At 58.9% G+C, this 57158-nt stretch carries 53 protein-coding genes (2 of these 53 cut by a window edge); 22 read left to right on the top strand and 31 right to left on the bottom strand.

Translation table 11 applies throughout. The annotated features are described in order from the left end of the window. The 4 genes from HYI44_RS07695 to HYI44_RS07680 all read right to left on the bottom strand — a co-directional run. Nucleotides 1-603 carry the 5' portion of an NlpC/P60 family protein gene (locus tag HYI44_RS07695; protein WP_225569089.1) on the bottom strand. It extends 39 nt beyond the left edge of the window, so the window shows 603 of its 642 coding nt (coding positions 1-603); the start codon lies at nt 601-603; its stop codon lies off the left edge, out of view. 212 nt (nt 604-815) lie between these two features. Continuing rightward, complete coding sequence (hda, locus tag HYI44_RS07690) at nt 816-1520, bottom strand: DnaA regulatory inactivator Hda (RefSeq protein ID WP_045060556.1); 705 nt, start codon at nt 1518-1520, stop codon at nt 816-818. Between the two features lie 228 nt (nt 1521-1748). Continuing rightward, nucleotides 1749-2822, bottom strand: coding sequence for an AI-2E family transporter (locus HYI44_RS07685; protein ID WP_225569088.1), 1074 nt, complete (start codon nt 2820-2822; stop codon nt 1749-1751). Between the two features lie 34 nt (nt 2823-2856). Further along, nucleotides 2857-3918, bottom strand: coding sequence for a DUF2066 domain-containing protein (locus HYI44_RS07680; protein WP_122837996.1), 1062 nt, complete (start codon nt 3916-3918; stop codon nt 2857-2859). 382 nt (nt 3919-4300) lie between these two features. Here HYI44_RS07680 and purM point away from each other — a divergent pair, with 382 nt between their 5' ends. The 5 genes from purM (at nt 4301) to HYI44_RS07655 (ending at nt 8349) form a co-directional block, all read left to right on the top strand. Beyond that, nucleotides 4301-5359: a phosphoribosylformylglycinamidine cyclo-ligase gene (gene purM, locus HYI44_RS07675; protein ID WP_045060553.1), complete on the top strand. Its 1059-nt coding sequence runs from the start codon at nt 4301-4303 to the stop codon at nt 5357-5359. After that, nucleotides 5359-6021, top strand: coding sequence for a phosphoribosylglycinamide formyltransferase (gene purN / locus HYI44_RS07670; protein ID WP_263868332.1), 663 nt, complete (start codon nt 5359-5361; stop codon nt 6019-6021). Before purM ends, purN begins: the two co-directional genes overlap by 1 nt. A gap of 8 nt (nt 6022-6029) precedes the next feature. Beyond that, entirely contained in the window at nt 6030-6743 is a 714-nt protein-coding gene (locus HYI44_RS07665) for a DUF3108 domain-containing protein (RefSeq protein ID WP_122837993.1), read from the top strand. 414 nt (nt 6744-7157) lie between these two features. Further along, nucleotides 7158-7658, top strand: coding sequence for an Hcp family type VI secretion system effector (locus HYI44_RS07660; RefSeq protein WP_225569087.1), 501 nt, complete (start codon nt 7158-7160; stop codon nt 7656-7658). After that, entirely contained in the window at nt 7651-8349 is a 699-nt protein-coding gene (locus HYI44_RS07655; protein WP_225569086.1) for a DUF4225 domain-containing protein, read from the top strand. The genes HYI44_RS07660 and HYI44_RS07655 overlap by 8 nt, the downstream gene beginning before the upstream one ends. Nucleotides 8350-8765: 416 nt before the next feature. Here the strand turns inward: HYI44_RS07655 and HYI44_RS07650 are convergent, their stop codons facing one another. Further along, complete coding sequence (locus tag HYI44_RS07650) at nt 8766-9770, bottom strand: amidohydrolase family protein (RefSeq protein WP_122837992.1); 1005 nt, start codon at nt 9768-9770, stop codon at nt 8766-8768. Nucleotides 9771-9923: 153 nt separating this feature from the next. Here HYI44_RS07650 and HYI44_RS07645 point away from each other — a divergent pair, with 153 nt between their 5' ends. Both HYI44_RS07645 and HYI44_RS07640 read left to right on the top strand, forming a co-directional pair. Further along, nucleotides 9924-10340 (top strand): OsmC family protein, encoded by a 417-nt coding sequence (locus HYI44_RS07645; RefSeq protein WP_122837991.1) that lies wholly within the window; start codon nt 9924-9926, stop codon nt 10338-10340. Nucleotides 10341-10401: 61 nt separating this feature from the next. Continuing rightward, nucleotides 10402-11262 carry a pirin family protein gene (locus HYI44_RS07640; protein WP_225569085.1) on the top strand — a complete coding sequence of 287 codons (861 nt, stop codon included), beginning with the start codon at nt 10402-10404 and terminating at the stop codon, nt 11260-11262. A gap of 135 nt (nt 11263-11397) precedes the next feature. Here the strand turns inward: HYI44_RS07640 and htpG are convergent, their stop codons facing one another. From htpG to HYI44_RS07625, 3 genes are all read right to left on the bottom strand, one after another. After that, nucleotides 11398-13302 carry a molecular chaperone HtpG gene (gene htpG, locus HYI44_RS07635; RefSeq protein WP_045060594.1) on the bottom strand — a complete coding sequence of 635 codons (1905 nt, stop codon included), beginning with the start codon at nt 13300-13302 and terminating at the stop codon, nt 11398-11400. Nucleotides 13303-13383: 81 nt separating this feature from the next. After that, complete coding sequence (locus HYI44_RS07630) at nt 13384-13836, bottom strand: PaaI family thioesterase (RefSeq protein WP_045060547.1); 453 nt, start codon at nt 13834-13836, stop codon at nt 13384-13386. Then, the gene (locus HYI44_RS07625; protein WP_122837989.1) at nt 13833-14309 is read right to left on the bottom strand and encodes a PaaI family thioesterase; all 477 of its coding nucleotides are present in this window, start codon (nt 14307-14309) and stop codon (nt 13833-13835) included. Before HYI44_RS07625 ends, HYI44_RS07630 begins: the two co-directional genes overlap by 4 nt. A 157-nt stretch (nt 14310-14466) precedes the next feature. Here HYI44_RS07625 and HYI44_RS07620 point away from each other — a divergent pair, with 157 nt between their 5' ends. Next, on the top strand, nt 14467-14703 hold the full coding sequence (locus HYI44_RS07620) for a hypothetical protein (RefSeq protein WP_045057766.1): 237 nt from the start codon (nt 14467-14469) through the stop codon (nt 14701-14703). Nucleotides 14704-14781: 78 nt separating this feature from the next. Here HYI44_RS07620 and HYI44_RS07615 read toward each other — a convergent pair whose 3' ends face one another. The 12 genes from HYI44_RS07615 to sdhC form a co-directional block, all read right to left on the bottom strand. Beyond that, nucleotides 14782-15183, bottom strand: coding sequence for an MAPEG family protein (locus tag HYI44_RS07615; protein ID WP_225569084.1), 402 nt, complete (start codon nt 15181-15183; stop codon nt 14782-14784). Continuing rightward, nucleotides 15183-15920, bottom strand: a complete 738-nt coding sequence (locus tag HYI44_RS07610) for a DUF599 domain-containing protein (protein ID WP_045057764.1) — start codon at nt 15918-15920, stop codon at nt 15183-15185. Before HYI44_RS07610 ends, HYI44_RS07615 begins: the two co-directional genes overlap by 1 nt. Nucleotides 15921-16196: 276 nt before the next feature. Then, nucleotides 16197-17510 carry a branched-chain amino acid transport system II carrier protein gene (gene brnQ, locus HYI44_RS07605; protein WP_205893843.1) on the bottom strand — a complete coding sequence of 438 codons (1314 nt, stop codon included), beginning with the start codon at nt 17508-17510 and terminating at the stop codon, nt 16197-16199. Nucleotides 17511-17900: 390 nt separating this feature from the next. After that, the gene (gene sucD, locus HYI44_RS07600; protein ID WP_010166265.1) at nt 17901-18782 is read right to left on the bottom strand and encodes a succinate--CoA ligase subunit alpha; all 882 of its coding nucleotides are present in this window, start codon (nt 18780-18782) and stop codon (nt 17901-17903) included. After that, a complete protein-coding gene (sucC, locus tag HYI44_RS07595) occupies nt 18782-19948 on the bottom strand; it encodes an ADP-forming succinate--CoA ligase subunit beta (RefSeq protein ID WP_045057762.1) in 1167 nt (388 codons plus the stop codon). Before sucC ends, sucD begins: the two co-directional genes overlap by 1 nt. Before the next feature lie 199 nt (nt 19949-20147). Further along, nucleotides 20148-21584: a dihydrolipoyl dehydrogenase gene (gene lpdA, locus HYI44_RS07590; protein WP_045057761.1), complete on the bottom strand. Its 1437-nt coding sequence runs from the start codon at nt 21582-21584 to the stop codon at nt 20148-20150. Between the two features lie 98 nt (nt 21585-21682). Then, nucleotides 21683-22909 (bottom strand): 2-oxoglutarate dehydrogenase complex dihydrolipoyllysine-residue succinyltransferase, encoded by a 1227-nt coding sequence (gene odhB, locus HYI44_RS07585; protein ID WP_122837986.1) that lies wholly within the window; start codon nt 22907-22909, stop codon nt 21683-21685. Nucleotides 22910-22951: 42 nt separating this feature from the next. Then, nucleotides 22952-25783, bottom strand: coding sequence for a 2-oxoglutarate dehydrogenase E1 component (locus tag HYI44_RS07580; protein WP_122837985.1), 2832 nt, complete (start codon nt 25781-25783; stop codon nt 22952-22954). Between the two features lie 265 nt (nt 25784-26048). Further along, on the bottom strand, nt 26049-26753 hold the full coding sequence (locus tag HYI44_RS07575) for a succinate dehydrogenase iron-sulfur subunit (protein ID WP_045057758.1): 705 nt from the start codon (nt 26751-26753) through the stop codon (nt 26049-26051). 11 nt (nt 26754-26764) lie between these two features. After that, a complete protein-coding gene (sdhA, locus tag HYI44_RS07570; protein ID WP_045057757.1) occupies nt 26765-28537 on the bottom strand; it encodes a succinate dehydrogenase flavoprotein subunit in 1773 nt (590 codons plus the stop codon). A 3-nt stretch (nt 28538-28540) separates the two neighbouring features. Next, nucleotides 28541-28909 (bottom strand): succinate dehydrogenase, hydrophobic membrane anchor protein, encoded by a 369-nt coding sequence (gene sdhD / locus HYI44_RS07565; RefSeq protein WP_045057756.1) that lies wholly within the window; start codon nt 28907-28909, stop codon nt 28541-28543. Then, nucleotides 28903-29277, bottom strand: a complete 375-nt coding sequence (sdhC, locus tag HYI44_RS07560) for a succinate dehydrogenase, cytochrome b556 subunit (protein ID WP_045057755.1) — start codon at nt 29275-29277, stop codon at nt 28903-28905. Before sdhC ends, sdhD begins: the two co-directional genes overlap by 7 nt. Before the next feature lie 362 nt (nt 29278-29639). Here sdhC and gltA point away from each other — a divergent pair, with 362 nt between their 5' ends. After that, nucleotides 29640-30929 carry a citrate synthase gene (gltA, locus tag HYI44_RS07555; protein ID WP_003222994.1) on the top strand — a complete coding sequence of 430 codons (1290 nt, stop codon included), beginning with the start codon at nt 29640-29642 and terminating at the stop codon, nt 30927-30929. Nucleotides 30930-31194: 265 nt separating this feature from the next. Here gltA and HYI44_RS07550 read toward each other — a convergent pair whose 3' ends face one another. From HYI44_RS07550 to HYI44_RS07540, 3 genes are all read right to left on the bottom strand, one after another. Beyond that, entirely contained in the window at nt 31195-32853 is a 1659-nt protein-coding gene (locus tag HYI44_RS07550; RefSeq protein ID WP_225569083.1) for a cation acetate symporter, read from the bottom strand. Next, nucleotides 32850-33161 carry a DUF485 domain-containing protein gene (locus HYI44_RS07545; RefSeq protein ID WP_042558286.1) on the bottom strand — a complete coding sequence of 104 codons (312 nt, stop codon included), beginning with the start codon at nt 33159-33161 and terminating at the stop codon, nt 32850-32852. The genes HYI44_RS07550 and HYI44_RS07545 overlap by 4 nt, the downstream gene beginning before the upstream one ends. 294 nt (nt 33162-33455) lie before the next feature. Next, nucleotides 33456-34307: a glycine betaine ABC transporter substrate-binding protein gene (locus HYI44_RS07540; RefSeq protein ID WP_045057752.1), complete on the bottom strand. Its 852-nt coding sequence runs from the start codon at nt 34305-34307 to the stop codon at nt 33456-33458. A gap of 300 nt (nt 34308-34607) precedes the next feature. Between HYI44_RS07540 and HYI44_RS07535 the strand changes: the two genes are divergently transcribed. Continuing rightward, nucleotides 34608-36206: a beta (1-6) glucans synthase gene (locus tag HYI44_RS07535; RefSeq protein ID WP_225569082.1), complete on the top strand. Its 1599-nt coding sequence runs from the start codon at nt 34608-34610 to the stop codon at nt 36204-36206. 57 nt (nt 36207-36263) lie between these two features. Here HYI44_RS07535 and HYI44_RS07530 read toward each other — a convergent pair whose 3' ends face one another. Further along, nucleotides 36264-36632, bottom strand: coding sequence for a hypothetical protein (locus HYI44_RS07530; RefSeq protein WP_045057750.1), 369 nt, complete (start codon nt 36630-36632; stop codon nt 36264-36266). Nucleotides 36633-36855: 223 nt separating this feature from the next. Between HYI44_RS07530 and HYI44_RS07525 the strand changes: the two genes are divergently transcribed. Together HYI44_RS07525 and HYI44_RS07520 are read left to right on the top strand one after the other, a co-directional pair. Continuing rightward, nucleotides 36856-38154, top strand: a complete 1299-nt coding sequence (locus tag HYI44_RS07525) for a serine/threonine protein kinase (protein ID WP_122837982.1) — start codon at nt 36856-36858, stop codon at nt 38152-38154. After that, entirely contained in the window at nt 38147-38935 is a 789-nt protein-coding gene (locus HYI44_RS07520) for a VacJ family lipoprotein (protein ID WP_045057748.1), read from the top strand. The genes HYI44_RS07525 and HYI44_RS07520 overlap by 8 nt, the downstream gene beginning before the upstream one ends. A gap of 145 nt (nt 38936-39080) precedes the next feature. Here HYI44_RS07520 and HYI44_RS07515 read toward each other — a convergent pair whose 3' ends face one another. Beyond that, entirely contained in the window at nt 39081-39995 is a 915-nt protein-coding gene (locus tag HYI44_RS07515; protein ID WP_122837981.1) for a DUF808 domain-containing protein, read from the bottom strand. A 134-nt stretch (nt 39996-40129) separates the two neighbouring features. Between HYI44_RS07515 and HYI44_RS07510 the strand changes: the two genes are divergently transcribed. Continuing rightward, nucleotides 40130-40735, top strand: a complete 606-nt coding sequence (locus tag HYI44_RS07510) for a TetR/AcrR family transcriptional regulator (RefSeq protein WP_045057747.1) — start codon at nt 40130-40132, stop codon at nt 40733-40735. A 470-nt stretch (nt 40736-41205) separates the two neighbouring features. On the opposite strand, the gene HYI44_RS07505 is transcribed toward HYI44_RS07510, so the two are convergent. Next, nucleotides 41206-41664, bottom strand: coding sequence for an REP-associated tyrosine transposase (locus HYI44_RS07505; protein WP_225569209.1), 459 nt, complete (start codon nt 41662-41664; stop codon nt 41206-41208). 483 nt (nt 41665-42147) lie between these two features. Beyond that, nucleotides 42148-42588: a GlcG/HbpS family heme-binding protein gene (locus tag HYI44_RS07500; protein WP_122837979.1), complete on the bottom strand. Its 441-nt coding sequence runs from the start codon at nt 42586-42588 to the stop codon at nt 42148-42150. 267 nt (nt 42589-42855) lie between these two features. Here HYI44_RS07500 and gcl point away from each other — a divergent pair, with 267 nt between their 5' ends. The 8 genes from gcl to HYI44_RS07460 all read left to right on the top strand — a co-directional run bounded on the left by gcl (nt 42856) and on the right by HYI44_RS07460 (nt 52546). Beyond that, nucleotides 42856-44631, top strand: coding sequence for a glyoxylate carboligase (gcl, locus tag HYI44_RS07495; RefSeq protein ID WP_122837978.1), 1776 nt, complete (start codon nt 42856-42858; stop codon nt 44629-44631). 169 nt (nt 44632-44800) lie between these two features. After that, complete coding sequence (gene hyi, locus HYI44_RS07490; RefSeq protein WP_045061177.1) at nt 44801-45583, top strand: hydroxypyruvate isomerase; 783 nt, start codon at nt 44801-44803, stop codon at nt 45581-45583. Nucleotides 45584-45727: 144 nt separating this feature from the next. Further along, nucleotides 45728-46618 (top strand): 2-hydroxy-3-oxopropionate reductase, encoded by an 891-nt coding sequence (locus HYI44_RS07485; RefSeq protein WP_225569081.1) that lies wholly within the window; start codon nt 45728-45730, stop codon nt 46616-46618. Between the two features lie 151 nt (nt 46619-46769). Beyond that, complete coding sequence (locus HYI44_RS07480; protein WP_225569080.1) at nt 46770-48050, top strand: glycerate kinase; 1281 nt, start codon at nt 46770-46772, stop codon at nt 48048-48050. Further along, entirely contained in the window at nt 48040-49455 is a 1416-nt protein-coding gene (pyk, locus tag HYI44_RS07475) for a pyruvate kinase (protein ID WP_122837975.1), read from the top strand. The genes HYI44_RS07480 and pyk overlap by 11 nt, the downstream gene beginning before the upstream one ends. A 145-nt stretch (nt 49456-49600) precedes the next feature. Further along, a complete protein-coding gene (locus HYI44_RS07470) occupies nt 49601-50515 on the top strand; it encodes an urea transporter (RefSeq protein ID WP_225569079.1) in 915 nt (304 codons plus the stop codon). A 21-nt stretch (nt 50516-50536) separates the two neighbouring features. Continuing rightward, the gene (locus HYI44_RS07465; protein ID WP_045061182.1) at nt 50537-51361 is read left to right on the top strand and encodes an ion transporter; all 825 of its coding nucleotides are present in this window, start codon (nt 50537-50539) and stop codon (nt 51359-51361) included. 186 nt (nt 51362-51547) lie between these two features. Beyond that, complete coding sequence (locus HYI44_RS07460; RefSeq protein WP_225569078.1) at nt 51548-52546, top strand: sulfate ABC transporter substrate-binding protein; 999 nt, start codon at nt 51548-51550, stop codon at nt 52544-52546. 53 nt (nt 52547-52599) lie between these two features. On the opposite strand, the gene HYI44_RS29365 is transcribed toward HYI44_RS07460, so the two are convergent. After that, complete coding sequence (locus HYI44_RS29365; protein WP_225569208.1) at nt 52600-52950, bottom strand: DUF6124 family protein; 351 nt, start codon at nt 52948-52950, stop codon at nt 52600-52602. 859 nt (nt 52951-53809) lie between these two features. On the opposite strand from HYI44_RS29365, the gene HYI44_RS07450 reads away from it, so the two are divergent. After that, nucleotides 53810-55015: an MFS transporter gene (locus HYI44_RS07450; RefSeq protein WP_225569077.1), complete on the top strand. Its 1206-nt coding sequence runs from the start codon at nt 53810-53812 to the stop codon at nt 55013-55015. Between the two features lie 99 nt (nt 55016-55114). Here the strand turns inward: HYI44_RS07450 and phnN are convergent, their stop codons facing one another. The 3 genes from phnN to ccmI form a co-directional block, all read right to left on the bottom strand. After that, nucleotides 55115-55696, bottom strand: coding sequence for a phosphonate metabolism protein/1,5-bisphosphokinase (PRPP-forming) PhnN (phnN, locus tag HYI44_RS07445; RefSeq protein WP_201149273.1), 582 nt, complete (start codon nt 55694-55696; stop codon nt 55115-55117). Between the two features lie 78 nt (nt 55697-55774). Further along, complete coding sequence (locus tag HYI44_RS07440) at nt 55775-56176, bottom strand: hypothetical protein (protein WP_045061190.1); 402 nt, start codon at nt 56174-56176, stop codon at nt 55775-55777. A 12-nt stretch (nt 56177-56188) separates the two neighbouring features. Beyond that, nucleotides 56189-57158, bottom strand: partial view of a c-type cytochrome biogenesis protein CcmI gene (gene ccmI, locus HYI44_RS07435; protein WP_225569076.1) — the 3' portion only. The gene runs 230 nt beyond the window's last position; the window shows 970 of its 1200 coding nt (coding positions 231-1200); the start codon falls outside the window, past its right edge; the stop codon is at nt 56189-56191.

The following is a 57158-nucleotide window of genomic DNA, read 5'->3' as shown; positions in this document are numbered from 1 at the left end:
TGCTCGCTTGGCCTCGATGAAGGTCTTGCTCCAGTAGCTGTCACCCAGGCTGTCGACCCGGACGCCACCGCTACGGCGGCTGCTGGAGTGGATGAACTGGTCATCCCCCAGGTAGATGCCGGCATGGCTGACGCGACCGCGACGACCATTGGTAGCGAAGAACAGCAGGTCACCCGGCTTGAGGTTGCTGCGAGAAACCAGCGGGGCATCTACGTTGATCATTTCCCGAGTCGAGCGCGGCAGGTTCATGCCGGCCTCTTCACGGAACAGATAGCCGATGAAACCGCTGCAGTCGAAACCGGCTTCAGAAGTACCACCAAAACGGTAACGGGTACCGATCAGGGACATGCCGCGTTCAAGGATGCTGTCTGCCAGAACCGGCAGCTGGTACGACTTGCCATCAGCGAAGCTGGCGAGTTGTTTATCGGTAGCCGACTCTTCCTGGAATGAAGTTTCCAGATAACGAACGGAAGAGGATTGGGCGGTAAAGGAAGATTTAACCGGTTGCTGGGGCGCTGGCTCGGAGACTGGAGAGTGAGCGGCGCAGCCGAACAACAGGGTAACGAGTGCGAGAGGCACGAGGGGTGCGAAGCGATTTAGCATGGGCACGACCGTGGCTGATAGTTGTAAAGAAGCCGAGACTATGCCCGCTATCATCCTCATTTGCAAATTCAATCGAACTTTATGTGACTTTTCGGTTTCGCGATTTCATCTAAGCGCTAATGCCCTATTTAGACACTCGCGCGGCCTGCCCCTGCAGGAAAGCGCATATTCTCGTGCCTGAAAAGTAGCAAAAAGCCTGCAGGGACTGGGTTTTACCAGCCCAGCGTTTCTTTCAGAAACGGAATGGTGAGTTTGCGCTGCGCTTGCAGGGAAGCCTGATCAAGCTGCTCCAGCAATTCGAACAGGGCACTCATGCTGCGCGTGCCGCGGGTCAGGATGAAGTGCCCTACTTCGTCGGTCAGGTGCAGGCCGCGACGGGAAGCGCGCAATTGCAGAGCGCGCAATTTGTCTTCGTCGGACAGCGGACGCATCTGGAATATCAGGGCAAGGGTCAAGCGTGACTTGAGGTCCGCCAGCTTCACCGGCAGTTCCCGGGGCGAAGTCGATGCGGCTATCAACAGACGCCGACCACTGTCGCGCAGGCGATTGAACAGATGGAACAGCGCCTCTTCCCAATCCGCGCGCCCGGCCACCGCCTGCAGATCATCGAGGCAGACCAGTTCGTATTGTTCGAGGTTGTCGAGAATTTCGATGCCGCGATCCAGCAGCTCGGCCAGTGGCAGATACACCGCTGGCTCGCCCATCTGTTCGAAGCGCAGACAGGCGGCCTGCAACAGGTGCGTACGCCCCACGCCGTCCTTGCCCCACAGGTAAATCAGGCTTTCCGTCCAGCCGGCGTCGGCTTCGCAGAGTCGCTCGACATAGCCGAGTGCAGCGGCATTGGCGCCTGGGTAATAATTGATAAAGGTAGCGTCATCACGCAGACGCACACCTAGGGGCAGCTGAATCGGTTTCATGCTGACTGAACAGTTCCGACGGAACCGTTAGTGGCCTCTGTGTAAAGTTTGCGAAGTTTATACCCGTGAGGCTGACCGCACAATGCGACAGACCACAAGCAAAATCAAAGGTTTGCGTTAGCTTGCCGGTTTGGTGACAGATTCTCTGACGGTGTGGGCGTCTGCAGCAGGCGTGAAACACACCGCCCGGTACGGGACCGGGCGGCGGTCAGGCCTCAAAGCCGCCCGCTACAGCTCGGGTTCATCCTCGCCACTGTAGATGTCCGAATCCTTATACAAATCATGCATGTGGCGCACCAGCACCATGATCACCGCCGCCACTGGCAAGGCCAGCAGGATGCCGGTGAATCCGAACAGCTCGCCCCCGGCCAGAATGGCAAATATCACGGCGACCGGGTGCAGGCCGATACGGTCACCCACCAGCAATGGCGTGAGCACCATGCCCTCCAGCGCCTGCCCCACCATGAACACGGCAACGATGCCGATCATGGGGTACAAATCGCCACCGAACTGGAACAGCCCGGCAATCAGCGCAGCACCGATACCGATCACGAACCCCATGTATGGCACGATGGCCGCGAGTCCGGCGATCAAGCCGATCAACAGCCCAAGCTCAAGCCCGATGAGCATCAGGCCCGCGGCATAGATGACGCCCAGCGCCACCATCACCAGCAATTGCCCGCGCACAAACGCGCCCAGCACTTCATGGCATTCGCCCGCCAGGCTCACAACGCGCTCTTCGCTATCGCGCGGCAGCAGGCTGCGGATCTTGGCCATCATCAGGTCCCAGTCCCGCAGCAGGTAAAAACTCACGACCGGAATCAACACCAGGTTCGCCAGCCAGCCGATCACCGCCAGGCCGGAAGCCGTTGCCTGGCTCAGCACCACACCGACGATGTCAGTGGTCTGCCCCATGTGCTCGCTGATTGCCGCCTTCAGCTTGTCGAACTTCCAGAAGCCGTCCGACAAGCCGAATTTCGACTGAGCCCATGGCAGTGCCGTGTGCTGCAGCCAATCGAGCATCTGCGGGGCCAGCTCGTAGAGGCGCAGCATTTGCTTGGCCAGCATCGGCACCAGCACCAGCAGCAGCGTAGTGACGATCAAGGTGAACAGCGCAAACACCGCGATCACACCCCAAGTGCGTGATAGCCCGGCCTTCTCCAGCCTGTCCACCAGGGGATCGAACAGATAGGCCAACAGCAACGCCACCAGGAACGGCGTCAGGATTGGATGCAACAGCCAGACAAACGCGCAGAGCAGGACGACTCCACCCAACCAGAACCAACGCCGCGTATCGGCCATGAACCACTCCTGCTTCTATATAAGGAAAGAAAAACTACCAGCGAAAACGTAACTGCGGAACCGGGGCCGGGGCTGGCGCTACGGCAGGCGCCGCACCATCGGCTGCAGGCTGTACCGGCGGCACCGGTGCAGGTGCCTCCCCGGCTGGCAACTCCTGCAATTTCGCCAGGGACAGCTGAGCCTTCAACTGTTCGGCACTGCCGCGAACCCGATAGAGAATCCGGTCGCCATTGACGCTCTGCAGGCGCATGCCGAAGGGTTCCAGCAACCGCCCGAGGGCGGCATAGCGCTCCAGGTTCATGCCCTGGACCTCAAGTAACTGCTCGCCAGACGCGCCTGGCTTGACCACAAAACGCGGTGCCAGTCGTTCACTGACCGCGAGCATCACGGCATCCGCGACAGCGGCCTGATCGGCACCCTGCACGCTGCCTGCTTCTTTCTTGTCGCCCATCCACAAATTCCAGGTTGCCTGCCACTGGCCGCCCTCCTCCTTGGCATGCACGGCGAGCAGGGCATCGGCGTTGTAACGTTCCGAGGCGCTGCGCAGTGGCGCCGCGTCACCGCCTTCCAGGGTCGGTCCGGTCGCCACCAGTTGTTCGCTCAGGTCCGCCAGCGGCAAGCGCAATGGCAGCCCTCGATGCTGGGCCGCGCGACGCAGCGGCGTCGCGCTGGCCTGGCCATCACCGACCAGGCTCGAACCCTCAGTGGCGTCGTTCAACCACCAACTCAGGATCGACGGGCGATTGGCACCCCACAGGGACAAACCGGCGCGACGCAGCGCCTGCTCGGTGGTCGCAGGGTCAAAATCGACTTTCAGCACTTGCGGCGGTCCCGCTTCGAAGCCGTACTGGCTGATGATCTGCTGCGGGTCCTTGCGGATGGCGGCCAAGCCGGGGTTCTGCGCGGCCTTGGGATCGCCAGTCAGGCGCAGCACCAGCGTATCCAGTGCTTCCTGGGTCGCCTGGTCGCGAATCTCCGGCGATTGGCCACTCACAGGTTGACGCACCTGATACAGACTTTTAACCGTCTCGGCATGGCCGGCCAGGCTGAAGAGCGACAGACAGCCCACAAACAAACATTTCGGAAAAAAACCCATGAAAGATTCCTGACTATTGGAGCGGCTGGAACAGGCCGCGTGAACCGGACGAGCATGGCTGTGACCACACCCTGCGGCAAAACATTCACCCGGCCCGGGCAAGTTTTTGCACTGTCCTAACGATAGACGGTTAATGGCGCTACCTTATACAGCCATGAGCAAGACGACCAATACGGCCTGTGACGGTTTTTTTTCGGCCGATATGCCCCTGCCGTCGGCGTGAGGATGGCCGCTGCCCTTCAAGCCTGATAAAATCGCGCGCCTTCGCAGACCGGCAACAGCCGGGCACCCTGGAATTCGCGCATGGCACCCGCCCTCGTCTGTTCCTGCGGTCCCGCTGGACTCGGTCGTTACCCCTGAATCCCCCCTAAAGGCCTGGATCATGAGCAAGCAACCCTCCCTGAGCTACAAGGACGCCGGTGTAGACATCGACGCCGGTGAAGCATTGGTCGAACGCATCAAGAGCGTCGCCAAGCGCACCGCGCGCCCGGAAGTCATGGGCGGCCTGGGCGGTTTCGGCGCCCTCTGCGAAATCCCGGCCGGCTACAAGCAGCCTGTTCTGGTTTCCGGCACCGACGGCGTGGGCACCAAGTTGCGCCTGGCACTGAACCTGAACAAACACGACAGCATCGGCATCGACCTGGTGGCCATGTGCGTGAACGACCTGGTGGTCTGCGGCGCCGAGCCACTGTTCTTCCTCGACTACTATGCCACCGGCAAGTTGAACGTCGAGACCGCTACCCAGGTTGTCACCGGCATTGGCGCTGGCTGCGAACTGTCGGGCTGCTCCCTGGTCGGCGGCGAAACCGCTGAAATGCCTGGCATGTACGAAGGCGAAGACTACGACCTGGCCGGCTTCTGCGTCGGTGTCGTGGAAAAATCCGAAATCATCGACGGTTCGAAAGTCGCTGCCGGCGATGCCCTGCTCGCCCTGCCGTCGTCGGGTCCGCACTCCAACGGCTACTCGCTGATCCGCAAGATCATCGAAGTGTCCGGTGCCGACATCGAAAACATCCAGCTCGATGGCAAGCCGCTGACCGACCTGCTGATGGCCCCGACCCGCATCTACGTCAAGCCACTGCTCAAGCTGATCAAGGACACCGGCGCCGTAAAAGCCATGGCCCACATCACGGGCGGCGGCCTGCTGGACAACATCCCGCGCGTTCTGCCAAAAGGCGCCCAGGCGGTGGTTGACGTTGCCAGTTGGACTCGCCCTGCCGTGTTCGACTGGCTGCAAGAGCAAGGCAACGTCGACGAAAACGAAATGCACCGCGTGCTGAACTGCGGCGTTGGCATGGTCATCTGCGTAGCTCAAGAGCACGTTGAAAGCGCCCTGAACGTCCTGCGCGAAGCTGGCGAGCAGCCTTGGGTCATCGGTCAGATCTCCACCGCTGCCGAAGGCGCGGCTCAGGTCGTACTGAATAACCTTAAGGCCCACTGATGCAAGAGCGGATATCCGCCACCTGTGATGTCGTGGTACTGCTTTCCGGCACCGGCAGTAACTTGCAGGCCTTGATCGACAGCACGCGGACCGGCGACAGCCCGGTCCGCATCGCTGCGGTGATTTCCAACCGCGCCGACGCCTATGGCCTGCAACGCGCCAGGGACGCGGGTATCGACACCCGCTCCCTGGATCACAAGGCTTTCGATGGCCGCGAGGCCTTCGATGCCGCGCTGATCGAACTGATTGACGCCTTCAACCCCAAACTCGTGGTGCTGGCAGGATTCATGCGCATTCTCAGCGCTGATTTCGTGCGTCACTATGCGGGTCGCCTGCTCAATATCCATCCCTCGCTGTTGCCCAAATACAAAGGGTTACACACTCATCAGCGCGCGCTGGAAGCCGGCGACACTGAACACGGCTGCTCCGTACACTTCGTCACCGAGGAACTCGATGGCGGACCACTGGTCGTACAGGCAGTAATACCGGTAGAGTTGCATGATTCGCCGCAGAGTCTGGCGCAGCGAGTCCACACCCAGGAACACCTGATCTACCCGATGGCCGTACGCTGGTTTGCCGAAGGTCGCTTATCACTGGATGAGCAAGGTGCTTTACTGGACGGACAGTTACTCGCCGCCAGCGGCCACTTGATTCGAACCTAGGAGATATTATGCGTCGCGCCCTGCTCTTCGCTTGCGCTCTGCTCGCCTTGCCCCTGGCACAGGCTGCAGAACTTCAACCTTTCTCCGCCAGCTACACTGCCGACTGGAAACAGCTGCCCATGAGCGGCACGGCATCGCGCAGCCTGACCAAGGAGGCCAATGGTGTCTGGAAGCTCAGCTTCAAGGCTTCGATGATGATCGCCAGCCTGTCCGAAGAAAGCACCCTGACACTGGACAAGGACACCCTGCTGCCGCAGTCCTACCACTTCGAACGTGGTGGTCTGGGTAAAGCCAAGAAAGCCGACCTGGATTTCGACTGGACCACCAAAATGGTGACCGGCACCGATCGCGGTGACCCGGTCAAGCTGCCGTTGAACCGCGGCATGGTCGACAAGTCCACGTATCAGCTCGCGCTGCAGCATGACGTGGCGGCCGGCAAGAAAAGCATGAGCTATCAGGTGGTCGATGATGGTGAAGTCGATACTTATGACTTCCGCGTGCTGGGTTCGGAAAAAGTCGACACCAAGGCTGGCCAGATCGACGCGATCAAGGTCGAGCGCGTGCGCGATCCAACTCAGAGCAAGCGCATTACCGTGCTGTGGTTTGCCAAGGATTGGGATTACCTGCTGGTCCGCCTGCAGCAGGTTGAAACCGACGGCAAGGAGTACAACATCATGCTCCTGGACGGTACGGTGAACGGCAAGGCTGTCAAAGGCAGCTGATCCAGATCGTCATGTAAAACTCCACCATTGGGACAACTCTGCTTGCTAAAGCAGTTGGAGCCCTAGCGGGGCTTCTCCGATAATCCGATGCCAGATCTCTGGGATCGGATTTTTTTTGTCTGCTCAACTGGAACTGCTCCCTCGGACTGCTTTAACTTCTGCTCCATGAGCATCCTCCTTTATACGTCTGCGCTAAAAGACCTTCAAAGACGAAAATATAGATACCTTTAAGAAAACCGATCTCAAAGCGATCACCCCTGACGTCTTTATCCTCCAAACTCAGTCAGAGTTTCCTACAGTGAGTTCGTAGCTAAAAATAACAGGGTGAAATTTACAATTTCAGAAATGGCCTACACCCGCTATCCGCCCTTTTTCTATAATCTGGCGCTCCTAATAATCTAAGGAGAGACATTCATGGCAAGTCATAGTTACATGAGCATTACCGGCAAGCATCAAGGCTTGATTTCAGCCGGCTGCTCAAGCCAAAGCTCTATTGGTAACAAATGCCAATTCGGCCATCAGGACGAAATAATGGTGCTGGCTTACTCGCACGATATGGTTGCAGGCAACGACGGAAGCATTACGGGCGGTCGCGGCAAACACATGCCTATCATGATCACCAAAGCCATTGATAAGTCATCGCCTCTGCTAGCGAGCGCGCTGCATGCGGGTGAAGAATTGGAATGCACGATCAACTTATACCGGATCGCTTCGCCTGGAGGGCAAGAGCGGTATTATTCGATCCACCTCAGAGGTGCGCGGATCGCGCATATAAGCCAGCAGGTACCCCATGCTATTCGCTTGAATGATGCAGAGCCGCAAGAATTAGTTTCTATTCGATATAGAGATATTGCTTGGGCGCATGTTCCAGGAGCGACAAGTGCTTATTGCGCTTGGATGAATGGGGATGAATGAATCTACCTGCGATATTCACGATGTAACCCGGTCGGCTTCTGATCTAGTTGCAGTTGGCTGCAGCATAGGCATGGCGCAAATCCCTGATAGCATCGAGCGGCTACGATTTGGATCGATTGTATCCGCCTATGCTGACGAAATTATTCAGGCTGTTGATGAGGGCCTGATAAGCGCGTGGGACGGGTTGCAACGCATCGGCGCAGAAAACGAAGAGCTAATATCCAAGGCAGCCTTTTATGCACAGAACGGCATCAATGTTTTAGCAGGCGGCGCACAGATTAAAGCCGGCGTAGTGGTTGGAGGGGCATCTTGGGGAGTCGGAATTATACCTGGCGCACTTCTAGTCAGTCACGGGGCAAACAATATCGCAGAAGGCGCGGCTAATATTTATAATGGCCCAGGCATAACTGCTACTCAAGGACCTATTCGGCGTGGTTATCAGGCGTTATTTAGGGATAGTAACAGCGGCAACATGGCGTACTACACAACAGACTTGATCTTGTCGGGTTACGGAATGTTCAGAGTGGTGCGAAAGCCGGGCTCTGCACAGCTTTTTCGATTTGACCCTATAAGTAATGAGAGGGGCTATCAGCAAACCGGAAGACTGGCTTTGCTATTTGAAGGAATTGTAGACTCTATAACATTGAAAACCATTTACGAAGAAAGCCAACCGAAGGGGAGCAAGCCATGACATTGGGTGATGGCACTTTATGTCATGCCGCGCATTCTTGGAATGTAAAAGCGCAAGCCAAATAACACTATGGCCGCATACGTTGTTATGTAGGCTATTTTTAGGGCTCGACCTTCGAGTGGGATCATCTCAGTGATTATCCAGACGACGATTCCCATGATCGGGATTGAACACCCTAAAACCAAGAGAGTGACTGCGATGTGGTATCGAATATTTTCAAGATTCATTGGCCATCATACCTAATTGGTGTGAAGACCGAGATTAATATGGCCTTGCAGAACAAATCAACACTTCTTCAGAAGGCGACAGAACAGCATTTGTAATTGAATTTGACTGGGTAAGAAATGACATCAACGATCACACTGTTTACCTGACACTCCGCGGCGCCCTCAGGTTTTTCGCGAGCAGGCTCGCTCCTACAAGGGGCGCGGCAGGATTGCGAGGAAATTGTCGCGGGCGACCTTTTTGGCAACGTCCTCGGGCAACGCATCCAGAAACGGATCGAAGCTGCGCATTTCCTTGCCGAGCTTGTTGAAGCGGCCCACCACGTCCGAACCGACCATGAAACGCTCCGGAAAGCGCTCCACCAGTGCCAGCCACTCCTGGCGCGGCTTGCCCTGCTCATCCAGCAGATACGGGGTCAGCAGGCTCCAGGACAGGTCGATGAACAGATTGGGATAGGCCTCCAGCATGCGAGTCAGGGTCGGCAGCAGGAAATCCAGCTGGACCTGGTGCCGGTGAATTTCCGCACTGGTACCGGCATGGGCCCAGATGAATCGGGTGTGCGGATGGTTGCGCAACGGCTCTTCGATTTCCGCGAGGTAGAGCGGATTTTTCTCGCGCTTGGAGGTGATGTTGGAGTGCACCATCACCGGTAGATCATTTTCCGCCGCCAGGTGATAAATCCGCGTCATGGCCTCGTTATTGGCCCGGGGCGTGTCACCGGAGGTCAAGGCGGTGACGTCGTCATGCCGGGTGAAGACCTCGCCGATGCCCTGCCACAAGCCTGGATAGAGGTCGAGCATGCGCTGGATATGCGCCGCAGAATTTTTGTCGTTGGGATTGAAGCCTGACAGGAACGGGTGAAAACGTTGACGCTGGTCGGGCGTCAACTTGCTCACTGCCGCCGCCACTATGACGTCGGTTGCGCTGTACCAGTAGGCATCCGCATCATCACCTGCGTAGTACCGAGGTCGCTTGGGCTCATCTTCATGCCATTTCTTCGCGACCGGAATACCGGAGATCATCACATGCTCGATGCGATTGTCAGCCATCGCCTTGAGCAGCTTGGGCATGCCCGCCGTTTCCTGGAAAAAATCCACGTAATGCAGATGGGCATCGCTGTAGGCATATTCGCGCGCATTGGCCGCCGCGCTTGATAGCGCCAGCAGGCAGGCAAGGCTGAGTCGGAACGGGTGCAAGGGCTATCTCCAGCGGTCAGGAACAGCGTAGACCCTCGTGGGAGCATCAGGGTTCACCGGATAGGAAAGTGGAACGCTCATTCATCAGAATGCTCTATAACTTCACGGTCCGTTTTTATTGAACGATTTTTCCTGCTGCCTGCGAGGTGCACCATGACAGTTACCGTCAATACCGTCTCCGCCGAAGGTTTTCGCCACAGCGTACACATCGACGACCATGAACTCTTTGCCGATGTGCCAGCCAGTTCAGGGGGTGAAGGCACCGCGCCGGAGCCGCATGACTATTTCGATGCAGCCCTGGGCGCCTGCAAGGCCCTGACCCTGAAGATGTACGCCAAAAAGAAAGACATCCCGCTGACCGGCGTAACGGTCGAGGTCAAGCGCGACAACAGTGAAGAGCAGAAAGGTAAATATGCCTTGCACGTCAAGCTGACGCTCAAGGGCGTACTCACCGACGCCCAGCGCGAAGAACTGCACCGCGTGGCCGATCGCTGCCCTATCCACAAGCTGATGACCACCACCGACGTCAGCATCGAAACCCATCTGGCCGAGGGTGCATTCAGCCAATAGCGGCAGGGGCTGCGCAGGCGGGTTATGCTCTTGGCGTCACCCGCTCAGCCTGGAATGCACCATGAACTCTCCACTCGTGATCCGCCCTCGCATCGAAGATGTCGCGGGCCAGCCGATTCTTCGCCCGTTGCCGTCGGCCAGGTGCCGCAGCGTCGGGCCCTTCGTTTTTTTTGACCACATGCTCGAAACCCGTTATGCCGCAGGAACGGGCATGAATATCCGCCAGCATCCGCATATCGGCCTTTCCACCCTCACCTACCTGTTTCAGGGTCAGCTGCAGCACAAGGACAGCATTGGCTCCGATCAGATCGTCGCGGCAGGTGATGTCAGCTGGATGACCGCGGGCAGCGCCATTGCCCATGTGGAGCGTACGCCCGCCGCCTTGACGGAACGCGGCTTCACGATGCATGGCTTGCAGGTCTGGCTCGCCTCTCCCAAGGCGCATGAACAGGGCCCGGGACATTACAGCCACCATCCAGCGGCCACCTTGCCGGTGAGTGACAACCTTGGGGTACAGATCCGCATGATTGCCGGCTCAGGCTTTTGCCTGGAATCGCCGGTGCCGGTGCTTTCTCCTACGTTGTACGCGGAACTGCACCTGCAAACGGCCACCACCCTGCTGATTCCCACCGAACATGAAGAGCGGGCGCTGTATGTACTCGACGGCGAGGCACAGCTCAACGGCGAGCCGGTTGAAGCGCATTCGCTGGTGGTGCTGCCGGCCGGGGAACAGATGACACTGTTCGCCGAGAGCGACTGTCATGCCGTGTTGTTTGGTGGCGCGCCACTGGACGGACCGCGACGGATCAACTGGAATTTTGTCGCGAGTAACCCGGCGGCGATCGATGAAGCGCGACGGCGCTGGGCGGCTGGGGATTGGCCGACAGTGCCGGGGGAAAGCGAGCGTATTGAGTTGCCTTGAGGCTTGAGGCTTGAGGGCTACGGTGTCAGCACTGCCGCCTTCGCGGGCGAGTCGAAGAGGCCAGCTCTGACACAACCAAAACAAAGCCACAGGTAATAAAAAACCCGCCGAAGCGGGTTTTTTATTGCAGCTCGGTTAAACCGACAACTCAACCAACAGCTTGTTGAGACGACGCACATACGCCGCCGGGTCCTTCAAGCTGTCGCCGGCCGCCAGGGCCGCCTGATCGAACAGGATGTGCGACAGGTCGCCGAAGCGCTCGTCGCTCTGCTCGCTGTCGAGTTTCTCGATCAACGGGTGAGCCGGGTTGAATTCGAAAATCGGCTTCGAATCCGGCACCTTCTGCCCACTGGCTTCAAGGATCTGGCGCATCTGCAGGCCCAGGTCCTGTTCGCCGATGGCCAGGATCGCCGGCGAGTCGGTCAGGCGGTGGGAAACCCGCACTTCGGCAACGGAATCGCCCAGCGCAGTTTTCAGACGCTCAACCAGCCCCTCTTTGGACTTGGCAACTTCTTCAGCGGCTTTCTTGTCCTCCTCCGAGTCCAGGTTGCCCAGGTCCAGGTCACCGCGTGCCACGTCAACAAAGGTCTTGCCGTCGAAATCGCTGAGGTAGCTCATCAGCCACTCGTCGATACGGTCAGTCAGCAGCAGCACTTCGATGCCTTTCTTGCGGAAGACTTCCAGGTGCGGGCTGTTCTTGACCTGGGCATAAGTTTCGCCGGTCAGGTAATAGATCTTGTCCTGACCTTCCTTGGCGCGAGCCAGGTATTCGGCCAGAGACACCACTTGCTCGCCTTCTTCTCCTTGAGTGGAGGCGAAACGCAGCAGGCCGGCGATTTTTTCCTTGTTGGCGAAATCTTCTGCCGGGCCTTCTTTCATGACCTGACCGAAGTTCTTCCAGAAGCCCTTGTATTGCTCAGGCTCGTTCTTCGCCAGTTTTTCCAGCATGTCGAGGACGCGTTTGGTCAGCGCCGATTTCATCGAGTCGATGATCGGGTCTTTCTGCAGGATTTCCCGCGACACGTTCAGCGACAGGTCATTGGAATCGACCACGCCTTTGATGAAACGCAGGTACAGCGGCAGGAACGATTCGGCCTGATCCATGACGAACACGCGCTGCACGTACAGCTTCAGGCCTTTTGGCGCTTCGCGCTGGTACAGGTCAAACGGGGCACGGGCCGGTACGTAGAGCAGCGAGCTGTATTCCAGCTTGCCTTCGACCTTGTTGTGGCTCCAGCTCAGCGGGTTTTCGAAATCGTGGGCGATGTGCTTGTAGAACTCCTGGTATTCCTCTTCCTTCACGTCATTGCGCGGGCGGGTCCACAGGGCACTGGCGCGGTTGACGGTTTCCCATTCAACGGCCGGTTGTTCTTCGCCTTCTGCTGCCGTGACTTCTTTTGGCAGTTCGATCGGCAAGGCAATGTGATCGGAGTACTTCTTGACGATGTTGCGCAGGCGCCAGCCATCAGCGAATTCGTCTTCACCGGATTTCAGGTGCAGCACGATGCGGGTGCCGCGCTCGGCTTTCTCGATGGTCGCCACTTCGAAGTCGCCTTCGCCCTTGGACGACCAGTGCACGCCTTCGCTGGCAGCATCGCCGGCACGACGGCTGTACACGTCGACTTTGTCGGCGACGATGAATGCAGAGTAGAAACCGACGCCGAACTGACCGATCAGGTGCGAGTCTTTCTTCTGGTCGCCCGACAGGTGTTTCATGAAGTCGGCAGTGCCGGACTTGGCGATGGTGCCCAGGTGGGTGATCGCGTCTTCGCGATTCATGCCGATGCCGTTGTCTTCGAGGGTGACGGTTTTGGCGTCTTTATCGAAGCTCACGCGGATTTTCAGTTCGGCGCCACCTTCCAGCAGCTCGGGCTTGGCCAGGGCTTCGAAGCGTAATTTGTCGACAGCGTCAGAGGCGTTCGAGATCAATTCGCGAAGGAAGATTTCCTTGTTGGAATACAGCGAATGGATCATGAGGTGCAGCAGCTGCTTCACCTCGGTCTGGAAGCCCAGGGTTTCCTTTTGAGTTTCCACACTCATGGTCATCAAACTCCAATCAGATGGCAGTGGCCACGACCTTCAGGGTCGGCGGCGGGTTGTCATCAAAGTTGGGGGCATGGATCAGGATTTCAAGGGCTCATCGATTTTGAAATGCGCTCGCGCCGTGGCAATCGGTTCATGTTGGGTGCTTTGCCAGGCAGTAATGGCCACGTTGGCAACCCGCCGCCCCTGGCGGCACACCTGGCATCTGGCCCAGGTATCACGAAACTGCCCGGCCCGAAGGTAATCCAGGGAAAAGTCGATGATCTTCGGCACGCCCGGCGAACCGGTAAACACCAGCAGGTGCAGCGCTGCAGACAACTCCATGAACCCGGCAATCACTCCCCCATGGATCGCCGGCAATAAAGGGTTACCAATGTTGTCCTTGTTTGCCGGCAAGCGAAACAGCAACTCATCCCCGACTCGCGAGCATTCGACACCGATCAGCTTGGCGTAGGGAATCAGGTGCAACAGCGAGGCATAGTCGCCCTGCTCATGAGCCTGCTGCAGTTGCGTCTTGAAGGCGTCATTCATTTTGCACCTCCAGCCACAGCGGGGCCCGTGCCTTTGCTGCCCTTGATCACCTTGCCCATGCGCATGAAGGTGCCGACCACATGGGCTATGGGTTGCCCGGGATCGTCCTGGTAAGCGAAACCGCGGGCGAAGATCACGTCGGTGGTCACGCGGTAGCACTGCGCGAAACCGTACACATCCTTGTGCGGTTCAGCCGCGTGCATGTAGTCGATGCGCAGGTCGAGTGTGGGACAGACTTCGAATTCAGGCAGCACACAGAGCGTGGACATGCCGCAGGCGGTGTCCATCAGCGTGGTCAGGGCACCACCATGGATGACGCCCGTCTGCGGATTGCCAACGATTTGGGCGCTATAGGGCAGGATGACCGTGAGCCCCTCCTGGCTGGCGCTGTGGACGCTCAGCCCAAGGACGTGACAGTGTCTCAACGCCGAAAGAAACCGCGTCGCGCGCTCAAAAACGGGGTTTTCAGCCATTTATCAAAATCCTTCCAAATGTTAAAGAATCGCATCAAGCGCTGTCGCCAAAAGTTCCTGCAAGAATATTCTTATATATCTGTGTGATAGGAGGAACTTAACGCTGACGGCCATGCTCGAAAGGCCAGTAGATACTTTCCATAAGGAGAAACACCCCATGCAAAAGACTTTAGCTATTGCCTTGATGTTGACCGCTTCCCTTGGTCTCGCTGCTTGCGATAAAAAATCCGAGGACAAAGCTCAAGATGCTAACCAACATGCTGAGCAAGCTCAGCAAGACATGAACAAAGCACAGGATAAAGTGAACGACGCGGCCAAAGAAAACGCCGAAGCTGCCAAAGCTCAGGCCGAATCGAACGAAGCAGCTGCAAAAGAAGCAGCGCCTAAAAACTAAGACAGTTTTTAGCCTGCCAAAGAAAACCCGCCAAGTGCGGGTTTTCTTTTTGCCTGGCATTTATGGCGCAAGCTGCAGTTAGAGCAAAATCGTTCTAAAAGTCGGACTAATCATCAACAGTAGCGAACACACTAACCCGACCAGCCACACCAGGCTGCGCTGCCAGGCCAGGTCTGCCCAGTAGCACAACAGGTAGATGACGCGGGCAATCACGAAGATGATCGCCAGCGAGTCAATCAGCCATCCCGCCGTTTGCGTGGTATGCGCCATCAAGACACCCACCGCGAAAAGAATGAAGGCCTCGATGCTGTTTTGATGCGCCGCCAATGCCCGTGCGCCAAACCCGGTGAGTTGTGCCTGTTGCTGACGTGGCAGGTGATTATTGTAGCCCCCCTGCTCTTTCATGGCCTTGGCCACCGGCATACGGGCCACGTATATCAATAGCGCACTGATAAACACGCACCAGAACGGAATACTCATCAAACAGCCTCCTTGTTTGCGTCAGGCAACGGTGCCTCTGTAGGGGTATAGACCATCACATCAAGAACGTCGGAATGAAACTCCCGGCGATAGAGCACCAGCACCACGCCCGCACTCATCAACATGAACAGCCAGGGGCTGACAAACCAGGCCAGCATGGTCATGCCAAAGTAATAGGAGCGCAGGCCGAAGTTGAACTGGTTGGCCGCCATGGAGATGACTCGTGCCGCCCGGGAGGCGAAAGCCTTGCGCTCCTGCTCGGAGACGTGACGCTCTCCCACCATCGGCGCCGAGCCAATCAGGATCGCCGCGAAGTTGTACTGGCGCATGCACCAGCTGAAGGTAAAGAACGCGTAGACGAACACCAGCGCCAGGCACAGTAGTTTGATCTCGGACATGCCCTGTGACGCCTGTTGCACCATGGGAATATCGGCCAGCAGCGAAACCGCCCGCTCCGACGCGCCGAGGACGGTCAGGATACCCGCGAGGATGATCAGGGTGCTGGAGGCAAAGAACGACGCGTTGCGTTCCAGGTTGCCGACCACACTGGCATCGGCGATACGGTTGTCGCGCAGCAGCATGCGGCGCATCCAGTCTTCCCGATACAGGTGCAGCACACTGGCCAGGCAGGCGGTGTCCCGGGCTTTCCATGAGGCGTATCGGGTGTAGCCGCCCCAGCAGATGACGAACCAGAGCGCGGCAAGAAGGTGGATCAGGTTGGCTTGGATGAACGACATGCGGGTCCTTGTGATCTAGTGGCCGGAACACCATACCCCTGTAGGAACGAGCTCGCTCGCGAAGAACCAGGGAGCAACGCGTTTATTCGGAAAACACGCGCCATGGTTCGAAACCTTCGCGAGCAAGCTGGCTCCTGCAATGGGTTTTGCAATGCTTCGACGTTAGCGCAGAAGAAAAGGCACCGCATCTCCCCATAAAAAAATGCCCCGTATCGATTGATACGGGGCATTTCCATGTGCGCTCCAGGCCCGCTTTTGACAGGCTGGAAAGGCAGGTTAAGCCAGTGCTTCTTCGCGCTTGCCCAACAGGCGGTCACACACCACCGCGACCACCAGGGTCATCACCGACGGCACCAGCCAGGCCAGGCCTTGCTCGCTCAGTGGCAGATGGGTCAGTTGGGTCGGCATCCAGTCCGCCAGGCCCGCACCCTTGAGGGCGTCGATCAGGCCGAAAATGAACGACACCAGCATCACCGGACCGACGATGCGGCCCTGCTCATGCCAGAAGTCCTTGCAGAAGCTCAGTGCCACCAAGGCGATGCACGGAGGATAGATCGCGGTCAGGACCGGAATCGAGAACGCGATCAGGTTGGTGAGGCCCAGGTTGGACACCAGCAGCGAGAACGCGGCAAGGATGATCACCAGGGTCTTGTAGGACAGTGGCAACACCCGGCTGAAGTATTCAGCGCAGGCACACGTCAGGCCGACCGCAGTCACCAGGCAGGCCAGCGAGATGAGCACTGCCAGGAAACCACTGCCCAGGGAGCCGAAGGTGTGCTGGACATAGGCGTGCAACACCGCCGCGCCATTGGTTGCGCCAGCGGCCACTTCATGGCTGCCGGAGCCCAGGCGGAACAGGCTGATATACACCAGCGCCAGGCCCACGCCGGCTATCAGCCCGGCGATGATCGCGTAGCGGGTGATCAAGGCAGGCGACTCGACACCACGGGAACGAATGGCATTGACGATGACGATGCCAAACACCAGCGCGCCCAGGGTATCCATGGTCAGGTAACCATTGATGAAGCCTTGGGAGAAGGGTGCCGCCACGTACTCAGGGGTGGCCACGCCGATATCACCGGCCGGCAGCGCGAACGCCGCTATACCGAGCGCCGCCAGGGCGATGATCTTCAGCGGTGCGAGGAAGCGGCCCACGGTGTCCAGCAGACGCCCCGGATACAGCGAGATGAAGAACACCAGCAGGAAGTACACCGAGCTGTAGAGGAACAGCGCCAGCGGGCTTTCGCCGGTCAACGGCGCCAGGCCAACTTCGAACGACACGGTGGCCGTGCGCGGCGTGGCGAACAGCGGACCCACGGCCAGGTAGCACGCGGCGGCCAGCAGGCCACCGGCAATTTTGCCGATCGGGCTGCTCAAGGCATCCATTGCGCCGCCGACCTTGGCCAGCGCGACCACAGTGATCACCGGCAGGCCGACCGCCGTAATCAGGAAACCCAACGCCGCCATCCAGACATGCGGTCCGGACTGCAAACCGACGATAGGCGGGAAGATGATGTTGCCAGCCCCGACGAACAGGGCAAACGTCATAAAACCAAGTGCCAGAATGTCCTGGCCTTTCAACACTTTCATTAAGGAAATACCACACTACTGAATCGGAATTTAGAGGGGGATTTCCCTTGGGGGTGAGGGAAATGCTGTCGATCCGTATGGGACTGACCCGTTAAGCGCATGGCTGCCTTGTGGGCGGCGGACGCAAAATGGCGGCTAGACTAACGAATTTGTGCTGCAAACGCACTGTTAGGGGGCGAACTATCCGATACACGACATTTCCATGTCGCGTTTGCATATGTAAAAGTCAAAAGATCGCAGCCTCGTTTCTCTCGGCAGCCCCTACAGGGGTTTGCCTTCCGCTGTAGGCGCTGTCGAGAGAAACGAGGCTGCGATCCTTTGCTCTTCACAAACGACAAAGGCCACCCGAAGGTGGCCTTTGTCAGCAGAGCTACAAGCTAAGCGCGAAGCTTACTTGACAGCCCAACCGGTCAGCTCGGACAGAGCCTTGCCGATGTCTGCCAGCGAACGCACGGTTTTCACGCCTGCGTCTTCCAGGGCAGCAAACTTCTCGTCTGCAGTGCCCTTGCCGCCAGAGATGATTGCGCCAGCATGGCCCATGCGCTTGCCCGCAGGAGCAGTCACACCAGCGATGTAGGAAACAACCGGCTTGGTCACGTGTGCCTTGATGTAGGCAGCCGCTTCTTCTTCGGCCGAACCGCCGATCTCACCGATCATCACGATCGCTTCGGTCTTCGGGTCTTCCTGGAACAGCTTCAGGATGTCGATGAAGTTCGAACCCGGGATCGGGTCACCACCGATGCCGACGCAAGTCGACTGACCGAAACCGGCGTCAGTAGTCTGCTTTACAGCTTCGTAGGTCAGGGTGCCGGAACGGGAAACGATACCGACCTTGCCTGGCAAGTGAATGTGACCTGGCATGATGCCGATCTTGCATTCGCCTGGAGTGATCACGCCTGGGCAGTTAGGGCCGATCAGGGTAACACCCAGTTCGTCGCACTTAACTTTAGCGTCCAGCATGTCCAGGGTAGGAATGCCTTCGGTGATGCAGACGATCAGCTTGATGCCGCCGAAAGCAGCTTCCAGGATCGAGTCCTTGCAGAAAGGAGCCGGAACGTAGATCACGCTGGCGGTAGCGCCAGTGGCAGCTACAGCATCTTTCACGGTGTTGAACACTGGCAGACCCAGGTGCTCGGTGCCGCCTTTGCCCGGCGTTACGCCACCGACCATCTTGGTGCCGTATTCGATGGCTTGCTGGGTGTGGAAACTACCTTGCGAACCGGTAATACCCTGGCAGATAACTTTGGTGTCTTTATTGATCAGGACGCTCATTATTTGCCCTCCGCAGCTTTAACGACTTGTTGAGCAGCGTCGGTCAGGCTGGTAGCAGCGATGATGTTCAAACCGCTTTCTGCCAGTACTTTAGCGCCCAGCTCAGCGTTGTTGCCTTCAAGGCGAACAACAACCGGGATTTTCACGCCGACTTCTTTCACTGCACCGATGATGCCTTCGGCAATCATGTCGCAACGAACGATGCCGCCGAAGATGTTGACCAGTACTGCAGCGACGTTAGTGTCGGACAGGATGATCTTGAACGCTTCGGTAACGCGTTCTTTGGTAGCACCGCCGCCCACGTCGAGGAAGTTGGCTGGTTTGCCGCCATGCAGGTTGACGATGTCCATGGTACCCATGGCCAAGCCAGCACCGTTGACCATGCAACCGATGTTGCCTTCCAGCGCTACGTAGTTCAGTTCGAACTTGGCAGCGTGCGCTTCGCGCGGATCGTCTTGCGACGGATCGTGGAAAGTCTTCAGCTTAGGCTGACGGTACATGGCGTTGGCGTCGATGTTGATCTTCGCGTCGAGGCAGTGCAGATCGCCGTCAGCCTTGATCACCAGCGGGTTTACTTCCAGCAGGGCCAGATCGTGATCCTGGAAAAGTTTGGCCAGACCCACGAAGATCTTGGCGAACTGGGCAACTTGCTTGCCTTCCAGACCCAGCTGGAAAGCCAGCTCACGACCCTGGAATGGCTGAGCGCCAACCAGTGGATCGATAGTGGCCTTGAGGATTTTCTCAGGAGTATCGTGAGCGATTTTCTCGATGTCCACGCCACCTTCGGTGGAAGCCATGAACACGATGCGACGGCTCGAACGGTCAACAACAGCGCCCAGGTACAGCTCTTTGGCGATGTCAGTGCACGATTCAACCAGGATCTTGGTGACTGGCTGACCGTTGGCATCAGTCTGGTAAGTCACCAGACGCTTGCCCAACCACTGTTGAGCGAATGCTTTGGCGTCTTCCTTGCTGCGAACCAGCTTTACGCCGCCCGCTTTACCGCGACCACCTGCGTGAACCTGGGCTTTGACAACCCATTCAGTCCCGCCGATCTTGTCGCACGCTTCTGCTGCTGCTTCCGGGGTGTCTACGGCGAAACCCTGGGATACTGGCAGGCCGTACTCAGCGAACAGCTGCTTACCCTGATACTCGTGAAGATTCATGCTTATTACCGTCTTCGTTAGGTACTGCGCATTCGGTGCTGCACTTGTTCAGTGCCGCACCACCTGTGACTGCTGCTTGCGTAGGCGTTCCGGTTAACCGGTGAGACTACGCAAGGCTGCGTCCGGCGGACATTCCGCGGTGAGTCTTGCACGCAAGGCTCACGACGGGCCTTCCGCCGTGGTTTCTTATTGTCTTGTCTTAACGCTTCTTGCGGTTGGCAATGTGGATGGCGCCGCCATTCACTGCCAGGGCTGCTTCGTGCAAGGCTTCGGACAGGGTCGGATGGGAGAAAACCATCATGCCCAGGTCTTCAGCGCTGGTGCCGAATTCCATACCGATCGCGCCTTGTTGAACCAGTTCTGCAGCGCTCGGGCCAATCACATGGACGCCCAACACGCGGTCAGTCTTGGCATCGGCGATGACCTTGACGAAACCACCGGTATCGTTGGCTGCCATGGCACGGCCAGAGGCTGCAAACGGGAAGGTGCCGACGTTAACTTCAACGCCTTCAGCCTTCAAGACCTGCTCGGTTTTGCCAACCCACGCGATTTCCGGGTGAGTATAAATAACAGACGGGATCAGGTCATAGTTGATTTGGGCTTTGTGGCCCTTGATGCGCTCAACCACCATGATGCCTTCTTCGGACGCCTTGTGCGCCAGCATCATGCCGCGAACCACGTCGCCGATTGCGTAAACGCCCGGTACGCTGGTGGCGCACTGGTCGTCAACGAAAACGAAACCACGTTCGTCGATGTTCACACCGCTGTCAGCTGCCAGCAGCTCGGTGGTCACTGGACGGCGACCAACGGCAACGATCAGCTTGTCGAAGGTGATGTTCTGTTCGCCATTGGCATCGGTGTAGTTCACCACGACTTCGTCGCCGTTCACTTTCGAACCGGTGACGCGAGCGCCCAGCTTGATGTCCAGACCTTGTTTGGTCAGGGTCTTGAAGGCTTCCTTGGAAACGGCTTCGTCAGCCGCTGGCAGGAACTTCTCCAGTGCTTCCAGAACCACGACTTCAGAACCCAGACGCGACCAGACCGAACCCAGTTCCAGACCGATCACGCCAGCGCCGATAACGCCCAGACGTTTTGGAACCGATTGGAATTCCAGCGCGCCAGTCGAATCGACGATCACGTTCTGGTCAACCGGAGCCGGTGGAATGTCGATAGGACGCGAGCCGGATGCCAGGATCACGTTCTCGGCTTCGATGATTTCCACGGTGCCGTCTGGCTTGGTCAGCTCGACTTTCTTGCCGGCCAGCAGTTTGCCGTGGCCTTGCAGGGAGGTCACACCGTTGGCCTTGAACAGGGTGGCAACGCCAGAGGTCAGGCCTTTTACGATGTTGGCTTTACGGCCAACCATTGCTGCCACGTCCATGGTCACGCCAGCGTGATTGATACCGTGGATCGCGAAGCCTTCTTTGGCTTCCTTGTACTTCCAGGAGCTGTCCAGCAGCGCCTTGGATGGAATGCAGCCGACGTTCAGGCAAGTACCGCCCAGAGCCAGTTTGCCTTCCTTGTCGGTGTATTTCTCGATGCAGGCAGTCGAAAGACCCAGCTGCGCTGCCTTGATGGCAGCCACGTAGCCGCCAGGGCCCGCACCGATCACTACTACGTCAAATTTCTGCGACATTCAAAAAATCCTCTTTTGGCAACAAGCTTGAAGCCACAAGCCTCAAGCCAGGCTGCAAATCCATGCAGCGCGTGGCTTGAGACCTGTGGCTGCTTCTATCAGATATCCAGCAGCAAACGAGCCGGGTCTTCCAGCAGGTTCTTGATGGTAACCAGGAAGGTCACAGCTTCTTTGCCATCGATCAGACGGTGATCGTAGGACAGAGCCAGGTACATCATCGGACGGATAACGACCTGACCGTTGATCGCCATAGGACGCTGCAGAATGTTGTGCATGCCCAGGATGGCCGCTTGCGGCGGGTTGACGATCGGGGTCGACATCATCGAACCGAAGGTACCACCGTTGGTGATGGTGAAAGTGCCGCCGGTCATTTCGTCCATGGACAATTTGCCGTCACGCGCCTTCTTGCCGAAGGTGGCAATGCCGCCTTCGATTTCAGCCAGGCTCATCAGTTCGGCGTTACGCAGAACCGGAACCACCAGGCCGCGATCGCTGGAAACCGCTACACCAACGTCGGCATAGCCGTGGTAGACGATATCGGCACCGTCAATCGACGCGTTGACAGCCGGGAAGCGTTTCAGCGCTTCGGTGGCAGCCTTGACGAAGAACGACATGAAGCCCAGGCGTACGCCGTTGTGGCTCTTCTCGAACAGGTCCTTGTACTTCGAACGCAGGGCCATGACTTCAGTCATGTCGACTTCGTTGAAAGTGGTCAGCATCGCCATGTTCGACTGCGCTTCAACCAGGCGCTTGGCCACGGTAGCGCGAACGCGGGTCATCGGTACGCGTTTCTCGATGCGGTCGCCAGCGGCGAACACTGGCGCAGCGGCAGCAGGAGCTGCAGCCTTGGCAGGCGCGGCAGCCGGAGCGGACTTCTTGGCGGCAACAGCAGCCACCACGTCTTCCTTGGTCACACGACCGCCTTTGCCGGTGCCGGCAACGGAGGCGATGTTGATGCCGTTCTCTTCAGCCAGCTTGCGAGCAGCCGGTGCAGCAACAGGATCGTCTTCGCCTTCGGCAGCAGGAGCAGCAGCGGCTTGGGCAGCGGCTGGAGCAGCAGCGGCAGCCGCTGGAGCGGCAGCAGCGCCACCTGCTTCGATCGAGCCCAGGACTTCGTCGGACAGAACGGTGTCGCCTTCGTTCTTGACGATTGCGCCCAGCACGCCGTCGGCAGTAGCCAACACTTCCAGCACAACCTTGTCGGTTTCGATGTCGACGATCAGGTCATCACGCTTTACAGCGTCGCCCGGTTGTTTGTGCCAGGTGGCAACGGTGCCATCGGCAACCGATTCCGGGAAAGTGGGGGCTTTGATTTCGATAGCCATTATCTGTGGGTCCTTAAATTCGGTTTCAGGTGCGCGAAGGCGTTAAACAGTAAAGGCGTCTTGCAGCAGTTTTTCCTGCTGCTCGGCGTGCATCGACGCATAACCACAAGCCGGTGCAGCGGAAGCATCACGACCGGCGTACTCGAGTACGAGTGCCTTGTTGTGATTGCCAACGATGCGGCGCATGTGGTGCTGGCTGCAGTACCAGGCACCCTGGTTCATCGGCTCTTCCTGACACCAAACGATATGTTTGAGGTTGGTGTACGGAGCCAGGACTTCGTTCAAGTCGTCCTCAGGGAATGGGTACAACTGCTCGATGCGCACGACGGCGATGTCGTCACGACCTTCGGCACGGCGTTTTTCCAGCAGGTCGTAGTAGACCTTGCCGCTACACAGAACAATGCGCTCGACTTTGGACGGGTCCAGTGCATCGATTTCCGGGATAACGGTCTGGAACGAACCTTCGGCCAGATCTTCCAGGGTCGATACGGCCAGTTTGTGACGCAGCAACGACTTTGGAGTCAGCACGATCAGCGGCTTGCGCAGCGGACGGATCACCTGGCGACGCAGCAAGTGGTAAATCTGGGCCGGCGTGGTCGGAACCGCAACCTGGATGTTGTGCTCGGCGCACAGCTGCAGGTAACGCTCCAGACGAGCCGAGGAGTGCTCCGGACCCTGACCTTCATAACCGTGCGGCAGCAACATGGTCAGACCGCAGAGACGGCCCCACTTGTGCTCGCCACTGGTGATGAACTGGTCGATAACCACTTGGGCACCGTTGGCGAAGTCGCCGAACTGGGCTTCCCAGATCACCAGCGCCTCAGGCGTGGTGGTCGAGTAACCGTATTCGAACGCCAGTACGGCTTCTTCGGACAGGAACGAATCGTACAGGTCGAAACGAGGCTGGCCCTTGTACAGGTTCTGCAGCGGGATGTAGGTGCCCGCGTCTTTCTGGTTGTGCAGCACAGCGTGACGGTGCGAGAACGTACCGCGACCGATGTCCTGACCCGTCATGCGAATCGGGTGACCTTCGAACGCCAGGGTCGCGTACGCCATGGTTTCGGCGTAACCCCAGTTGATCGGCAGGCCGCCGGCTTGCATTTTCTGACGGTCTTCGTAGATCTTCGAAACCTGGCGCTGAACCACGAAGCCTTCCGGAATTTCCAGCAGCTTGGCAGACAGTTCCTGCAAGGTCTTGAGGTCGAAACGAGTGTCGTGACGCGCGGTCCAGGCGTGGCCCAGATACGGACGCCAGTCCACGAACAACTCTTTGTTCGGCTCTTTGACCAGGCTTTTAACAACGTGCAGGCCGTTGTCCAGCGCGTTGCGGTATTCGTCGACTTTCGCCTGAACACGCTCTGCGTCGAGCACACCGCCCTGAGTCAGGCGATCAGCGTACAGCTCACGGGTGGTGCGCTGCTTGGTGATCTGCTGATACATGATCGGCTGGGTGCCGCTAGGCTCGTCGGCCTCGTTGTGGCCGCGACGACGGTAGCAGACCAGGTCGATCACTACGTCACGCTTGAACTGCATGCGGTAGTCGATCGCCAGCTGGGTCACGAACAATACGGCTTCCGGATCATCGCCATTCACATGGAGGATCGGCGCCTGGATCATTTTCGCAACGTCGGTGGCGTACTCGGTGGAGCGCGAGTCCAGCGGGTTGCTGATGGTGAAACCAACCTGGTTGTTGATCACGATGTGCACGGTACCGCCGGTCTTGAAACCGCGGGTCTGCGACATCTGGAAGGTTTCCATCACCACGCCCTGACCGGCGAATGCCGCGTCACCGTGGATGGAGATCGGCAGCACTTTCTCGCCGGTAGGGTCGTTACGACGATCCTGACGGGCGCGCACCGAACCCTCGACCACTGGAGATACGATTTCCAGGTGGGACGGGTTGAATGCCATGGCCAGGTGAACTTCACCGCCGGTGGTCATGACGTTGGACGAGAAGCCCTGGTGATATTTAACGTCACCGGAACCCAGCTCGACCTTCTTCTTGCCTTCGAACTCGTCGAACAGCTCGCGCGGGTTCTTGCCGAAGGTGTTGACCAGCACGTTCAGACGGCCACGGTGGGCCATGCCGATAACGATTTCCTTGGTGCCGTAGGAACCGGAACGCTGGATCAGCTCGTCGAGCATCGGAATCAGGCTCTCGCCGCCTTCCAGGCCGAAACGCTTGGTACCCGGGTATTTGGTACCCAGGTATTTTTCCAGGCCTTCGCCGGCAGTGACACGCTCGAGCAGGTGGCTCTTGATGTCGGCGGAGTAAGTCGGACGGCCGCGTACGCTTTCCAGACGTTGCTGGAACCACTGGCGCTGCTCGGAATCGGTGATGTGCGTGAATTCAGCGCCGATGGTGCGGCAATATGTCTGCTGCAACGCTTCGTGAATTTCGCGTAGGCTCGCCTCCTCTTTGCCGATGAACAGGTCGCCGGCACGGAAGGTCGTATCAAGATCGGCATTGGTCAAGCCGTAATGATTGATCGACAGGTCTGCAGGTGCAGGACGCTGCCACAGCCCCAGCGGGTCAAGCTGGGCTGCCTGGTGGCCACGCATACGGTAGGCCTGGATCAATCTCAGCACTTCAACTTGCTTCTTCTCGTGCTCACTGCTCACGCTGCCGGCGGAAACCGGTTGGGCGCGGCGCTGGTTCTTTGCCAGCAAGACGAAATGATCGCGAATCGTGGAGTGCGAAACATCGGTGGCAGTGTTGCCATCAGCAGGCAACTTCTGGAAGTAGGTGCGCCACTCTTCTGGCACAGCGTTAGGGTCGTGCAGGTAGAGCTCGTAGAGCTCTTCCACATAGGCAGCGTTACTACCGGATAGGTAGGCGCTGTTCCACATGCGCTGCATCACGCTTTCTTGCATGCTTGGTCACCCTCGGTTAGGGGAACACCACCGGCGTCGACACCGAGCACGCTTGCAGAAGTCCGAATGCAGCGACTAAAACAAGCCACCTAGGATCACGCTGATAGTCCGGGTACCAGCCCGGATGCCCCTGCTTGTCTCATTTCTTCAAAATAAGAGCTGCAGCTTTTTGAGCTGCTGCTCAGGTTAAAACTACGGCGCCGGTTGAAGCCTGCGCCGTAGCATCTACGGGTACAGCGGTACTGCGCTTACAACAGCATCTGAATCACACGCCGCTTTGCAGCAGCATGTTACGGATGTGACCGATGGCCTTAGTCGGGTTCAGGCCTTTGGGACATACGTTGACGCAGTTCATGATCCCGCGGCAGCGGAATACGCTGAACGGGTCATCCAGCGAAGCCAGACGCTCGGACGTCTTGGTGTCACGGCTGTCTGCCAGGAAGCGGTACGCTTGCAGCAAAGCAGCTGGACCCAGGAACTTGTCCGGGTTCCACCAGAAGGACGGGCAAGAGGTCGAGCAGCAAGCGCACAGGATGCACTCGTACAGACCGTCGAGCTTTTCACGCTCTTCAGGGGACTGCAGACGCTCGATGGCCGGAGCCGGCGTGTCGTTCTGCAGGTAAGGCTTAACCTTCTCGTATTGCTTGTAGAAGATGCTCATATCGACGACCAGGTCACGGATAACCGGCAAACCTGGCAGCGGACGAACAACCAACTTGTTACCTTTTACGACAGCGGACAATGGCGTAACGCACGCCAGGCCGTTTTTGCCGTTGATGTTCATGCCGTCGGAACCGCAAACACCTTCACGGCAAGAGCGACGATAGGAGAAACCCTCGTCCTGCTCTTTGATCAGGGCCAGCACGTCCAGCACCATCAGGTCTTTACCACCGGTATCGACCTGGAATTCCTGCATGAACGGCGCGGCGTCCTGATCAGGGTTGTAACGATAAACGCTGACTTTCAACATGGCAGCCACCCTTAATAAGTCCGAATCTTAGGTTCAAAAGTCGGAACAGTTTTCGGCGAGAAGTTCACGGCACGCTTGGTTACGCGCTTGTCACCCGGGAAGTACAGGGTGTGGCACAGCCAGTTTTCGTCGTCGCGATCTTCGAAGTCTTCACGGGCGTGAGCACCGCGGGACTCTTTACGCACTTCAGCAGCGATGGCAGTGGCTTCGGCCACTTCCAGCAGGTTTTGCAACTCCAGCGCTTCGATCCGCGCAGTGTTGAACGCCTGCGACTTGTCGTTGATCTTGACGTTGGCGATGCGTGTACGCAGGTCGGCCAGCTGGGCAATACCCTTCTGCATGTATTCGCCAGTACGGAATACACCGAAGTAGTTCTGCATGCAGCTTTGCAGCTCGCGACGCAGGGTTGCCACGTCTTCGCCATCGGTACGCTCGTTCAGGGCGGACAGACGCGACAGGGCTGCTTCGATATCGGCGTCGGTGGCGTCATCGTATTCGATGCCGTCGGTCAGCGCCTTTTCCAGGTGCAGGCCGGCCGCGCGACCGAATACCACCAGGTCGAGCAACGAGTTACCGCCCAGGCGGTTGGCACCGTGAACCGATACGCAAGCCACTTCGCCTACAGCGAACAGGCCATGAATGATCTCGTCCACGCCTTCAGCGTTCTGGGTGATCGCCTGACCATGAATGTTGGTCGGAACACCGCCCATCATATAGTGGCAAGTCGGAACAACCGGAACCGGGGCGACAACCGGATCAACGTGCGCGAAAGTCTTCGACAGTTCGCAGATGCCTGGCAGACGGCTGTGCAGCACTTCCTCGCCCAGGTGGTCGAGCTTGAGCATCACGTGGTCGCCATTCGGACCGCAACCGTTGCCGGCGATGATTTCTTTAACCATCGAACGGGCAACCACGTCACGACCGGCAAGGTCTTTCGCGTTCGGAGCATAACGCTCCATGAAACGCTCGCCGTGCTTGTTGATCAGGTATCCACCTTCACCACGGCAACCTTCGGTCACCAGTACACCGGCGCCGGCGATGCCGGTCGGGTGGAACTGCCACATTTCGATGTCTTGTACCGGAACGCCAGCACGCAGGGCCATGCCGACGCCGTCACCGGTGTTGATCAGGGCATTGGTGGTGGAGGCGTAGATACGACCGGCACCACCGGTCGCCAGGACGGTAGCCTTGGCGCGGATGTAGCTGGTTTCGCCGGTTTCGATGCAGATGGCGATCACGCCGACGAATGCGCCGTCCTGGTTTTTAACCAGGTCAACCGCGTAGTACTCGTTCAGGAACGTGGTGCCCGCTTTCAGGTTGCCCTGATAAAGCGTGTGCAGCAGCGCGTGACCGGTACGGTCGGAAGCGGCGCACGTACGGGCAGCCTGCCCGCCTTTACCGTAATCCTTCGACTGACCGCCGAATGGACGCTGGTAGATGCGGCCTTGCTCGGTACGGGAGAACGGCAGACCCATGTGGTCCAGCTCGAACACTGCAGCCGGGCCTTCCTGACACATGTATTCGATAGCGTCCTGGTCACCGATGTAGTCGGAACCCTTGACGGTATCGTACATGTGCCAGCGCCAGTCATCGTTTGGATCGGCAGAAGCGATGGCGCAAGTGATGCCACCCTGGGCCGAAACGGTGTGCGAACGGGTCGGGAACACCTTGGTGATCACGGCAGTCTTGTGACCGCCCTGGGCCAGTTGCAGCGCCGCGCGCATGCCGGCACCGCCACCACCAATAATGATGGCGTCGAATGAAATCGTTGGAATGTTAGCCATGAATCAGATACCCCAGAGAATCTGCACACCCCAGACGAAGTAAGCGAACATCGCAACGCCGCATACTGCCTGGAAAAGGAAACGTACTGCAGTCGCGGACTTGCCCAGCGCCATCGGCGTCAGGTAGTCGGTCGCGATGGTCCACATGCCGACCCAGGCGTGAGCGCCCAGGGCAACGAGGGCCAGCAGACTGAAGATACGCATCCCGTTGTGGGCGAACAGGCCATGCCACTGCTCGTAGCCAATGCCCGGATTCGCTGCGAGGTATCCGATCAGGAAAATGAAATAAGCCGCGAGAACGACCGCAGACACTCGTTGTGCCATCCAGTCGTAGAGGCCAGAACGCGAAAGGTTCGTAACGCTGGTTACCATATCCAAACTCCTGCCAGAACGATCAACACCACGGAAACCGCGATGATAATTTTCGAGCCCAGGCGGCCGCCTTCCAGCGTCTCACCGATGCCCATATCCATGATCAAATGGCGCACGCCGGCTACCAGGTGATAAAGCAGAGCGGACAGGAGACCCCATGCTACGAACTTGGCCAGCGGGCTGGTCAAGGTTGCCTTCACCTCGGCAAAACCTTCCTCGGAGCCCAGGGATTTGCCCAATGCATAAAGCATGAAGCCAAGGCCCAGGAAGAGGATGATGCCGGAAACACGGTGCAGGAACGACGTAACGCCGGTGATGGGGAGTTTGATGGTCCTTAGGTCTAGGTTTACAGGTCGTTGGCTTTTCACGGCTTTTTTTCACACTGAAGAGCCCCTAACAATCAGGGCAAAGTTGTTGGGGAGTGCACTGGTCAGGTAACCACCACCCAGGGATGCGACCCCCAATAAAGCAGGCCCAAAAGCCCCTGGCGGTCGGTGGCCGAGTATAGACAGTTAGGCTACTAATGACAACGCGTTCACCTTCCCCTAATAGCGCATTGCACAAGTTGGATAAAAGGCGTAAACGGCAGGCAATTTCGAGGAAAAAGTCCGGTTAAAGCCTTCTGGAGCAAGACTTTAGGCAAATTGACATTCGAATTTATCTCACTATAGTGGTGCGGGCCCTGCGTGGGGGGTCTGTCTGATGATTTCAAGCATAAATAGGAGGCCACATGGCTGACAAAAAAGCGCAGTTGATCATCGAGGGCGCAGCCCCCGTCGAGCTGCCCATTTTAACCGGCACCGTTGGTCCCGATGTTATCGACGTTCGGGGCCTGACGGCCACGGGCCGTTTCACCTTTGACCCTGGTTTCATGTCGACCGCCTCGTGCGAATCGAAGATTACCTATATCGACGGCGACAACGGCATTTTGTTGCACCGCGGCTACCCGATCGAACAGCTCGCTGAAAAATCGGACTACCTGGAAACCTGCTATCTGCTGCTCAACGGCGAATTGCCGACTGCAGAACAGAAAGCCCAGTTCGTCAGCACCGTCAAGAACCACACCATGGTTCATGAGCAGCTGAAGACCTTTTTCAACGGTTTCCGTCGCGACGCCCACCCGATGGCCGTCATGTGCGGTGTAGTTGGCGCCCTCTCGGCCTTCTATCACGACTCCCTGGACATCAATAACCCGCAGCATCGCGAAATCTCCGCGATCCGCCTGGTTGCCAAGATGCCGACCCTGGCAGCGATGGTTTACAAGTACTCCATGGGTCAACCCATGATGTACCCGCGCAACGACCTGACGTACGCGGAAAACTTCCTGCACATGATGTTCAACACCCCGTGCGAGATCAAACCGATCAGCCCGGTACTCGCCAAGGCCATGGACCGGATCTTTATCCTCCATGCCGACCACGAGCAGAACGCATCGACCTCCACCGTACGCCTGGCCGGCTCTTCGGGTGCCAACCCGTTCGCCTGTATCGCCGCCGGCATCGCTGCACTGTGGGGCCCTGCCCACGGCGGCGCGAACGAGGCTGTCCTGACCATGCTCGACGAGATTGGCGATGTGTCGAACATCGACAAGTTCATTGCCAAGGCCAAGGACAAGAACGATCCGTTCAAACTGATGGGCTTCGGTCACCGGGTCTACAAGAACCGCGACCCACGCGCCACAGTGATGAAGCAGACCTGCGACGAAGTATTGAAAGAGCTGGGCATCAACAACGATCCGCAACTCGAACTGGCCATGCGCCTGGAAGAGATCGCCCTGACCGACCCGTACTTCATCGAGCGCTCGCTGTACCCGAACGTCGACTTCTACTCGGGCATCATCCTCAAGGCGATCGGCATTCCAACCAGCATGTTCACCGTGATCTTCGCCCTGGCGCGGACCGTCGGCTGGATCTCCCACTGGAAAGAAATGCTCTCCAGCCCGTACAAGATCGGCCGCCCGCGCCAGTTGTACACCGGCTACGAGTCGCGTGACATTACCAAGCTGGAAGATCGTAAATAAGACCTGTCTTGCGATAACGTCTTACGCGGTACCGGAAACGGCCTCTATGTGAATAGAGGCCGTTTTTGTTTGCCTGGGCTTTACGCAATGACTGAACCACCGCTATCGCCAGCAGGCTGGCTCCCACAGGAAGCACACATTCCAATGTGGGAGCCAGCCTGCTGGCGATGAGGACGAACCTGACAACACACATTTTGGACAGGAACAAAAATGCCCCGATCTCTCGATCGGGGCATTAGCTAAAACTTGAAGCGTGTTACTGCTATCAGTGAGAAACCGCCCCACTCGCCCCCAAACCTGTCTGCGAACGGACAAACTGCGGGAAGAACAGCGCCCGCTCCCTGTCTGCAGCCGCCGACTTGTCGGTGATCGAGAAGAACCAGATGCCCACGAACGCGATGATCATCGAGAACAGCGCCGGGTACTCGTACGGGAAGATCGCCTTCTCGTGATGCAGGATCTGCACCCAGATGGTTGGGCCCAGGACCATCAAGCCAACAGCGCTCACCAGACCCAGCCAGCCACCGATCATTGCCCCACGGGTAGTCAGCTTCTTCCAGTACATGGAAAGCAGCAGTACCGGGAAGTTACAGCTCGCCGCGATGGAGAATGCCAGGCCCACCATAAACGCGATGTTCTGGCTTTCAAACAGGATACCCAGGCCAATCGCCAGCACCGCCAGGGCGATAGTGGTGATTTTCGACACGCGGATCTCGTCCTTCTCGTTCGCCTTGCCTTTCTTGATCACGCTGGCGTACAGGTCGTGAGACACCGCCGAAGCACCGGCCAGGGTCAGACCGGCAACCACTGCCAGGATGGTCGCGAACGCTACCGCCGAGATGAAGCCCAGGAAGATACTGCCGCCCACTGCGTTAGCCAGGTGCACCGCCGCCATGTTGTTGCCGCCCAGCAGCGCGCCTGCAGCATCCTTGAACGCCGGGTTGGTGCTGACCAGCAGGATCGCGCCGAAGCCGATGATGAAAGTCAGGATATAGAAGTAGCCAATGAAGCCGGTTGCGTACAGCACGCTCTTGCGAGCTTCCTTCGCGTCACTCACGGTGAAGAAGCGCATCAGGATGTGCGGCAGGCCAGCGGTACCGAACATCAGCGCCAGGCCCAGGGAGAACGCGGAGACCGGATCTTTCACCAGGCCGCCAGGGCTCATGATTGCGTCACCTTTAGGGTGAACCTTGATCGCCTCGGAGAACAGCGCGTTGAAGTCGAAGTTGACGTGCTTCATGACCATCAACGCCATGAACGAGGCGCCGGACAGCAACAGTACTGCCTTGATGATCTGCACCCAGGTCGTCGCCAGCATGCCGCCGAACAGCACGTACATGCACATCAGGATACCGACCAGGATAACCGCAACGTGGTAGTCGAGGCCGAACAGCAGCTGGATCAGCTTGCCGGCACCCACCATCTGCGCGATCAGGTAGAACGCCACCACCACCAGCGAACCGCAGGCGGACAGCGAGCGGATCTGGGTTTGCCCAAGGCGGTAGGACGCCACGTCGGCAAAGGTGTATTTACCCAGGTTACGCAGGCGCTCGGCGATCAGGAACAGAATGATCGGCCAGCCCACCAGGAAGCCGATCGAATAGATCAGGCCGTCGTAGCCAGAGGTGAACACCAGGGCGGAAATACCCAGGAAGGACGCCGCGGACATGTAGTCACCGGCAATCGCCAGACCGTTCTGGAAACCGGTGATCTTGCCGCCGGCCGCATAGTAGTCGGCCGCCGAGTTGTTTTTCTTCGAGGCCCAGTAGGTGATATACAAAGTAGCGCCGACAAACGCCACGAACATCAGGATCGCCGGGACATTCAGTGGCTGCTTGGCCACCGCGCCGGTCAAGGCATCCGCCGCCCAGGCACCCGGTGCAAATGCTGCAACGCTCAATAGAGCCAATAGACGCCGGATCATTGCTGAGCCTCCTTGAGAATCGCATTGTTCAGGTCGTCAAATTCGCCGTTGGCGCGTTTTACGTAGATGCCGGTCAGGATGAAGGCGGAAAGGATCAGCCCAACACCGATCGGAATGCCCCAGGTAATGGATGACTCAGGACTGATTTTCGCGCCCAGCAAATGCGGCCCGTAAGCGATCAGAAGAATGAATCCGGAGTAAAGCCCAAGCATGATCGCCGAAAGAATCCAGGCGAACTTTTCTCGCTTGCTAACCAGCTCCTTGAAACGCGGGCTGTTTTGAATCGAGAGGTAAATGCTGTCGTTCATTGTTTTTATCCTCGCAGCACAGATTATTGTTGGAACGTTATCCACTCTATGCGGCTGCGGGCCAGGTTCCAGACGACCTTAGTATTAGAACGACATGACAGACTCGCCATTTTCCAGCAGGAAACAATTTCCCTACCTTAAACATGACTGTAGGAGCTGCCGCAGGCTGCGATCTTTTGATTTTGATTTTGATTTTGATTTTGATTTTGATTTTGATTTTGATTTTGATATTTCAAGATCAAAAGATCGCAGCCTGCGGCAGCTCCTACAGGGGATAGATGCCTGACCTCAGATTTACTTGATCCAGTCAGCCACACGCTCAGGGTGTTTCGCGACCCAAGCCTTCGCTGCGGCGTCTGGCTTGGCGCCATCCTGGATGGCCAGCATCACTTCGCCGATTTCGTCTTTCGACGCCCACTGGAAGTTCTTCAGGAACTTGGCCACTTCCGGTGCCTTGGTCGCCAGCTCTTTGCTGCCGATGCTGTTCACGGTTTCAGCCGCGCCATAGACGCCTTTCGGGTCGTCGAGGAAGCGCAGTTTCCACTTGGCGAACATCCAGTGTGGCACCCAGCCGGTAACGGCGATGGATTCGTTCTTTTTCTCGGCACGGGTCAGCTCGGCAATCATGCCGGCGCCGGAGCTTGCCTTGAGGGTGTAATTGCTCAGGCCGTAATCCTTGATCGCCTGATCGGTCTTGAGCATCACGCCCGAACCGGCATCGATGCCAACGATGCGGCCCTTGAAGCTGTCGTCGGTTTTCAGGTCTTCAATCGACTTGGCTTTGACGTACTCCGGCACGATCAAGCCAATCTTGGCATCCTTGAAGTTCGGACCGTAGTCGACTACCTGGTCCTTGTTCTTGGCCCAGTAGTCGCCGTGGGTCACCGGCAGCCAGGCGGAGAGCATGGCGTCGAGCTTGCCGGTGGCCACGCCCTGCCACATGATCCCGGTCGCTACCGCTTGCAGCTTCACGTCATAACCGAGTTTCTGCTTGATCACTTCGGCCGCCACATGAGTAGTCGCGACGCTGTCGGACCAACCGTCGACATAACCGATGCTCAGGGTCTTGCTCTCGGCATTGGCCATTGTGGAGCCAATCGCAAGCACCAGAGCGGCACCCGCGCCTAAAAGTCGTCGCATCTTCATCGTTACTTCCCCGAAAGTGCTGCGCTCGACGGATGCCGAGTCGCGTCAACGTATTGTTCTGGTGCGCCGCGCCCCCATCACGCACACCGCAAGCTCGTTCGATCATCAGCTCGGTTTTTCCATGAGAGCACTGACGCCTCGATAATCAACCTGACGCCGCAGGCGACCTGCTCTGCCAGCGACCTCAAGCCATCGAGAAACGACATCAGAACGCCATTAATGATCGCCACTCCCCCGCAACCGGCCAATCCGCCCGAACATTGCATGTCAAAACCATGCGAGGCACCAAGCGCGCGGTAAATGCAGGTAACATGCCCCGCTTTGCTTCCAGACGGCCTGACCATGTCCGCGACCTCGCGCTTTCCTTTTTTTGCCTATCTGTTCGCCTGCCTGCTTGGGCTTTTTGCCTTGTGTGGTTTCTGGTACGGCCTTGGTAAACCGGTGATCCTGCCGGACGTCGCCAGCGCTACACACAAGTTGCAGTGCGCTTCCTACACGCCGTTCGACAAGGACCAGTCGCCGTTCGACGTGCCGTTCAAATTACGCCCCGAGCGCATGGACGCCGATCTCGCCCTGCTCGCCACGCGCTTTGAATGCATCCGCACCTACTCAATGACCGGCCTCGAAGCCCTGCCCGATCTGGCGCGCAAGCATGGCCTGAAATTGATGATCGGCGCCTGGGTCAACAGCAACCCGGTGGACACGGCCAAGGAAGTCGACCTGCTGATCGCTTCGGCCAATGCCAATGCCGACGTGGTGACGTCGGTGATCGTCGGCAACGAAGTGCTGCTGCGCAAGGAAATCACCGGCCCGCAACTGGCCGTGCTGATCAACAGGGTCAAGAGCCAGGTCAAGCAACCCGTGACCTATGCCGACGTCTGGGAATTCTGGCTCAAGCACCCGGAAATAGCCCCGGCGGTGGATTTCCTGACTATCCATTTGCTGCCGTACTGGGAAGACGACCCCTCCAACATTGATGCCGCACTGCAGCATGTGGCCGAAGTGCGCCAGGTGTTCGGCAACAAATTCGCCCCCAAGGACGTCATGATTGGCGAAACCGGCTGGCCGAGCGAAGGCCGCCAGCGCGAGACGGCCCTGCCCAGCCGGGTCAATGAAGCCAAGTTCATCCGCGGTTTTGTCGCCATGGCAGAACAACAGGGTTGGCACTACAACCTGATCGAAGCCTTCGACCAGCCATGGAAACGCGCCAGTGAAGGCGCAGTGGGCGGTTACTGGGGGCTGTTCGATGCTGATCGCCAGGATAAGGGCGTGCTGGCCGGTCCCGTGTCGAACGTGCCGTACTGGGCGCAATGGCTGGTGGTCGGCGGCTTGATTTTCCTCGGTACCCTGGTGCTTGGCGGTCGCGTGCGCAGCACTCGCGCGGCGCTGGTGCTGCCTTTACTGGGCGCCTTGGCAGCGTGTTCCATCGGCGCCTGGGGCGACCTGGCACGCGTCACCACCCGCTTTGCCAGCGAATGGCTGTGGGTCGCGTTACTGACAGCATTAAATCTGTTGGTGCTGGCCCATGCCGCACTGACCTTGAGCGCTCGCACGGGCTGGCGTGCACGAGCATTCAATGTGCTGGAGCGCAGGGCCGGCTGGCTGGTCGCCGGCGCAGGCTTTGCCGCTGCGGTGATGATGCTGGAACTGGTGTTCGATGCGCGTTATCGCAGCTTCCCAAGCATGGCATTCATCCTGCCAGCGCTGATCTACCTGTGCCGCCCGGTGAGCGTGCCACGCCGGGAAATCGCCGTGCTGACGTTCATTATCGGCGCAGGCATTGCGCCGCAGCTGTTTGTAGAAGGGTTGCAGAACCAGCAGGCCTGGGGTTGGGCGCTGGTGAGCGGGCTGATGGTCGCGGCGTTGTGGCGGTGCTTGCGGGTTCGTCAGCAGGGCTGATCTTTGCGCAAACCTGCGGGCCTCATCGCGGGCAAGCCTCGTCCGCGATGGCCTCTATCAGGCGCTACGAGCCGCCCGCACCAGTCGCAAAGCTGCAATTACCACCGCAAACACCGCCAACGTGGTGTTGTACAACGCCAATGCCGGAAACCCCAGCACCAGGGCCAACACCGCCAACCACCACCCCGCCCGGCCGGGCACAACAAACCCCAGCACCGCTGCGGCGATCGCCGACCAGCCCAATACCTTGAAGTGAATCATCAAACCCAGGCTCGAACGCGCCTGGCATTCCCAGCGACTGGCCTCATCCACGCAGATGCCCACCCACTGCGCGTCTTCCATGAAGCCATAACGTGCGCCGTAACTGGCGGCCAGCCACAACGGCAGCAAAACAAGCAGCAGGATCACGGGTAGACGGCGGGACATGGGGCACTCCAATAGGCGAAAACGGCCGCCAGCTTAATCTTCCTCACAATTTAATCAAACGCGCACGACAGATAAGTAGTCATCAAATGGCTGCAAAGTGTATCGTCCAGCTACTATTACCCGGAATTACGCCTGTTTCGTGCCGATGCGTGGCACTTTGGCGGCAAAGCCGTGGTCATAGCCTGCGAACTTCATCCGGCACCTTCCTCTTAGGGATCTAGTCATGCTCCGTTCCTTGCGCTTCGCCGCCCTGTTTGGCGGCCTTATTTTGAGTGCGTCCGCACTGGCGGTCGACATCGACGCCGCCAGTTATGGCTATCCCTTGACCAACCCGTTTGAGGCCACCATTGCCACGACTCCACCGGACCTGCGTCCGGAGTTGCCGCTGGACGACGACATCAATCAGGAAGACCGCAGCGTCACCCTGCGGCCGGAGCGCGCATTCGAACTGCCGGACAACTTCTGGGCGGTCAAGAAGCTTACCTATCGCATCGCCACCCAGGACAAGGCCGCGCCGCTGATCTTCCTGATCGCCGGTACCGGCGCGCGCTATGACAGCAGCCTCAACGAATATTTGAAAAAGCTCTACTACAAGGCCGGCTACCACGTCGTGCAGTTGTCCTCGCCGACCAGCTTCGACTTCATCAGCGCCGCCTCGCGCTTCGCCACCCCCGGCATAACCAAGGAAGATGCCGAAGACATGTACCGGGTCATGCAGGCGGTGCGGGCGCAGAATCCGAAAGTACCGGTGACCGAGTACTACCTCACCGGCTACAGCCTGGGCGCCCTGGATGCGGCCTTTGTCGCGCACCTGGACGAGACCCGCCGCAGTTTCAATTTCAAGAAAGTGCTGCTGCTCAACCCACCGGTCAACCTTTACACCTCCATCACCAACCTGGACAAACTCGTCCAGACCGAGGTTAAAGGCATCAACAACAGCACCACTTTTTATGAACTGGTGCTGAACAAACTGACCCGCTACTTCCAGCAGAAAGGTTACGTCGACCTCAACGATGCGCTGCTCTACGACTTCCAGCAGTCCAAGCAGCACTTGAGCAACGAACAGATGGCGATGTTGATCGGCACCTCGTTCCGCTTCTCGGCAGCCGATATTTCGTTCACCTCGGACTTGATCAACCGTCGCGGCCTGATTACTCCACCGAAATACCCGATCACCGAAGGCACCAGCCTTACACCGTTCCTCAAGCGCGCACTGCAGTGTGACTTCGACTGCTACATCACCGAACAGGTGATTCCGATGTGGCGTGCCCGCACGGACGGGGGCAGCCTGCTGCAGTTGATCGACCAGGTGAGCCTGTACGCGCTCGAGGATTACCTGCGCGACAGCCCGAAAATTTCCGTTATGCACAACGCCGACGATGTGATCCTGGGCCCCGGTGACCTGGGTTTCCTGCGCAAGACGTTCGGTGATCGCCTGACCGTTTATCCATTGGGCGGCCATTGCGGCAACCTCAATTACCGCGTCAACAGCGACGCCATGCTGGAGTTCTTCCGTGGCTAAATCTCTCCTGCTTATCGCAGCGTTACTCTGTGCAGGCGTCGCCCATGCCGACAACAGCAAAGCCAATGCGCCTATCGTCGTCGATAGCGATGGCTTCAAGGAGCCGCTGAGCAAACTCAAGTTCAACCCGGGGCTGGATCAGCGCGAGTTCGAGCGCTCGACGCTCAATGCGCTGAACGTCTATGACCCACTGGAAGAGTGGAACCGCCGGGTTTACCACTTCAACTACCGCTTTGACCAATGGGTGTTCCTGCCTGTGGTCGATGGCTACCGCTACATCACGCCGAGCTTCCTGCGCACCGGCGTGAGCAACTTCTTCAACAACCTCGGCGATGTGCCGAACCTGATGAACAGCCTGCTGCAGTTCAAGGGCAAGCGCTCGATGGAAACCACCGCGCGCCTGCTGCTGAACACCACGATCGGCATCGCCGGCCTCTGGGACCCGGCCACCGCCATGGGCCTGCCGCGCCAGAGCGAAGACTTCGGCCAGACCCTGGGCTTCTACGGCGTACCGGGCGGCGCCTACTTCGTGCTGCCAATCCTCGGCCCGTCCAACATCCGCGACACCGGCGGCCTGGCCGTGGACTTTACCGCCGAGTCGGCGATCAACTTCCTCAACGTTTCGGAAGTCAGCTCCAACCACCCGGAAGTCTGGATGCTGCGCGCAGTTGATCGGCGCTATCAGACCAGCTTCCGTTACGGCCAGCTGAACTCGCCGTTCGAGTACGAGAAGGTGCGCTACGTCTATACCGAGTCGCGCAAGTTGCAGATCGCCGAGTAACAGCGGCAACATCAAAACCAATTGTGGGAGCGGGCTTGCCCGCGATGGGGCCACAACATTCATCCTCTACGTTGAATGTCGCGCCGCCATCGCGGGCAAGCCCGCTCCCACATTGGACAGTATTAACTTTGAAATGCGTGCAGCTTCAGCTCTTCAGCGCTTTCCAGATCTTGCTCACCAGCATCACCCCCGCCAGCACCACCGCACCCGCCACAATTCCCGCCACGGCATTAAGCAACATCGGCACGATAAACCCGGCCCCGCCAGCACTCACGCTGACCTCCTCGATCCAGTGATGAACCACCGGCACGCCATGGGTCAGAATCCCGCCACCGACCAGGAACATCGCCGCCGTACCAATCACCGAAAGGCTCTTCATCATGTAGGGCGCGGCCCGCAGGATTGCGTTGCCGATGCTCTTGGCCATCTGGCCTGGCTTCTGGGTCAGCCACAAGCCCAGATCATCGAGTTTGACGATACCCGCGACCAGGCCGTAGACGCCCACGGTCATCACGATGGCGATCCCCGACAACACGATGACCTGCTGGGTCAGCGAAGCGCCAGCCACGGTTCCCAGGGTGATGGCGATGATTTCCGCCGACAGGATGAAATCAGTACGAATGGCGCCCTTGATTTTGTCCTTCTCGAAAGCCACCAGGTCGGTCGCCGGGTCGGCTACCGCCTCGACCAGCTGAGCGTGTTCAGCCTCGTCCTCAGCCTTGCTGTGGAGGAATTTGTGCGCCAGCTTCTCGAACCCTTCAAAGCACAGGTAAGCACCACCGACCATTAGCAATGGTGTGACCAGCCACGGGATGAATGCGCTGATCGCCAGCGCCGACGGCACCAGGATCAGCTTATTCAGGAACGAGCCCTTGGCAACGGCCCATACCACCGGTATTTCGCGCTCGGCACGTACTCCGGACACCTGCTGCGCATTGAGTGCCAGGTCATCACCCAGCACGCCGGCCGTCTTTTTCGCGGCCATCTTGGTCATCAGCGCCACATCGTCGAGCACCGCGGCGATGTCGTCGATCAGCAACAGCAAACTGCTTCCTGCCATGAATGAAATTTCCTGCAAAGAGTGAATGCCGGGCAGCATAGCCTGCCAGAGCCGTCGCGGGGCATTCTTGAGCGGTGCGCAAAGCCGGTGCTACCATGCGCCACCGCCAGTACAGGCAAGGAACCACCTGGTTTATGAGCACTATCCGCGAGCGCAACAAAGAACTGATCCTGCGTGCCGCCAGTGAAGAATTTGCCGACAAGGGCTTCGCTGCGACCAAAACCAGTGACATCGCAGCCAAGGCGGGTTTGCCCAAGCCTAACGTCTACTACTATTTCAAATCCAAGGAAAACCTCTACCGCGAGGTTCTGGAAAGCATCATCGAGCCCATCCTGCAGGCCTCGACGCCGTTCAACGCCGACGGTGTACCCAGTGAAGTGCTGAGCGGTTACATCCGCTCGAAAATCCGCATCTCCCGCGACCTGCCGTTCGCCTCCAAGGTGTTCGCCAGCGAAATCATGCACGGCGCGCCACACCTGAGCGCCGACCTGGTCGAACAACTGAACAGCCAGGCCAAGCACAACATCGACTGCATCCAGACCTGGATCGACCGCGGCCAGATCGCAACGATCGACCCTAATCACCTGATGTTCAGCATCTGGGCAGCGACTCAGACGTACGCAGACTTTGACTGGCAGATCACTGCAATTACCGGCAAGGCGAAGCTGGATGAAGAGGATTACGAAGCAGCGGCGCAGACGATTATCCGGTTGGTGTTGAAGGGGTGTGAGCCGGACTGATGTCATCGCCAGCAGGCTGGCTCCCACAGTTGAACTCTGACAATCAGACAACACCCTGTGGGAGCCCGGACTCACGTCATCGCCAGCAGGCTGGCTCCCACAGTTGGACTCGGACAATCAGATAACCCCCGGTGGGAGCCCGGACTCACGTCATCGCCCGCAGGCTGGCTCCCACAGTTGGACTCGGACAATCAGATAACCCCCGGTGGGAGCCCGGACTCACGTCATCGCCCGCAGGCTGGCTCCCACAGTTGGACTCTGACTATCAGATAACACCCTGTGGGAGCCCGGCCTCACGTCATCGCCAGCAGGCTGGCGCCCACAGGTGAACACTGACAATCAGACAACACCCTGTGGGAGCCCGGACTCGCGTCATCGCCAGCAGGCTGGCTCCCACAGTTGGACTCTGACAATCAGACAACACCCTGTGGGAGCCAGCCTGCTGGCGATGGGGACGACTCCGATTCGGTTCAAATCCAGATAGCATCCCACAACGGATAGTCGCCAAGCTTCTCTACCAGTCCAGCCCGCAGCGGGTTGGCTACAACATATCGAGCCATTTTCACTAAATCCTCTTCCCGCCGCAGCGCCCGGTCGTGATAGCCCTGCTGCCAAAGCGGCCCACTTCTACTACTCGAAAGATTCACCTCTCTTGTAATAAAGGATTTAGTCTGGCGCATCAGCTTTCTGAGAGAACAGTTTTCCAATTCGACGAGCCAATGAAAATGGTCGGGCATGACGACCCAAGCCAGTGACTTTGCCAATCCGAGATCTTGTGCCCGGCGAAATTGATGAACCACCAATCTGCCCAAAGTGAAGTCGGCAAAAATCGGTTGGCGATCCAGTGTATTGGTGGTGAGTAAATAAATTCGATTGGGCTCGGCATAGCGACCCGTTCGCAAGCGGTGTGATGCGGGTAAATTGGGCATTCCGTTGCCTCTCATGAAGAATCCATGGAGAGGCTAGCCCTGAAAATTTAGAGTGCTAATACACACCTTTAGCTGGATGTGTCTTGTAGATAGCTATCGCTGGCAAGCCAGCTCCCACAGGTTCTGATGCTGCCCATGAAATAGTAAACACCTCAGTCCTTGTGGGAGCTGGCTTACCAGCTACCACAAGTTCTGATGCTGCCCATGAAATAGTGACCAACTCAGTCCGTGTGGGAGCTGGCTTACCAGCTACCACAAGTTCTGATGCTGCCCATGAAATAGTGACCAACTCAGTCCGTGTGGGAGCTGGCTTACCAGCTACCACAAGTTCTGATGCTGCCCATGAAATAGTGACCAACTCAGTCCGTGTGGGAGCTGGCTTACCAGCTACCACAAGTTCTGATGCTGCCCATGAAATAGTTAACACCTCAGTCCTTGTGGGAGCTGGCTTGCCAGCGATGACATTTGTTCAGACGCTAGATATCAAGCCGTCACCCCCGCATCCGCCCGCAACCCCGACGCCTCGATCGCACTGATTGCACACTGCTCATCAACATCCGAAAGATCGCCGCTGATCCCCACCGCTCCCAGTACATTCCCATCCTGATCCCGAATCAGCACACCACCCGGTGCCGGCACCACACTGCCCTGCCCCAAACTGTTCAAGGCCGCGATGAATGCCGGGCGTTGTTGTGCATCCAGTGCCAGCAGGCGCGACCCCTTGCCCAGGGCGATTGCGCCCCAGGCCTTGCCGATGGCCACTTGCGGGCGCAGCAGGCTGGCGCCGTCCTCGCGCTGCAAGGTGATCAAGTGCCCGCCGGCATCCAGTACTGCAATGGTCAATGGAGCCGCAGAGATTGCACGCCCTGCCGAAATGGCCTGATTGACCAGGTTGACTGCAACTTTCAAGGTTAAAGCGCTCATGGTGCCGTCCTCATTTTGTTATAGGGAAAGCCAGTGGCCTGCGCGCAAGTGCCGCATGCCGATGCAACAAATAGAACACAATGAACTATTTTTTTGTATACAATAATTATCGAAAAGCGCCACATGCGACGAAAAGCCACAGCACACAGGGCTTCCGACGAATGAAACAGTCGCTTGAGAAAATGGATTGACCTGCGCCGTCCGCCGTGAATAAACTCTGCGCAAAGCCACTTGTATACAATTACAAAACGTAAGAGGCACAAAACCATGAGCAAAATGAGAGCAATCGAAGCCGCCGTTCTGGTGATGCGCCGTGAAGGGGTTGATACCGCTTTTGGCATCCCGGGCGCCGCAATCAACCCGCTGTACTCCGCCCTGCAAAAGGTCGGCGGCATCGATCACGTCCTCGCTCGCCACGTTGAAGGCGCCTCGCACATGGCCGAGGGCTATACCCGCACCAAGGCTGGCAACATCGGCGTGTGCATCGGCACTTCGGGACCTGCTGGTACGGACATGGTCACCGGGCTCTACAGCGCCTCGGCCGACTCGATTCCAATCCTCTGCATCACCGGCCAGGCACCCCGCGCCCGTATGCACAAGGAAGATTTCCAGGCGGTGGACATCACCGCCATCGTCAAGCCGGTCACCAAGTGGGCGACCACTGTGATGGAACCGGGCCAGGTGCCCTACGCTTTCCAGAAAGCCTTCTACGAAATGCGCTCCGGTCGCCCGGGCCCGGTGCTGATCGACCTGCCGTTCGATGTGCAAATGGCCGAGATCGAATTCGACATCGACGCCTACGAGCCACTGCCACTGGCCAAGCCGACCGCTAACCGCGTGCAGATCGAGAAGGCCCTGGCCATGCTCGACCAGGCTGAGCGCCCATTGCTGGTCGCCGGTGGTGGCATCATCAACGCCGATGCCGCCGAGCTGCTGGTGGAGTTCGCCGAGCTGACCGGAATTCCCGTTATCCCGACCCTGATGGGCTGGGGCACCATTCCGGACGATCACCCATTGATGGTGGGCATGGTCGGCCTGCAGACCTCGCACCGCTACGGCAACGCCACGATGCTCAAGTCCGACCTGGTGCTGGGCGTGGGTAACCGTTGGGCCAACCGTCACACCGGTTCGATCGACGTCTACACCGAAGGCCGCAAGTTCATTCACGTCGACATCGAGCCGACCCAGATCGGCCGCGTGTTCACCCCGGACCTGGGCATCGTTTCCGATGCTGCCGCCGCGCTGACCGTGTTCATCGAAGTCGCTCGCGAATGGCAGGCAGCCGGCAAGCTGAAAAACCGTAGCGCCTGGCTGCAGGACTGCCAACAGCGCAAGGCCAGCCTGCACCGCAAGACCCACTTCGACAACGTGCCGGTCAAGCCGCAACGCGTGTATGAAGAAATGAACCAGGTGTTCGGCAAGGACACCTGCTACGTCAGCACCATCGGTCTGTCGCAGATTGCCGGCGCGCAGTTTCTGCATGTGTACAAGCCGCGTCACTGGATCAACTGTGGCCAGGCCGGTCCGTTGGGCTGGACCATTCCGGCGGCACTGGGCGTGGTCAAGGCAGATCCGAGCCGCAAGGTCGTGGCACTGTCGGGCGACTATGATTTCCAGTTCATGATCGAAGAACTGGCCGTGGGCGCGCAGTTCAAACTGCCGTACATCCACGTTGTGGTAAACAACTCGTACCTGGGCCTGATCCGTCAGGCGCAGCGCGGTTTTGACATGGACTACTGCGTGCAGCTGTCCTTCGATAACCTCAACGCTCCGGAACTCAACGGTTACGGTGTCGATCACGTCGCGGTCGCCGAAGGCCTGGGTTGCAAGGCACTACGTGTGTTCGAACCGGCTCAGATCCAGCCTGCCCTGCGCAAGGCCCAGGAACTGATCGAAGAGTTCAAGGTGCCGGTGATCGTGGAGATTATCCTGGAACGTGTGACCAACATTTCCATGGGTACCGAGATCAACGCCGTCAACGAGTTCGAAGACCTGGCGCTGGTCGGCAACGACGCACCGACGGCGATTTCATTGCTCGATTGATCCACTATTGCTGATGGTTCACCCCGAGTAGGAGCTGCCGCAGGTTCGGGCCGCGTTCGGACGATCTTTTGATCTTTGATGCTGAAGATCAAGATCAAGATCAAAAGATCGCAGCCTGCGGCAGCTCCTACACAGAGCCGTCATTCTCAATTTATAGCAGGAGACCACCATGCCGCGTTTCGCAGCCAACCTGTCCATGCTGTTCACCGAACAGGATTTTCTTGCCCGTTTCGAAGCGGCCGCCAAAGCCGGTTTCAGTGGTGTCGAGTACCTGTTTCCTTACGATTTCAGCTCGGCCGAGATCAAGGCCACCCTCGACGCCAACGGCCTGACCCAGGTGCTGTTCAACCTGCCGGCTGGTGACTGGGCCAAGGGTGAGCGCGGCATCGCGTGCCTGCCGGATCGGGTTGAAGAATTCCGCGCCGGTGTCGACTTGGCGATTGCCTACGCGCAAGTGCTGGGCAATACCCAAGTCAACTGCCTGGCGGGCATTCGTCCACAAGGCGTGGATGACGCCACCGTGGAAAAAACCTTTGTCGCCAACCTCAAGTACGCAGCCGACAAGCTGCAGGCGGCGGGGATCAAGCTGGTCATGGAAGCGATCAACACCCGCGACATTCCGGGTTTCTACCTGAACAACACGGCCCAGGCCCTGTCGATTCGCGAACAAGTGGGCAGCGCCAACCTGTTCCTGCAATACGACATCTACCACATGCAAATCATGGAAGGCGACCTGGCCCGCACCCTGCAATCGCACCTGGGCGAGATCAACCATGTGCAGTTGGCCGACAACCCGGGGCGTAACGAACCCGGTACCGGTGAGATCAACTACCGCTTCCTGTTCGAGCACCTGGACCGCATCGGTTACCAGGGGTGGGTGGGCTGCGAGTACAAGCCGTTGACCACCACTGAAGCCGGTCTGGGCTGGCTGAAAACCCATAACGCGATCTAAACGAACATGACATCTCTGTAGGAGCTGCCGAGGGCTGCGATCTTTTGATCTTGATTTTGAAGATCAAGATCAAGATCAAAATCAAAAGATCGCAGCCTTCGGCAGCTCCTACAGGGAACCGCATAAAAACAAGAGGAATTTCTCATGGCTAAAATCGGATTTATCGGCACCGGCATCATGGGCCACCCAATGGCGGCGAACCTGCAAAAAGCCGGTCACAGCCTGTTCCTGTCGGCACACCACGACGCCGCGCCTGCTGACCTGGTCGCCGCCGGCGCGATCGCCCTGGCGAACCCGAAAGCAGTCGCCCAGGAAGCTGAAGTCATCATCATCATGGTGCCCGATACCCCACAGGTCGACGACGTGCTGTTCCGCGCCGACGGCGTCGCCGCCGGTGTTGGCAAAGGCAAGATCGTCATCGACATGAGCTCCATCTCGCCGACCGCGACCAAGGCCTTCGCCGCCAAGATCAACGAAACAGGCGCCCAGTACCTCGACGCACCGGTTTCCGGTGGTGAAGTCGGCGCAAAAGCGGCGACCCTGAGCATCATGGTCGGCGGCGATGCCGATGCCTTCGAACGCGTACTGCCGCTGTTCCAGGCCATGGGCAAGAACATCACCCTGGTGGGCGGCAATGGCGATGGGCAGACCGCGAAAGTGGCCAACCAGATCATCGTGGCGCTGAACATCCAGGCCGTGGCCGAAGCGCTGCTGTTCGCCTCGAAGAACGGCGCGGATCCAGCCAAGGTGCGTGAAGCGCTGATGGGTGGCTTTGCGTCCTCGAAGATCCTCGAAGTGCACGGCGAGCGTATGATCAAAGGCACCTTCGACCCAGGCTTCCGCATCAGCCTGCACCAGAAGGACCTGAACCTGGCCCTGGCCGGTGCCCGCGAGTTGGGCATCAACCTGCCGAACACCGCCAACACCCAGCAAGTGTTCAGCACGTGCGCGGCGATCGGTGGCAGCAACTGGGACCACTCGGCACTGATCAAGGGCCTGGAGCACATGGCGAATTTCTCGATTCGCGATAAATAAACCCTGCACCAACCCTGTGGGAGCTAGCCTGCTAGCGATGAAATCAACGCGGTGTGTCTGTTAGACCTCAGCGCCTGAATCGCCAGCAGGCCGGCTCCCACAAGGAGCAGAGTTGCTCCACCTCCAATAACAAGAATTCCGGGAGCCTGCCATGTCGGTCGATCCGCAACAATTTCTTCGCGACCTGTTCGCAACCGCCATCGACGCGGCCCATCCGCAACACGTTCTCGAAGCTTACCTGCCACGTGATCGCACGGGCCGGGTGATCGTAATCGGCGCCGGCAAAGCCGCTGCTGCCATGGCTCAAGTGGTCGAACGCTGCTGGCAGGGCGAAGTCTCCGGCCTGGTGGTCACCCGTTACGGTCACGGCGCACCCTGCGAAAAAATCGAAGTGGTCGAAGCTGCGCACCCGGTGCCCGATGCCGCCGGCCTGGCCGTGGCCAAGCGCGTGCTGGAGCTGGTCAGCAACCTGAGCGAAGACGACCGCGTGATCTTTCTGCTCTCGGGCGGAGGTTCGGCGCTGCTCGCCCTGCCCGCTGCCGGCATTACCCTGGCTGACAAGCAGTCCATCAACAAAGCCCTGCTCAAGTCCGGCGCCACCATCGGCGAGATGAACTGTGTGCGCAAGCACCTCTCGGCGATCAAGGGTGGTCGTCTCGGCAAGGCCTGCTGGCCTGCCACCGTTTACACCTACGCCATTTCCGATGTACCGGGCGACCTCGCCACGGTCATCGCGTCCGGCCCGACCGTGGCCGACCCAAGCACCAGTGCCGAAGCCCTGGCGATCCTCAAGCGTTACGCCATCGAAGTTCCGGCGTCCGTACGCGAGTGGCTGCAAAATCCCGAATCGGAAACTGTAAAACCTGACGACCCGAGCCTGGCCCGCAGTCATTTCCAGCTGATCGCCCGGCCCCAACAGTCGCTGGAAGCGGCCGCTGTGAAAGCCCGGCAAGCCGGTTTCAGCCCGCTGATCCTCGGTGACCTGGAAGGCGAATCCCGGGAAGTGGCCAAGGTTCACGCCGGAATTGCGCGGCAAGTGGTGCTGCATGGTCAGCCCCTGCCCGCCCCGTGCGTGATCCTTTCCGGTGGCGAAACCACCGTGACCGTGCGTGGCAACGGCCGGGGTGGGCGCAACGCCGAGTTTCTCCTCAGCCTGACCGACAGCCTCAAAGGCCTGCCTGGGGTGTACGCCTTGGCTGGCGACACCGATGGCATCGATGGTTCCGAAGACAATGCTGGCGCGATCATGACGCCCGACAGCTACGCCCGTGCCGCCGCACTGGGCCTGAGCGCCAGCGATGAGCTCGACAACAACAATGGCTACGGTTATTTCCAGGCGCTGGACGCCCTGATCGTCACCGAGCCGACCCGCACCAACGTCAACGATTTCCGCGCCATCCTGATCCTCGAGAGCCCTAAAAATGACGCCTGACAAGAAGGTTAAAATCCTCGCCACCCTCGGCCCCGCCACCGACGGCATTGACGACATTCGCGAGCTGGTCGAGGCCGGGGTCAATATTTTTCGCCTGAACTTCAGCCATGGCGATCACGCCGACCATGCTCAGCGCTACCAGTGGATCCGCGAAGTCGAGCGCCAGCTCAACTATCCGCTGGGCATCCTGATGGACCTGCAGGGCCCCAAGCTGCGGGTCGGCAAGTTCGCCGAAGGCAAGGTGCAGCTGGTCCGTGGTCAGGCTCTGCGCCTGGACCTGGACGCAACACCGGGTGATGAGCGACGAGTCAACCTGCCCCACCCGGAAATCATCGCCGCGCTGGAGCCGGGCATGGACCTGCTGCTCGATGACGGCAAGCTGCGCCTGCGGGTGGTGACCAAATACGCCGACGCCATCGACACCACGGTGCTCAATGGCGGCGAGCTGTCGGACCGCAAAGGCGTGAACGTACCGCAAGCGGTGCTGGAATTAAGCCCCCTGACAGCCAAGGACCGCCGCGACCTGAGTTTCGGCCTGGAGCTGGGCGTGGACTGGGTGGCGCTGTCGTTTGTACAGCGCCCGGAAGACATCCGCGAAGCACGCTCGCTGATTGGCGACAAAGCGTTCCTGATGGCCAAGATCGAGAAGCCCTCGGCAGTCACCCAGTTGCGCGAAATCGCCGAATTGAGCGATGCGATCATGGTGGCTCGCGGCGACCTCGGCGTGGAAGTGCCTGCCGAAAGCGTGCCGCAGATCCAGAAGAACATCATCAGCACCTGCCGCCAGCTCGGCAAGCCGGTGGTGGTGGCCACGCAGATGCTCGAATCGATGCGCTTCTCCCCTGCACCAACCCGCGCCGAAGTGACCGATGTCGCCAACGCCGTGGCTGAAGGGGCCGACGCGGTGATGCTCTCGGCGGAAACCGCCTCGGGCGAATACCCGCTGGAAGCCGTGCAGATGATGAGCAAAATCATCCGCCAGGTGGAAAACGGCCCCGACTACCAGGCGCAACTGGATGTGAGCCGGCCAAAAGCCGAGGCCACGGTGTCCGATGCCATCAGCTGCGCGATCCGCCGCATCAGCAACGTGCTGCCGGTGGCGGTGCTGGTCAACTACAGCGAGTCGGGGGCCTCCAGCCTGCGCGCTGCCCGTGAGCGGCCAACGGTGCCCATCCTTAACCTGACGCCAAACCTGCAGGCCGCCCGCCGCTTGACCGTGGCCTGGGGTGTGCACTCGGTGGTCAACGACCGGCTGCGCCAGGTGGACGAAGTGTGCTCGACGGCACTGGAGATCGCACAGGCCCAGGGTATGGCCCAGCGCGGCGACACCTTGCTGATCACTGCGGGTGTGCCGTTTGGTCAGCCGGGGTCGACTAACTCGTTGCGTATCGAGACGTTGATCTAGAACGCCTATATCGGCCTCATCGCCAGCAGGCTGGCTCCCACATTGGTTTTGTGTCGTTCACATCATCAAGGCTGAACGCAGATTCAGTGTGGGAGCCAACCTGCTGGCGATGCAGGCGCCCCATTTCACCTGACACACAATAAAAATGCCTGCCAACCACTTCAACACCCACTGCCCCGATTGGGCGACTGCCCTGCTCAACGGTTTCAGCCAGATTTTCCTCCAGCGGCACCCGCTGTTTGGCTTGCTGTGCCTGTTGGCGATCCTGTTCACCGCGCCTGCCCTGCTCGGCGGCGCACTGCTGGGCGGTGTCGCCGGCTTGCTCACCGCGCAACGTCGCGGCTACGCCAAGGCTGACCGTCAGGCTGGACTGTTCAGCTACAACGGCGTGCTGCTCGGTTTGTTGCTGAGCCTGTATTTCCCTTGGTCGGCGTTGCTGCCACCGCTGATCATTGCTGCGGGCGGACTGAGTGCGATGTTCATCCAACAGTGGCTCAAACGTGTGCGCTTGAGCCAGTACCTGCCAGCCTATACGGCGCCATTCGTGATATTGGGCTGGTTGCTGTTGTGCTTCGCCACGCCCTCAAGCAATGCGCACTTGATCGAAATCAGCCCGCAGAACATCCTCGCCGCGCCTCTCAAAGGCCTGGGCCAGGTGATGTTCCTCGGTCATCCACTGGCCGGCGCGATGATTGCCGCCGGTTTACTGATCGCCGACCGCCGTGCCTTCTGCTGGGCAATGCTGGCGTCTGTCGCGGGCATGGGCTGGAGCATGCTGCATCACGACTTCTACAGCGCATTGATCGGCCTGGGTGGCTACAACGCCGTACTCGCCGCCCTCGCCTGCCACTCACTGCACCAGAAGCCTTGGCTGCCGCTGCTCGGAATTGCATTCGCACTGATACTGACACCGGCGTTTGCCGCCATCGGCCTGCCGACGCTGACCGCCCCTTTCATTCTCGCCTGCTGGCTGATCCGCACGGTTGTGCAAATGCTCGGCAAGGCCGCTGTCGCCCATACGCCTTGCGCTCTGGAGGAGAATCAACCTAGGCTTCGCTGATCATTGGTTCAGGCGGTATCCATGGACAGCAGCAGAAACTGGCGTGAAGAGCTTTACGTCATGGTTTTCCAGAGCGACACCAAAGCGGGGCGGCGCTTCGACGGCATTTTGCTGTTGATCATCCTCGCGAGCATTGTGATTGTGATGCTCGACAGCATCGACTCGATCCACCAAAACTACGCCAACGTGCTGGCGTATATCGAGTGGGGCTTTACGATTATTTTCGCCATCGAGTACGGCTTGCGGTTGTACTGCTCCCCCAAGCCGTTGCGCTACGCATTCAGCTTTTACGGGTTGGTGGATTTGCTGGCGATCGTACCCGGCATCCTGGCGCTGTATTACGCCGACGCGCAGTACCTGCTGATCATCCGCATCATCCGCATGTTGCGGATATTCCGCGTGCTCAAGCTCAGCCCCTATCTCAAGCAGGCCAACTACCTGATGTCGGCGCTGCGTGGCAGCAAGCAGAAGATTGTGGTGTTCCTGGTCAGCGTATGCACCCTGGTGACGGTGTTTGGCACGTTGATGTACGTGATCGAAGGCCCGGAACATGGCTTCACCAGCATCCCCAAAGGCATCTATTGGGCGATCGTTACGCTGACCACCGTGGGCTTTGGCGACATCGTGCCGAAGACCCCGCTGGGCCAGGTCATTTCGTCGCTGGTGATGATCACCGGTTACTCGATCATCGCCGTGCCGACCGGGATTTTTACCGCAGAACTGGCCAACGCCATGCGCGGTGAGCAGCTGCAACACGACTGCCCGGTGTGCCGCAAGAACAGTCACGAACACGGCGCCGCATTCTGCTCGCGCTGCGGCAATGCGCTGTTCAAGAAACTGGAATAAGCACAGAGCTTTTTAATCTTTAAAGGACTATGCCGCTGCCGTTATAGTCGCTGCGGTAAGATGCCGACACCTACTGGACCTGAAAAAATGACCCCGTAGGAGCTGCCGAAGGCTGCGATCTTCTGCCTCAAATCAGGATCAAAAGATCGCAGCCTTCGGCAGCTCCTACCAAACAAGGAATGCGCAGTGAAAAAACTCTTTGGCGCCTCACTTCTCGCCGCTGGCCTGGCACTGACCGGCATGGCTCAGGCCGCACCGACCCTGCTCAACGTTTCCTACGACGTGATGCGCGATTTCTACAAGGACTACAACACTGCCTTCCAGAAGCACTGGCAAGCCGAGCACAACGAAAACATCACCGTACAGATGTCTTTCGGCGGCTCCAGCAAACAGGCGCGTTCGGTGATCGATGGCCTGCCCGCTGACGTGATCACCATGAACATGGCCACCGACATCAATGCCCTGGCGGACAACGGCAAACTGGTCCCGGAGAACTGGGTCACCCGCCTGCCGAACAACAGCGCGCCATTCACCTCTGCCACCGTGTTCATCGTCCGCAAAGGCAACCCCAAAGCCTTGAAAGACTGGCCCGACCTGCTCAAGGACGGCGTGCAGGTCATAGTGCCGAACCCGAAAACCTCGGGTAACGGTCGCTACACCTACCTCTCGGCCTGGGGTTATGTACTGAAAAACGGCGGTGACGAGAACAAAGCCAAGGACTTCGTCGGCAAACTGTTCAAGCAGGCTCCGGTGCTCGACACTGGCGGCCGCGCGGCCACCACCACCTTCATGACCAACCAGATCGGCGACGTACTGGTGACCTTCGAAAACGAAGCGGAAATGGTTGCCCGCGAGTTTGGTCGCGACCAGTTTGAAGTCATTTACCCAAGCGTCTCCGCCGAAGCCGAGCCGCCGGTGACCGTCGTCGACAAAGTCGTCGAGAAAAAAGGCACCCGCGCCGCCGCCGAGGAATACCTGAAGTACCTGTGGTCCCCGCAAGGCCAGGAAATCGCGGCGGCGAACTACCTGCGCCCGCGTGACCCGGCAGTACTGGCCAAGTACACCGATCGCTTTCCGAAAGTGGATTTTCTTTCGGTAGAGAAAACCTTCGGTGACTGGCGCACCGTGCAGAAAACTCACTTCAACGATGGTGGGGTTTTTGACCAGATCTACGGCGGCAAGTGATCGCTGAGTGGTAATGAAAAAGGCGACCTTTGAGGTCGCCTTTTTTGTGGCGATTAATCCCGCGGATCAATGTTATCCAGCGCACGATTTACCGCCAACTCGGCCAGCATGATGATCTGCGCTATTCCCAACAGGGCGTTGCGATACGGGCCAGTGATAAAGCCTGCCAGGTCGTTGGCCATCACATTCGCCGATGCCAGGGATTCGCAGGCGTGGGCCAGCAAGGTTTCGGTGGCGATGTCAGGGGCGATCATGAACATGCTTTCGGGTTTGTAGGGGGTGTCAGCGTGTTTAAGGGCGCTGAAGTTGAGGTAGTTTTGTTGGGCTGAATCGTCAGATTCAGTGTGCTCTTGGTCTGGCTGCGGGGGTTGGGCGTGGGTTTGAACATGGTGAAGCTCCTTGATTAATGGAGCCGCCACTGTTCGCTGCGAAACGAGGGAGGTGGCAGCTGTACGCAGGTTCGCAGACCGGGAATCAAGGAACCCGGCAGATCCGAAGATCTCCCGCGCACAGCCGCCATAACGAAATGCAGCGGACGTAAAAGACGCCAACTGAACGTAACGGTGGCGCTGAGCGCCTTGATTGACCCGGGCTGCGAAACCCGATCACTGATGAGCAGTGACGGAAATCAAGCTACCGGACGTGTCCAAACCGCACAAGCCGGCGGATTCTGACGTAGTTGTAGGCAAAGGCGCAAGGCGACGTAGCCTGCTTCCTACATCCGACATCATGCGGTGTTTGTCAGACTGCCATCGCGGGCAAGCCCGGCTCCCACAGTGATCTGCGCCGTACGCAAATGCTGCGTCCACCACCAATACCCTGTGGGAGCGGCGGTGCGACGATTCGACTTGCCAGCGATGGCAATCTCCCTGTCACCTCAATGTCGAATGTGCAGACGCCATCGCGGGCAAGCCCGGCTCCCACAGTGATATCTGCCGTACACAAATGCTGCGCACACCACCATTCCACTGTGGGAGCGAGCCTGCTCGCGATGACAATCTCCCTGTCACATCAATGTCGAATCTGCAGACGCCATCGCGAGCAGGCTCGCCCCCACAGAGATGTCCGCCGAACACAAGTGCTGCGTGGTCATGTTCGCTATGGCAGTACATGTAAGTAAATGTATCATCAGCATCAGTAAGGCAGCCCGGTGCTCCTCAATCATTGCGCAAGGGCATGATTACTATCACTGCAAAATCGCTTCCGCCCCTCCGCCCTGCCGCTTAGCCTGCACACATTCCTCAATTGTTCACGAGACACCTCATGACTCCAGCGAACCCAGTGCCTCAGGGCACCGCGACGATGACCCGCGGCATGGTCCTGCTATTTGCCTTTTGCTGTGGCGCGATCGTGGCCAACATCTACTATGCCCAGCCGATCATTGGCCTGATTGCACCGGACATCGGCCTGACCAGCACCATGGCCAGCCTGATTGTTTCATTGACGCAGATTGGCTACGCGCTGGGGCTGTTCTTTCTGGTTCCGCTGGGTGATCTGCTGGAAAATCGGCGGTTGATGATCATCACCACGCTGGTGGCCATTGCCAGCCTGCTGGGCGCGGCGTTTACCGATCAGCCGAACGTGTTCCTGCTGATCTCATTGCTGGTGGGCTTCAGTTCGGTGTCAGTGCAGATCCTTATCCCCCTCGCCGCACACCTGGCCCCGGAGGAATCCCGTGGGCGCGTGGTTGGCGGGATCATGGGCGGTTTGTTGCTGGGGATCTTGTTGGCACGGCCGGTCTCCAGTGTGATCGCGGACCACTTCGGCTGGCGTGCGATGTTCGTGATTGCCGCGGTGTTGATGGCAGCAATCAGCGTCGTATTGGCCCTGACCATTCCCAAACGCAAGCCTGATCACAGCGCGTCCTACGGACAACTGCTTGGCTCGCTGTGGACGCTGCTGCGTCATCAGCCAGTGCTGCGTCAGCGCGCGTTCTACCAGGGCTGCATGTTTGCGACCTTCAGCCTGTTCTGGACCGCAGTGCCGCTGGAGCTGGCGCGTAATCATGGACTGTCGCAAACCCAGATCGCCATTTTCGCCCTGGTCGGTGCCATTGGCGCGATCGCGGCGCCCATCGCCGGGCGTCTGGCGGATGCCGGGCACACGCGCATCGCCTCACTGCTGGCCCTGGTGTTCGCCAGCCTGAGTTTCCTGCCGGCCTTCATCCACCCGCTCTACAGCGTCATAGGCCTGGCGGTGACCGGCGTAGTGCTGGATTTCTGCGTGCAGATGAATATGGTGCTTGGGCAACGTGCGGTGTACGCCCTGGATGCCAAGAGCCGCAGCCGCTTGAACGCCTTGTACATGACCAGCATCTTCATCGGCGGCGCCTTCGGCTCCTCCGTGGCGAGTGCGGTGTACGAACACGGCGGCTGGTTGTGGATCGTGATTGTTGGCAGCGCTTTTCCCGTTCTGGCGTTGTTGCGGTTCCTGAGTGTTTCAGAAAAACGCTCACTGGCAGCCGCGTGAGGCCCAAGTGTTGCGGGCAGGCACACCGCCGCAGTGGTTGGCATTGGAATCGGATCCCCGGCGCCAGGGATATCGGGTATCTGGTGATGCGATCCTTAACTAGCGGTATCGCATGGACGCGGTGGATTCCCCATCAACACACCTCAACAAGCACTCAACCGTATCCTCCAGCACCCCTGAGTTATCAAGCACACACAGCGCCGGATCGTGTTCTGCAAGTACCTGTTCACTGAACCGCGCATTGCGCGCCAGCCGTGCCTCGATCTCCTCGACCGATTCGCGCCCCCGAGCCAGCAAACGCTCACGCAGCACGCTCTGTTCCACGGTCAGCAACAGGACGAGCAAGTCCGGATAACGCTGCCGGGTTGCCGGCAGGTGACCGCGCGAGCCATTGACCAGGACGTTCTGCCCTGCGGCCAGCCAATCGTCGATTTCACGGGGGATGCCGTAGCACAACCCGTTGGCGCGCCAGCTCAGGGCAAACTCGCCCCGGGCCTCGAGCCGGGTGAATTCATCCAGGCTCACGCCCCGCGCCGACTCACCCAGGGCTTCAGCCGAGCGGGTAATCACCCGCCGCACGATGCGGCAGTTACGTTCGGCCAACCGCGTTCGTGCGGCATCCAGCAGGCTGTCCTTGCCCGAACCTGAAGGTCCGATGAGATAGATCAACCTGCCTGCCATCCATTCACTCTCTTCATTTTTCGTAGGATTGGGTACACGTGGGGCAATCAAGAAGGCGACCCTGAGGTCGCCTTTGCGTCACTTGAACTGCCGGCCCAAACCACTGGGCACGCCGTGGATGTCAGTGTCTTCCCATGGACCATTCGGGCTGACAGAGCGGCTCCAGCCGTTGTTCCAGCGATAATAGGTGCGCTGGCGGTAGAAGGTATTGGTCTGGTCATCGAGCACATACACGCCGAGCTTGGCATCCCAATGGCTGTTGCCACCCGGTGGCGGCGCGAAGCTCGCCGACGTGCGCGGTACTGGCTTGGCCGGTTTGGCCGGAACGTTCGGTTTGCTCGGCGCAGGTGAAGTCGAGGGGGTCGGCTTGGGCTGCGAGGGCGGGATCGGCGGCAACGGCGCGGGTTCGGGCCGCTGGACCGCACAAGCGCTTAACCCCAGGACCATACTGAGCAGGGTGATACGGGCGATGGCGGTCATAGGCGGTTCCTGTTATTTGTCCGGGCTGTCGATGGTCAGTTTTTGTGGCGCTGAGGTGCTGCTGGCCAGTGGCTGGCTGCGACCGATCCACTCGCCGGCAGTCGGTTGACCGGCACGGGAGATTCGCGCAACCAGTTGGACTTCAGGAAAGTTGGACAGTTTCAACTGCGGCATCATCGCGTCGGCATCACCCAGTTCGACGCTCGCGGGCAAGTCGGCCACAGTCAGGCGCTTGGCCGCCAACGGCGCCGGAGGGCCGGACGTTGCGCGGGCAAAAATGAACACGCTGTCACCGGGCTGTACCTTGGCCTTCAACTCGGGGGCAAGGTCCACCGTGACTTTCAGCAGTGCCGCCTTGGCGACCGGCGCCTGGGCAACTTTGCCGCCGCCGGCTGCGAGTTTCTCGCTGGCCCGGGCGATACCGCCTTGCAAGGCAGCACGGGAATTGTCTTCGGGGGGCAATTGCGCCAGCAGACGGTTCCAGTAATCGATGGCGTCCTGATAGCGCTCGCCCTCGAATGCCGCGATACCCAGCAGCCCCAGGCTGGTGACTTCTTTCGGATCGGCCTTCAATGCTTCGTCAGTCAAGGCCTGGACCTTGTCCGACCATTTCTTGCCGTCGGCGAAGTACTGCGCTTGCGCCCATTGGCCGAGCAGCTCTGGTTGACGACCGGCCAGCGCCACGGTTCGTTCGAACATCTTGGCCGCATCACCAGGGCGGTCCTGGGCCATATAGGTACGACCCAGGAAGTACAGGCCTTCCGCAGAATCGGGCTGAGCCGCGACCGCGCGCTCCAGGCGCGAGGTCATCTCTTCCATGGACTGCGGAGCCTGGGCGAATTCGCGGGTCAGCTCGACTTTGTCGCTGGCACCGAAGTGCAGGTACAGACCCAGGCCCAGCACCGGCACCAGAATCGCCGCCAACAGCGGCCATGGTTTGCCCAGGCGCGAAACACGCGGTGCCGCGACGCCTTCGGTATCA

This window comes from Pseudomonas sp. Y24-6 (assembly GCF_020295325.1).
Classification (GTDB): Bacteria; Pseudomonadota; Gammaproteobacteria; order Pseudomonadales; family Pseudomonadaceae; genus Aquipseudomonas; species Aquipseudomonas gregormendelii.
This window is presented reverse-complemented; position numbering and strand designations above follow the sequence as displayed.

Excerpts from the sequence above, each read along its gene's own strand:
- HYI44_RS07580 (WP_122837985.1), bottom strand. The coding sequence starts at position 25,783 with ATGCAAGAAAGCGTGATGCAGCGCATGTGGAACAGCGCCTACCTATCC.
- odhB (WP_122837986.1), bottom strand. The coding sequence starts at position 22,909 with ATGGCTATCGAAATCAAAGCCCCCACTTTCCCGGAATCGGTTGCCGAT.
- HYI44_RS07535 (WP_225569082.1), top strand. The coding sequence starts at position 34,608 with ATGCAGGTAACATGCCCCGCTTTGCTTCCAGACGGCCTGACCATGTCC.
- HYI44_RS07680 (WP_122837996.1), bottom strand. The coding sequence starts at position 3,918 with ATGGGTTTTTTTCCGAAATGTTTGTTTGTGGGCTGTCTGTCGCTCTTC.
- purN (WP_263868332.1), top strand. The coding sequence starts at position 5,359 with ATGCAAGAGCGGATATCCGCCACCTGTGATGTCGTGGTACTGCTTTCC.
- pyk (WP_122837975.1), top strand. The coding sequence starts at position 48,040 with ATGACGCCTGACAAGAAGGTTAAAATCCTCGCCACCCTCGGCCCCGCC.
- HYI44_RS07470 (WP_225569079.1), top strand. The coding sequence starts at position 49,601 with ATGCCTGCCAACCACTTCAACACCCACTGCCCCGATTGGGCGACTGCC.
- HYI44_RS07485 (WP_225569081.1), top strand. The coding sequence starts at position 45,728 with ATGGCTAAAATCGGATTTATCGGCACCGGCATCATGGGCCACCCAATG.
- HYI44_RS07540 (WP_045057752.1), bottom strand. The coding sequence starts at position 34,307 with ATGAAGATGCGACGACTTTTAGGCGCGGGTGCCGCTCTGGTGCTTGCG.
- HYI44_RS07545 (WP_042558286.1), bottom strand. The coding sequence starts at position 33,161 with ATGAACGACAGCATTTACCTCTCGATTCAAAACAGCCCGCGTTTCAAG.
- HYI44_RS07655 (WP_225569086.1), top strand. The coding sequence starts at position 7,651 with ATGAATGAATCTACCTGCGATATTCACGATGTAACCCGGTCGGCTTCT.
- HYI44_RS07640 (WP_225569085.1), top strand. The coding sequence starts at position 10,402 with ATGAACTCTCCACTCGTGATCCGCCCTCGCATCGAAGATGTCGCGGGC.
- HYI44_RS07500 (WP_122837979.1), bottom strand. The coding sequence starts at position 42,588 with ATGAGCGCTTTAACCTTGAAAGTTGCAGTCAACCTGGTCAATCAGGCC.
- hyi (WP_045061177.1), top strand. The coding sequence starts at position 44,801 with ATGCCGCGTTTCGCAGCCAACCTGTCCATGCTGTTCACCGAACAGGAT.
- HYI44_RS07550 (WP_225569083.1), bottom strand. The coding sequence starts at position 32,853 with ATGATCCGGCGTCTATTGGCTCTATTGAGCGTTGCAGCATTTGCACCG.
- HYI44_RS07685 (WP_225569088.1), bottom strand. The coding sequence starts at position 2,822 with ATGGCCGATACGCGGCGTTGGTTCTGGTTGGGTGGAGTCGTCCTGCTC.
- HYI44_RS07515 (WP_122837981.1), bottom strand. The coding sequence starts at position 39,995 with ATGGCAGGAAGCAGTTTGCTGTTGCTGATCGACGACATCGCCGCGGTG.
- HYI44_RS07630 (WP_045060547.1), bottom strand. The coding sequence starts at position 13,836 with ATGAATGACGCCTTCAAGACGCAACTGCAGCAGGCTCATGAGCAGGGC.
- gltA (WP_003222994.1), top strand. The coding sequence starts at position 29,640 with ATGGCTGACAAAAAAGCGCAGTTGATCATCGAGGGCGCAGCCCCCGTC.
- HYI44_RS07530 (WP_045057750.1), bottom strand. The coding sequence starts at position 36,632 with ATGTCCCGCCGTCTACCCGTGATCCTGCTGCTTGTTTTGCTGCCGTTG.
- HYI44_RS07525 (WP_122837982.1), top strand. The coding sequence starts at position 36,856 with ATGCTCCGTTCCTTGCGCTTCGCCGCCCTGTTTGGCGGCCTTATTTTG.
- gcl (WP_122837978.1), top strand. The coding sequence starts at position 42,856 with ATGAGCAAAATGAGAGCAATCGAAGCCGCCGTTCTGGTGATGCGCCGT.
- brnQ (WP_205893843.1), bottom strand. The coding sequence starts at position 17,510 with ATGAAAGTGTTGAAAGGCCAGGACATTCTGGCACTTGGTTTTATGACG.
- phnN (WP_201149273.1), bottom strand. The coding sequence starts at position 55,696 with ATGGCAGGCAGGTTGATCTATCTCATCGGACCTTCAGGTTCGGGCAAG.
- sdhD (WP_045057756.1), bottom strand. The coding sequence starts at position 28,909 with ATGGTAACCAGCGTTACGAACCTTTCGCGTTCTGGCCTCTACGACTGG.
- HYI44_RS07465 (WP_045061182.1), top strand. The coding sequence starts at position 50,537 with ATGGACAGCAGCAGAAACTGGCGTGAAGAGCTTTACGTCATGGTTTTC.
- hda (WP_045060556.1), bottom strand. The coding sequence starts at position 1,520 with ATGAAACCGATTCAGCTGCCCCTAGGTGTGCGTCTGCGTGATGACGCT.
- HYI44_RS07440 (WP_045061190.1), bottom strand. The coding sequence starts at position 56,176 with ATGACCGCCATCGCCCGTATCACCCTGCTCAGTATGGTCCTGGGGTTA.
- HYI44_RS07480 (WP_225569080.1), top strand. The coding sequence starts at position 46,770 with ATGTCGGTCGATCCGCAACAATTTCTTCGCGACCTGTTCGCAACCGCC.
- HYI44_RS07660 (WP_225569087.1), top strand. The coding sequence starts at position 7,158 with ATGGCAAGTCATAGTTACATGAGCATTACCGGCAAGCATCAAGGCTTG.
- HYI44_RS07620 (WP_045057766.1), top strand. The coding sequence starts at position 14,467 with ATGCAAAAGACTTTAGCTATTGCCTTGATGTTGACCGCTTCCCTTGGT.
- sucC (WP_045057762.1), bottom strand. The coding sequence starts at position 19,948 with ATGAATCTTCACGAGTATCAGGGTAAGCAGCTGTTCGCTGAGTACGGC.
- HYI44_RS07610 (WP_045057764.1), bottom strand. The coding sequence starts at position 15,920 with ATGTCGTTCATCCAAGCCAACCTGATCCACCTTCTTGCCGCGCTCTGG.
- htpG (WP_045060594.1), bottom strand. The coding sequence starts at position 13,302 with ATGAGTGTGGAAACTCAAAAGGAAACCCTGGGCTTCCAGACCGAGGTG.
- HYI44_RS07625 (WP_122837989.1), bottom strand. The coding sequence starts at position 14,309 with ATGGCTGAAAACCCCGTTTTTGAGCGCGCGACGCGGTTTCTTTCGGCG.
- purM (WP_045060553.1), top strand. The coding sequence starts at position 4,301 with ATGAGCAAGCAACCCTCCCTGAGCTACAAGGACGCCGGTGTAGACATC.
- sucD (WP_010166265.1), bottom strand. The coding sequence starts at position 18,782 with ATGAGCGTCCTGATCAATAAAGACACCAAAGTTATCTGCCAGGGTATT.
- lpdA (WP_045057761.1), bottom strand. The coding sequence starts at position 21,584 with ATGTCGCAGAAATTTGACGTAGTAGTGATCGGTGCGGGCCCTGGCGGC.
- HYI44_RS07615 (WP_225569084.1), bottom strand. The coding sequence starts at position 15,183 with ATGAGTATTCCGTTCTGGTGCGTGTTTATCAGTGCGCTATTGATATAC.
- HYI44_RS07505 (WP_225569209.1), bottom strand. The coding sequence starts at position 41,664 with ATGCCCAATTTACCCGCATCACACCGCTTGCGAACGGGTCGCTATGCC.
- HYI44_RS07450 (WP_225569077.1), top strand. The coding sequence starts at position 53,810 with ATGACTCCAGCGAACCCAGTGCCTCAGGGCACCGCGACGATGACCCGC.
- HYI44_RS07645 (WP_122837991.1), top strand. The coding sequence starts at position 9,924 with ATGACAGTTACCGTCAATACCGTCTCCGCCGAAGGTTTTCGCCACAGC.
- HYI44_RS07665 (WP_122837993.1), top strand. The coding sequence starts at position 6,030 with ATGCGTCGCGCCCTGCTCTTCGCTTGCGCTCTGCTCGCCTTGCCCCTG.
- HYI44_RS07575 (WP_045057758.1), bottom strand. The coding sequence starts at position 26,753 with ATGTTGAAAGTCAGCGTTTATCGTTACAACCCTGATCAGGACGCCGCG.
- HYI44_RS07510 (WP_045057747.1), top strand. The coding sequence starts at position 40,130 with ATGAGCACTATCCGCGAGCGCAACAAAGAACTGATCCTGCGTGCCGCC.
- sdhA (WP_045057757.1), bottom strand. The coding sequence starts at position 28,537 with ATGGCTAACATTCCAACGATTTCATTCGACGCCATCATTATTGGTGGT.